Raw genomic sequence first — 57,671 nt, forward strand, 5'->3', positions numbered from 1 at the left:
ACCTGCTTCCTTTACCTCTTCCCTTTGCGGAACGATATCATTGTTGAAAACAACAGTTGGTGTTTCGAATACAAAGTCTGTTTCAGCAACTTTAATTTCAAATTCAAATCCAGAATCCTGAGGAGTTTCAACAGCAGGAGCTTCTTCTTCCAGTAAAGTATGTCTTACGATCTTATTTGCCGACTCTTCAGCATTACGGTTTCTATTCCCGTTGAAAAGATCACCAAAAAGATCAGACTGTTTAATCTCTTCTTTAGTCTTCATTACCGGTTCATTTGAATAAACTGGTGCCTTAGGCTCAATGAATGAATTTACAGGCTCAACTGGTCTAACCAATGGTGCTTCTTCCGGCGTAAGTAAAGAGATCTTTTTAACATTCTTTTTCTCTTCGTCACGCTGCTCAGTAGTCTGGAAACCAGTAGCAATAATGGTTACTGACAACTTATCTTCCAGGTTTTCGTCGATACAATTACCCCAGATCAAATCAGCAGAAAGACCTGCTTTTTCCTGAATGTAATCGGTAATAATTGTTACCTCATCCATGGTTACCTCACGTAAACCAGAACTTATATTTAACAGGATGTATCTGGCACCCTCAATTTCGTTATCTTTTAACAATGGCGAAGCCAGTGCACCTTCAACAGCATTCAATGCACGGTTTTCTCCATCACAAGCAAAACTACCCATGATCGACACACCACTATCTTTCATTACAGTACGCACATCTTTAAAATCCACGTTAATGTATCCCGGTACAGTGATGATCTCAGCAATGCCTTTTGCAGCGGTTGTTAAAATATCATCAGCTTGCGAGAATGCAGATCCTAAAGTCAGGTTACCGAAAATTTCACGCAGTCTGTCGTTAGATATTACTAAATAAGAATCAACATACTTTTTTAGTTCATCTAATCCGTCATTTGCCTGCATTTTACGTCTTTTACCTTCAAAAGCAAATGGCGTAGTTACAATAGCTACAGTCAAAATGTCAAGTTCTTTAGCTGCTTTGGCAATAATCGGACTGGCACCCGTTCCGGTTCCACCACCCATACCGGCAGTTATAAACAACATTTTTGTTGTGCTACCAAGCATCTGCTTGATATCGTCTATATTCTCTATAGCCGAATTCTTTCCCACTTCCGGGATTGAGCCTGCACCCATACCTTCGGTAAGACTGGCACCCAATTGAACCTTATTAGGAATAGGACTAAACTCCAAAGCCTGGGCATCTGTATTACAAATAATAAAGTCTACACCAGTAATTCCTTGACGGTACATATGGTTTACCGCATTACCTCCACCGCCACCAACACCAATTACCTTGATGATTGACGACTTATCTTTTAACATTTCGAACTGCATATCTTTATGAATCAGTTATTTAAAAATCTGTTTTACCTGTTCATCTCTCTATGTAATATTAACACTTTTTTAACAGGCGTTTTCCACAAATGTTAACAATGTGGAAAAATCACATATTGTGGATAAATATTACGGTTTTATATAATCTTCGTCACTAACATTCATGTCGTCTTTGATGAAATCTTTGGTCTTAGCCAAAAGTTTATCAAATAATCCGCCACCTGAACGCTTCGCTTTTTCTTTAACATCTTTTGGTTTTTCCACAAAAACTCCAGGCTGCTTCATTTCTTCTAACAGCTCTTCTGCTTTCTGAATTCCTTTGATCAGCAAACCAACACTGGTTGCATACATCGGACTTTTCAAATCGTCGTAAATAGTCTTTGGCATATCTTCGTATTTAGATAAATGCTCGTTAGGATAACCTACGCGACAATCTAAACCAGTTACATATTCTACCAATTGAGACAAATGTTTCAACAAAGCACCACCACCAGTAATCACAACTCCACCGATCAGCTTTTTCTCATAACCTGAAGATTTGATTTCGTAATAAACATGTTCTATGATTTCTTCCATACGGGCCTGGATCACAAAAGCAAGGTTTTTAACTGAAATCTCTTTAGGCTCCCTTCCTCTTAAACCTGGAACACAAATAATTTCATTCTCTTTATTTTCTTCTGCCAGCGCTGATCCAAAACGGGTCTTCAATAGTTCAGCCTGGTTTCTCATTACAGAACAGCCTTCACGGATATCCTCTGTAACGCTATTACCTCCAAAAGGAATTACTGCAGTATGACGGATGATACCTTCGTGGAAAATCGCAATATCCGTAGTACCACCACCAATATCAACCAATGCGATACCAGCTTCTTTTTCTTCGTCGCTCAACACCGATTCTGAAGAAGCCAATGGTTCTAATATCAATTCCTGCGTTTGTAACCCGGCATTGGTTACGCACCTCATGATATTTTTTACTGCAGTAACCTGCCCTGAAATGATATGGAAATTCGCCTCAAGACGTACTCCAGCCATACCGATAGGGTCTTTTACTCCAGGTTCATTATCGATAGTGAATTCCTGTGGCAAAACATGAATAATCTCTTCACCTGGCGGCATAACCAGCTTGAACATATCATCAATCAATTTATCGATATCTTTTTTCCCAATTTCACTGTTTAGCTCACGTCGGGTTAAAATCCCTCTATGTTGCAAACTCTTGATATGCTGTCCGGCAATACCTACATTCACAACGCGGATTTCAACATTTGATTGCCCGCTTGCCAGCTCAACAGCTTGTGAAATTCCCTGAACTGTTTTCTGAATATTAGAAACTACCCCACGGGTAACCCCTGCCGATTCCGCTTTCCCTATCCCTAATACTTCTATTTTTCCATGCTGTGTTCTGCGACCAACGATCACACAGATCTTAGTAGTACCGATGTCTAATCCGACTACTATTGGAGATTGAATGGTAGATTTTTCTTTGCCCATAACTATATCGATTTGTTGAGTTTATTAATTGTATTCCTGGTATCTATTTTAACTACTCTATTTTTCACGTCCGTAGCAATTTCTCTTCGAACAATAGAATCTATTACTTTATTATCTTTTTTGGTTTCGCCCGGAACACGTTCCTTGATGACTTCACCAGTTATTGAATCAATCTTGTTTTTTTCACATACAATCTGATTGATGTATTTTACGTTGATGGTTTTATAAGTGTTCCATCCCACTTTAGGCATTGCTTTCTTATAAAAAACACGCAGGTTTCTCATCTTCGTTTCCAATGAATCAGCACTACCTAAAATAATGCGCTGGTTCCCCAACCTGGGCGTCATTTCAATATCCTTTACATTATTCACGAACAATTGTTCGATCTGTGCATCCCAAAGGGTATCTTTTTTTACATATAGTGCCACCTTGTACAGATCCACAGCTAGTTTAGTAATAAGCGTATCCACTTTACCACTAAAATGCTCCATAATATTCCCATTTGCAGCTAATACATTAGCTGTAAAATTGGGCGAAACAGGCATTTTCAATCCATCACTATCTATATAGTAATCCTGTCCAGCGGAGTTAATCACTCTTAAAACCGGCTGACGCTGTTGAACAGAAATCTGTATTACTCCATTCATATCCGCATACACAGTAGCATAAGCGATGTATGGATTTGCGATGATACTTTTTTCAATATGCTGCAGATTGATCCCAGCCAGATTACGACCAATCAGCGAGCCTTCGCTTTGTTTTAAAATTGCATCAATTTCCTCGCGCTCTATAAAGTTATCTGCACCCGGAATCAATATTTTAACTTTAGTACAAACCACCGTTTTTTTCTTTGCATCGATGAACCCCATCAGCACAACCATGCCTGTCAGGCAAAAAACCCAGGCAAAACATTTAAAAATGAGCTTCCAATTAATCCTTTTAAGCATGGGTCAAAATGGCTTTAAGTGGTTGTATTAATGTATCTATATCACCTGCTCCAACTGTTAAAAGCAATTCAGGCTTGTTATCTTTCACATATTCCAGAACAGATTCTTTTCCTAATATCTGTTTATTGACCAACGACATTTTATCCAGCAAAAACTGTGAATTCACACCAGGCAAAGGCAACTCGCGTGCCGGGTAAATCTCGAGCAACAATAAGTTATCTACCGTGCTCAAAACTTTCGCAAACTCATCCGCAAAATCACGGGTACGGGTAAACAAATGAGGCTGAAAAACTACAGTAAGCTTTTTTTCAGGGTACAATTGACGCACTGCATCAAAACATGCCCGAAGTTCTTCCGGATGATGTGCATAATCATCTATATATATATGTTCAGGAGATCTTACAATGTATTCAAATCTTCTTTTTACACCCTTAAATGCAGCTATAGCTTTTTTAATGCTTTTAGGATGAATACCTAAACTCAATGCAACACCGATTGCAGCTACTGCATTTTCCACATTATGCTTCCCGGGCAATAAAAGTGTCAGGTCTTTAATCTTTGTATACCCATCTTCAAAATCAAAAACAAAATTCCCGTTTTCAACATGAATATTCGTTGCCTTTAAAGACGAATCTAAATTTGCACTATAAGTAATCCCATTTAAAGGTAACCCCTCCTTGACAAACAATTTCCCATCCTCTTTCAGCTGTCCCGCAAATAACTCAAACGACTCATTTAACTGTGCTGCATCTCCATAAATATCCAAATGATCGGCATCCATAGAAGTGATCACAGAAATATCCGGATGAAGTGTTAAAAATGAACGGTCGTATTCATCTGCTTCTACAACAACAACATTGTTATCCCCAATCAGGAAGTTGCTATTATAATTACTACTTATACCGCCCAAAAAAGCAGTGCAACCATAGCCAGTATGCGTCAACACATGCGCAATAATAGACGATGTCGTCGTTTTGCCGTGGGTTCCAGCTACAGCAATACAAAACTGACCTTTACTGATTATCCCTAAAACTTCTGAACGTTTCTTTAAATCGAATCCCTTATCTCTAAAATAATTTAAAACGACTGAAGTTACCGGTATAGCCGGCGTATAAACAATAAGTGTTTGCTCATTATTTTCAGTAAAATCAGCGGGGATAAATGAATGATCATCTACATAGGATATTAAAATACCTTCCTGCTCTAATGCTGTCGTAAGGCCAGTCCGGGTTTTATCGTAACCAGAAACCAGACAACCACGTTTTGCAAAATAACGGGCAATGGCACTCATACCTATTCCACCGATACCAATAAAATAAACACGTTTAATATTATTCAGTTCCATCAGCTCCTTCCCTCCTTTCCTACAAGCTGCATTACTTCACGCGCGATCAGATCGTCCGCGTCAGGCAATGCCATCCTGCCAATATTTTCACTATACATTTTACTTCTTTCTTTATCATGAAGCAAACTTAAAGCTTCAGACACCAGCGTATCCTCAGCCGAACGATCCGCAATCATCAGCGCAGCATTGTTATGCACCAGCGCCATTGCATTTTTTGTCTGATGATCTTCAGCCACATTTGGAGAAGGCACCAATATCACCGGTTTTTTTATCAAACACAACTCCGCAATAGTTCCGGCTCCTGCTCTTGAAATGATCAGATCCGCTGCAGCATAAGCCAGATCCATCTTATTCAGGAATTCAAGAATCCTAACATTTGGATTAAAATCAAGTCCTAAACGCTCAACGATTCCTTTATAATAAAATTTACCAGTTTGCCAGATCAGCTGCACATCAGCATCTAAAAACTCCAAAATATGTTTCTCAATGCTCTTATTTAATGTAGCGGCGCCCAAACTACCTCCTGTAACCAAAATGGTTTTCTTTAAAGGATCAAGCTTCAACAATTCCGCACCAGCATGGTGTTTATTTAAAACATCAACCACATCTTTACGTACCGGATTACCAGTTTTAAGTATGATGTCGGCAGGAAAAAACTGTTCCATTCCATCAAATGCTACACAAACTTTTGAAGCCTTTTTCCCAAGCCATTTATTGGTTATACCCGCGTAAGAGTTTTGCTCCTGTATCAGGTAAGGGATTTTCTTTAATGACGCTGCAAAAAGAATTGGTCCGGAAGCATATCCACCTACACCCACGACTACATCTGGCCTAAAATCAGCGATCAACTGTAGTGCTTTTCGAACACTTCCAAATAGCTTAAATGGCAAACTTAAGTTCTTTGCAATTGAACCGCGCTGTATACCACTGATATTTAAACCGACAATTTTATATCCCGCCGCAGGAACTTTTTCCATCTCCATGCGACCAGTTGCCCCAACAAATAAAATTTCACAGCCAGGCTCCATGCGTCTCAACGCATTGGCTATAGATATGGCCGGGAATATATGCCCACCAGTACCGCCTCCTGAAATAATTACCCTTGTTGGTCTCATTGTTATATCTTTTATCCTTGCTCCTTAACCTTTATTCTTCCTCTAATCTGTTATGCCATTGCCGGAATCTCACCAACAACAACCTTTTTACCTTTTACGTTTTCTTCAACATCTTTACTTACACTCAGAATAATGCCAAAAGCTATACTTGTAAATAAAATTGAAGTCCCCCCCATACTAACCAATGGCAAAGGAACTCCAGTAACCGGTCCTAATCCTACAGCTACCGCCATATTAGCAAAAGCCTGGATGGTTAAACTAAAACTCAATCCTGCAGCCAGCAATGCACCAAAAGCCTTCGGACTTCGGGTTACAATCCTGATACAGCGATAGAGTAAAACCATATAAAGCACTAACATTGTCAGCGCACCCATCAAGCCATATTCTTCAACGATAATTGCAAAAATAAAATCAGAATAAGGGTGGGGTAGAAAATTCCTTTGCGTACTATTTCCAGGTCCTTTACCAAACACCCCTCCTGTTGCCAATGCAATCTTAGATTGGTCTGCCTGGAAAGTTTTATCTGAATGTTGCCTTTCAGGATGCAAAAATGATTCTACCCTTGATTTATATGTTTCAGATCTCGGACCAAGAAACACAATAAACAACAGCAATATCGATCCGCCGGCACAAACCATCAGAATCTGCTTAATACTAATTCTTCCGATAATTAGCAACAAAATACTCACTCCAAAAAGCATCAACGCCGTAGAAAGATTTGCCCAGGCAATTAATACAAATATTACACACACAGATCCCATTATTGGAATAAATGCTTTTTTTACATCTTTAATATTTTCCTGTTTCTTAGTAAGCATTCTTGCCAAGAAAGTTATTAAGGCCAGCTTAGCCAAATCTGAAGTTTGAAATGTCAACTCAATAACAGGAATTTTAACCCAACGAGAAGCATGATTTATGGATTCACCAAATGCCGCCGTATACAATAATAATGGTATAGTAATAATCATTAATATTTTCGATATACCAGCATAGTATTTATAGTCCAACAAATGGGCGATATAAATCATCCCAATACCCATCACCACAAAAATCACATGCTTAAACAATAAATATTTCTCTACCGTGATTCCTTTATTATAGGCAATAGTACCCGTAGCACTATATACAGTTAATATAGAGATCATAGACAAAAGGATAATGATCAGCCAAATCCAGCGATCACCTTTCGTTTTATTCAGAAGATTATTTATTGCAATCATAATCTATAATTCTTTAACAGCAGCCTTAAATTGGTTACCGCGGTCTTCATAATTCTTAAACAAGTCAAAACTTGCACATGCAGGAGACAACAATACCGTATTCCCTTTTTTTGCCAGGTGATAAGCAACCTGAACAGCCTCATGTGCCGAAAACGTGTTTACAATAATTTCCACATCATCTTCAAAAGCTTCATGAATCCGCTTATTATCTTTACCTAAACATACAATTGCCCTTACCTTCTGGCGAACCATATCTTTTAGCATTTCGTAATCATTACCTTTATCAACACCACCCATAATCAATATTACGTCAGCACCTACACTTTCCAGTGCATACCAGGTTGAATTTACATTTGTAGCCTTTGAGTCGTTGATGTAGTCCACACCAGAGATCTTCGCCACATGCTCCAACCTATGCTCAATATTCTTAAAATCGCCCATACTCTCACGTATAGAACTATTTCTAATATCTAATACTTTAGCTACTATGCCCGAGGCCATAGAGTTATAAATATTGTGCTTTCCCTGTAGGGCTAATTCTGTAATAGACATAGTTAATGGATCGTTTAGGTTTATATTGATGTGTATGTTGTTGCTTTCAAGGTATGCTCCGCTCTCAATCTTCTTTCTAATTGAGAAGGGATACATTTTAGAATTTACTTTAGTGTTTTTTAAGATTTTTAAAGTCTCTTCATCATCAGCACAGTAGATAAAAACATCGTCACTGTTCTGATTCTGGGTAATGCGCATTTTCGATGCAGCATAGTTCCCTAATTTATAATCGTACCGATCTAAATGATCTGGCGTTATGTTTAATAAAACAGCTACATCTGCTTTAAACTTATACATATCGTCTAGCATGAAACTGGATATTTCCAGTACGTACCAGTCAAAGTTTTCAGTTGCAACCTGCGCAGCAAAACTATGTCCGATATTTCCAGCAAGACCTACATTCAATCCGGCCTTCTTTAAAATATGGTAAGTCAGCATCGTCGTAGTTGTTTTACCATTTGACCCTGTAATACAAATGGTCCTCGCATTTGTATAACGTTTGGCAAATTCAATTTCAGACAATACAGGAATCTGCTTCGCTTTAATCGCCATGATAATACCAGCTGTATCTGGTATACCTGGGCTCTTAATCACCTCAACAGCTTTAAGAATCTCAGCTTCTGTATGTTTATTTTCTTCAAAAACTATATCCAGTTCCTGCAGCTTCTCTTTATACTGGGATGGGATTGCACCAAAATCAGACAGAAACACGTCAAAACCATGTTTCTGCGCCAACATTGCAGCACCTACACCACTTTCTCCACCACCTAAAATTGCTATTCTCTGCTTTTCCATTATCTTAATTTTAAAGTGATGATGGTAATAATTGCCAATAGAATTCCGATGATCCAGAAACGCGTTACAATTTTAGCTTCATGGTATCCTTTTTTCTGATAATGATGATGTAATGGAGACATTAAAAAGACTCTTCTACCTTCTCCAAAACGCCTTTTTGTGTATTTAAAATAACTGACCTGTATAATTACCGATAAGTTCTCAATCAGAAAAACTCCGCACAAAACCGGAATCAGTAACTCTTTCCTGATCATAATAGCAAAAGCAGCAATAATCCCACCTATGGCCAAACTTCCGGTATCGCCCATAAATACCTGCGCAGGATAGGAATTGTACCATAAAAACCCCACACAAGCCCCTACAAAGGCCCCTGCAAATATCATCAACTCACCCGAATTAGGTATATACATAATATTCAAATAGTCTGCAATAACCGTATTACCAGAAACATAGGCCAGCAAACCGAGTGTAATCCCAATAATTGCCGATGTACCCGTTGCCAGACCATCAATACCATCTGTAATATTAGCTCCGTTTGATACTGCAGTAACAATAATCACTACAAAAATCAAGAAAACTAAAACAGCATATTTTTCATAACCAGGGCCTAAAAACTTCAAAACCTTAGCGTAATCAAACTCATTATTTTTGTAAAAAGGGACGTTGGTTAAAGTCGATTTTACATCTTGCGTGTAATAAAAGCTCTCTCCTTTTTGTCTCAAAACCATCGGTACGGTAGCAGCCTTAGAAACACTTGCTTCATCCACCGTTTGTCTAACCACGATATTTGGATTAAAATACATGGTCCAGCCAATAATCAATGCCAAACCAACTTGTCCAACTATTTTAAACCTGCCAGCTAAACCTTCTTTATTCTTTCTGAATACTTTTATGTAATCATCAACAAAGCCGATCACACCCATCCAAATCGTAGTAACAATCATCAGTATTACGTAGATATTAGTCAGGTTAGCCAATAATAATGTAGGTACAAGAATCCCCAGCAAAATGATAATTCCACCCATTGTAGGTGTACCTTGCTTTTGCATCTGCCCTTCCAGCCCCAGGTTTCTCACCGTTTCTCCAACCTGCATTTTTTGCAGATAATTGATTAACCTCCGGCCATACACAGTGGTAATGATCAAAGAAATAATCACCGCCAGTGAAGTACGGAAAGTGATGTATTGAAACAATCTCAATCCCGGAAAATCGTAATGCTGGTTCAGATATTCGAATAAATAATATAACATTAGCTGATCAAGTTTAGTTGTTCCAATAATACTTCCTTATCATCAAAATGATACCTAACCCCATTTATCTCCTGGTACTTTTCATGTCCCTTTCCTGCAAGCAAAATAATATCACCTGGTTTAGCCAAATGACATGCTGTCTTAATTGCTTCCCTTCTATCTGTTATACTCAAAGTTTTACGTCTGTTTGTTGGAGAAACCCCCTTTTCCATTTCCTCTATTATCGTTTGTGGGTTTTCCGTCCTTGGATTGTCTGAAGTAAGAATCACTTTATCACTCCAGTCACAAGCCACCTGAGCCATGATCGGCCGTTTAGTCTTATCACGATCACCACCACAACCTATAATGGTAATTACCTGCTCTGTTCCTTTTCTAATATCCTGTACCGTGCTCAATACATTCTGAACAGCATCAGGTGTATGTGCATAATCTACAATTCCAATAATACCATTTGAAACGATATAATCGAACCTACCTTCTGCACCACTCAGGTTACTCAAAGTCGTCAATACCGTCAACTCGTCCTGGTCGAGCAACATTGCCGTTCCATAAACTGCTAATAAATTATAGGCATTAAATGAACCTACCAGTTTAAAGAAAACATCAGCATGATTTATCTCCAGATGTAAACCATTGAAACTGTTCTCAACAATTTTCGCTTTATAATCAGCCAATTGCTTCAATGCATAGGTCTTTTTTGAAGCTTTTGTATTTTGCAGCATCACCATTCCATTCTTATCATCAAGATTGGTAAGCGCAAATGCTGACGCAGGCAACACATCAAAAAATGCCTTTTTAGCTTTAATATAATTATCAAACGTTTTATGAAAATCCAGGTGATCATGAGTAATATTAGAGAACACACCTCCCACAAAGCTCAAGCCTTCTATTCGGTGCTGAACTACTGAATGAGAACTCACTTCCATAAAGCAATAATCACAACCCGCATCAACCATATCCTGCAAAAGCGAATTTAATGCAAGCGGATTTGGTGTAGTATGTGTAGCTGGAATAACACGGTCGTTAATATGATTCTCAACAGTTGAGATCAGACCAACTTTATAACCAAGCTCCCTAAATAATTTAAAAAGCAAAGTTGCAATAGTCGTCTTACCATTTGTTCCTGTAATTCCAACCAATTGTAGTTTGGAAGACGGATTGCCATAAAAATTGGCTGCCATTCTACCTAAGGCAACAGAACTATTTGCTACCTGGATGTAAGTCACTCCACCAACAAGACCTTGAGGCACCTCTTCACACACCACCACAGAGACTCCTGCATTGATCACACCATCGATATAAGTATGACCATCAGACAAAGTACCTTTAATCGCAAAAAACACAGCATCCTTACTCACCTGCCGCGAATCAAACGTCAAAACGCCTACCTCCCTGTTGGTTTGCCCAACCAGGTTAGTTATTGTTACTCCATATAAAACTTCCTGCAGCTGCATCTTATTGTAATTCTATTTGTACTGATAATCCTTTTCCTATTCTACTCCCGGCAGCAATAGATTGATTCACAACCCTTCCACTACCTTTCACTTTTGCCTTTAAGCCCGAATTCCCTAATAGATACAAAGCATCTTTTAAGCCCATTCCACTTACATCAGGCATCACACCTTTTACAGCGTTATATTCTTCATAAACAATCCCATTACTGGTATCTACACTATTAAAATAGTCTGACTTAGCAGCATACAAAGCTTTAATACCTAAAGCATTATAAACTCTTTTAACCGCCTTACTATGACCAGCTTTGGCTTCAGGTTTAATCGTATTCCCTACATAATGTTCTGGAATGCTATTGTACATCTCCATATCACTTGCATATATACGATCAGCAATCTCCTTAAATACTGGTCCAGCCACGGTAGCACCGTAATAACCATTTTTCGGACCGTTAATCGATACGATAATAGAATACTTAGGTTTATCGGCAGGAAAATAACCACAAAATGAAGCCTGATAGCTTCGTTTTCCTTTATAACCTCTACTTCCATCAGCAACCTGCGCGGTACCAGTTTTCCCGGCAACCCTATATAAAGGAGAACCCATCAATTTACCAGTCCCTTTAGTCACTACCGCTTCCAGCATCGCCTGTAGCTTTTTAACGGTTTTTTCAGAACAAATCTGATCAGCAATTACCCTTGCCTGAAATTGCTCTATCGGATTACCCAAACGACGTATCTCTCTTACAAAAATTGGAGAAATATATTTTCCGTCGTTAGCTACAGCATTGTAAAATGCCAGCATTTGCAATGGTGTGATCTGCATTTCATAACCATAAGCCATCTGCGGCAAAGTCATATTTTTGTTCCAGCTCTTAAATTTCGGATTCTTAATCACAGGCTTAGTTTCACCCGGAATCTGCAAATCCAACTTCTCATTCATATGAATATCATACAAATGATCAGTAAACTGAGAAGGATTATCCTGATAATGTGTATTTACCAATTTAGCAATTGCCGTATTTGCAGACTGCTCAAAAGCCTTCATTACAGTCACTGTACCTATACCGCCATGAGAATCTCTAATGGTATGCCCAGGAATCCGATAAGTACCATCACCGGTAGCCACCAAAGTATTGGTATCTACCTTTTTATCTTCCAGCAAAGCCATGTACGAAGCCAGCTTAAAAGTAGAGCCAGGATCCTGGCTACCGCCTATTGCGTAATTAAATTTCTCTTCATAAACACCCTCACTCACCCGGGTATAATTAGCTACAGCCCTAACCTCGCCGGTATTCACCTCCATCAAAATCACGGTACCATGGTCTGCATCACTAATTTTCAATTGTTTCTCCAATGCACTTTGTGCAAGATCCTGCATATTGATATCGATAGTAGATATAATGTCTGCTCCCTCCTTAGGCGCAACCTCAGCTTCATCATTAACAGGCATCCAAACTCCGCCTGAAATACGCTGCACCAATCTCTTTCCACTCTCACCATTGATGTAATCGCCGTAGGCGCCCTCTAAACCAACACCATTAGCCACATTTTCATTCTTATAACCAATTGTTCTGGCCGCTAAGAATTTAAATGGCCTGATCCTTTTATTTTGCTGAACAGCAATCAACCCCCCTGTATATTTACCAATATTATACAAAGGAAAAGTTCTGATTGTTTTCAATTCCTGATATCCCACCTTACGTTTAATCAACAAATAGCGTACGCTATCCCTACGGGCAGCCCGCAGATAACGCGAATATTCTTTAGGCGTTTTATCCTTAAAGAATCCGGACAACCTGAAAGCCAATGAATCTACCTTTTCATTAAAAACATCATTATCCTGTATTCCACCCGCAAACATATCCATCCTTAACTCATACTCCGGAATAGAGGTAGCCAGCAGACTTCCGTCTACAGAATAGATGTTTCCTCTCGCGGCATCAATGTTGATATACTTTGTAGAGAGACTATCGGCCATGGCACGCCACTTATGTCCCTCCACAAACTGTACATCGCATAGTCTGACCAACACTGCCACGGCAAGCAGTACAATCAGTCCGAAAGACAGATAAACACGCAATAATATGTTATCTCTAATATTCATTACTGTTTATTACAATTTTTTTTGGTGGCTCAGTTAACTCTTTAATTCCTAACGTATCTACTTTCTTAGCTACTTCTGTCAGCTTACTCTTAAACATCAGATCAGCCTTCAGCGACTTATATTCCCAACTCAGCTCTTTTACTTCTTTATTTAGTTTATCAATATTCCTAATATTCTTAATCGCCATATGGCTATTGGCTATGTAAAGCATACATAAAACCGAAAGAAATATCAAAAACGGCAACATCTCCGTAGCCGACTCCTTACTTACCACACCTTCAGTAAACAACTTTTTAAAAAAAGCATTACTACTTTCAAGTTCTTTTTGTTTAGGCCTGGGCTTAACCTTAACTTCAATCTCCTCCTCTAATTCCGGCTCTTCATCAAGATGCTCCCTAAACCTGTTGTTCATAACCTTTCCCCCACTCTTAACTTCGCACTTCTTGAACGACTATTTTCCTGCAACTCAAGCTCATCAGCTACGATTGCTTTTCTTGTTATTGCTTTAAAAGGCTTTTGCTCATTACCAAAAAAATCCTTATCAACTTCACCTCTCACTTTTCCCTTTGCAATAAAATTCTTTACAGGCCTATCTTCTAGCGAATGATAAGACATCACCACCAAACGCCCTCCTGGCTTCAATACATCAGCCGTCTGAAGTAAAAAATCTTCCAGCACCTTCATCTCAGCATTCACCTCAATACGTAAAGCCTGAAAAACCTGAGCCATATACTTATGCTCTTTACCTTTTGGAATATGAGCAGCAGCAACTGCTTTAAAATCCGCAAGCGTCAAAACTGGTCGATCAACTCTACCAGTCACAATAACCCTTGCTAAAGACTTCGCATTTTTAACCTCCCCATAAATACCGAAAATTTTATGCAAGTGATCTTCAGTATAAGTATTCAAAACATCGGCAGCCGTCAACTTACCTTGCTTATCCATACGCATATCTAAAGCCGCATCAAATCTTGTAGAAAAACCTCTTTCAGGTTCATTAAACTGATGAGAAGAAACACCCAAATCGGCCAGAATACCATCAACAGCTTTAAAACCCAGTAAACGAAGATTATTTTTAAGAAAGGCAAAGTTCTGATCCACAAAATGGAAACGCGGATCATCGATTTTATTTCTTTGCGCATCAGGATCCTGATCAAAAGCAATCAAAACACCGTCTTTACCTAAATTTTTAAGGATCTCACGAGAATGTCCACCACCACCAAAAGTCACATCCACATAGACGCCATTTGGCTTAATATTCAAACCATCGATACACTCCTTTAATAAAACCGGTACGTGGTAATTATTTTCCATCTTCCCCCCTATTCTTATTTCCCATTACTTCCTGAGCAAGGAAAGCGAAATTCTCAGGCTCACTATCAAACAAAGCTTCGTAAGCTTTCTTAGACCAAACTTCAATCTTATCAAACTGACAAGCTAAAACAAGATCATCACTAATTTCAATACCTACAGACTCCAATAAAGACTTCGGCAAATTAACCCTTCCAGCAGCATCAAGCGTTAAAGCCGTCGCGCCACGGGTAAAATATCTTATAAACTCTCTTGTTTTTGGTTCGTACTGGTTCAACTTGCTCATCTCCTCCACCATGCTTTCCCATACTTTTTTGGGATAAAGAACCAAATGCTTTTCAAAACCACGGTTAATTACAAGTCCCTCATCCTCAACATTAGGCAATTGTTTTTTCAGACCCGAAGGGACCATCAAGCGGCCTTTCGCATCTAATTTACAATCAAATTCTCCTAACAGTTGAACCATTTTTATATGTGCACTTTTTATGTAGTGTAAAAATAGATATTTCTACCACTTTTTACCACATTCTACCACAAAAAATTATCAACATAATTCATACCAATATTTTTCTGCCTTTAAAGCATCAAAAACGCAGAAAATATGGTGGGAAACAAAAACAGGCGTCTCGTAAAAACGAAACGCCTGTCCTAAAAATAAGTCTTAACCTTAACCGTTAATCGCCTTAACGCCAGGCAACTCTTTACCTTCCATATACTCAAGTAATGCTCCACCACCTGTAGAAACATAACTTACTTTATCTTCTAAATTGAATTTAGCGATAGCTGCAGCAGAATCGCCACCACCAATTAACGAGAAAGCACCATTTTCCTGGGTTGCAGCAACAACGGCATCAGCAACAGCACGTGTACCTTGCTCAAAATTTGCCATTTCAAAAACCCCCATCGGCCCATTCCAAAGCAAAGTCTTAGAACCAGCGATCACTTTCGAAAACAACTCAATGGTTTTAGGACCAATATCCAGGCCCATCCAGTCTGCCGGAATCTGACCTGTATCAACAGTCCCTTTACTTGCCTCATTGTCAAACTTATCTGCAATAACAGTATCTAACGGTAAGTATAAGTTCACACCTTTTGCTTTTGCTTTCTCTACCAACTCCAGACATAGCGCCATTCTATCTTCTTCTAACAGAGAGGTTCCGATCTCACCGCCCGCAGCCTTTGCAAAAGTATACGCCATACCACCACCAATAATCAGATTATCTACTTTATCCAGCAAGCTCTCAATCAACAAAATCTTATCAGATACTTTAGCACCACCCATTATAGCAGTGAAAGGCTTATCAGCACCATGGTTTACTTTTTCAGCATTTTTCAATTCCTCAGCCATTAAATAACCGAAGTATTTATCTGTCGGGAAAAACTCAGCAACAATTGCAGTGGAAGCATGTGCGCGGTGCGCTGTACCAAACGCATCATTTACATATACATTTCCTAACTTAGCTAATTTCTCAGCGAAGTCACGGTCACCTTTTTCTTCTTCCTTATAAAAACGAAGGTTTTCCAAAAGTAACACCTGACCAGGCTCAAGATTTCTTGCTTTTTCAGTCGCTTCAGCACCAATACAATCATTAGCAAACTTCACTTGAAGATCAAGCATTCTTGATAAATCACCCAGGATATGTTTCAGCGAATATTTATCTTCAGGTCCGCCTTTAGGACGACCTAAGTGAGACATCAAAATTACAGCACCACCATCATTCAATATTTTATTGATCGTAGGCAATGCAGCACGCATTCTCTTATCATCCGTAATATTAAAATCTTTATCCAAAGGGACATTAAAATCCACCCTGATTAAAGCCTTTTTATCTTTGAAATTGTACTGATCGATTGTTCTCATTTTAAATCTTTTGTTTTATTAATACGGTTTGGTTTGCGTTTATCTATGAAATGGCCTTGCTCATTTTAAAATGCGGACCTATGCCCTGCACTTCAAATTCATCGGAAATTACTTCAAAACCAAGCTTTTTATAAAAACCGACGGCAGAACTCCGCGCATGACACCAAATATAAGAAGCATTAACAGATCTTAGCTCATTAATTGCAAATTTAATCAGTTCAGCCCCGTAACCATTCCCCGAAAAATCCGGATCGGTAGCCATCCCCCGTAATCTGAAGCCTCCATCACCTATTTCTACACAATCCTCAGGATAAAAAGTAGCAACAGATACTATTTTATGACCAATAAACCTTCCCAGATGAAAATTTCCGTCATTTCCATCTGTTGGAAAAATACTTTTATCTATCCCTGCATTGTTTCTTAACACCCGATTCCTTAAATCAAGAGTATCCCCGGTAGATATATATTTAATCATAGTTTTTCTTAATTCGCTGTACTACATCAACCAATCTGGTAGAATAACCGGACTCGTTGTCATACCAACCCACAACTTTTACAAGATCACCAACAATAGAAGTAAGCTGTGCATCAAAAACACAAGAATGAGGGTTATCTAAAATATCGACGGAAACAATAGGATCCTCAGTATATTCTACAATAGTTTTCATTTCATGTTCGGCCGCTCTTTTAAAAGCTAAATTAATTTCGGCTATCGTGGTAGGCGATTTTAAGATGCAGGTAAAATCTGTTAGCGACCCATTCAACACCGGTACTCTTATCCCCGCACCACCAAGTTTTCCCTCCAGATGAGGAAAAATATTTGTAATAGCCTTGGCAGCTCCAGTACTGGTAGGGATGATAGAGGCCGAGGCTGCCCTTGCCCTTCTTAGGTCTTTATGCGGTGAATCATGCAAATTCTGATCACCAGTCATAGAATGCACAGTCGTAATATAACCATCCAATATCCCCCAGTTATCGTCCAATATCTTTACCATAGGAGCGACATTGTTGGTGGTACAAGAAGCATTTGAAAGCATAGGAGAACTAAAATCTACCTCAGTATCATTTACACCGAGCACTACCATTGGCACATCTTTATCTGTAGAGGGTGCAGAAATCAACACCTGTTTTGCCCCTGCTTTCAAATGTAGTTCAGCACCGGCACGACTCGTAAACTTACCTGTCGACTCCAATACAAGGTCTATACCTAAATCACCCCATGGCAAATCTTCAGGTTTAGCCTTGCCATACACATAAATCTTTTTGCCATTAATGATTAAGGCGCCTTCCTCATAAGTAACATCACCTTTAAAACCACGATGAACCGTATCGTACTTAAAAAGATGGGCAAGCGTAGCTATATCACCAAGGTCGTTTATCGCAACAACATTGATATTTCGCTCAAGTGCAGCACGTAAAAAAATACGCCCTATTCTTCCAAAACCATTAATCGCTAATTTCATTTTGCTCGTATAAATATGCGCGCAAAAGTACCCATATTCTTTAAATCTATGGTAGTATTATCCGTCATAAATAAATAAGATTATTTATCTTTCTTCACCTCGGAGAGTCTCTTTTTTTGGTCCTTTAAACGACTTTCCAAACGTTGTTGTTTTTCAGGGTCATTCACAGGTTCTACTCTCTTACTTATCCAGGCTTCATATTGCTTAGCCTGGTATTCAGCGTCAAAAACTTTATCATGAACCTCAAAACGAACAACTTGATTCGCAATAGGATTTAATACTGCATCAACGGGAGTCTGCCAATCCTCCCACACATGTGCTATAAGTAATGATTTACCTGCCGGAATCTTCGCAGACACCACATCCAGGTAATCCGACCTATTCTCAGCACGCAATGTTTCGCCTGCCGACCCCGCAATCATACCTCCTGCAACGCCGACAACAAAACCTAGAGGTCCCGCCAAAAGGCCGATCATTCCACCCACCAGTGCACCGCCTACCGCACCAGATCCTTCAGCCTTATCTCTTGCAGATTTTATAGACGTTTCCCCTGCTTCATTTTTGCTTAACAAATATGACTCTCCCAAAGACAGGTCTTCAGCCAAATCCAATTGCTGTAATCCGTGTAATCCTCTGAATGCTTCAATCTCATTATCAAACAGGGCGTGAATTATCTTTTCCATATCTTATATATATAAAATAAGACAAATGAAACAGAAGCTTTGTTTTGTGGCTGGTTTGATCCATTATAAATAAATTCGCATTAACGAAATGAAAAAGAAAGGTAGAAATCATCAGGAATACCTATTACCAACAATATGAATGAAGGAACCAGATTTATACTACGTTTCTTGTTGCTTTTCCTTACTTTTTATGGTTTCAACATAGGCTATATAGGAATAGTCAGTCCCGGTGGATTATATATTCCATTCCTCGATGAGCACTGTAATTACATCGCAATATGGCGCAACCTTTATATATCCGTAGCAGCAAAAGCGCTTGAAATAATGGGTTACACGGTTTCCACTACCGAGATCAGTTTAAAAGTTCAGGGACACTCAGGGTTCCGGCTTGTTTATTCCTGTCTCGGATATGGAATCATGAGTTGCTTTTCAGCATTTACACTCTCATTTCCAAAGCCAATCCGTTCTCGCCTTACTTTCCTGCTCACCGGATTATTGGTAATTCTAATTTTAAATCTATGCAGATTTATACTCCTACCTTTATTTTACAATCCCCAGGTAACCATATTTTCGGCAAACCATCATGACATTTTCAATGTGGTCTTATATATAATACTATTAGCGGTGATGTACAAATGGGTAAATACCTAATTATTCAAACTTTCCTTCTTTGTTCAACAGGTCGAAATACCTATCCAGATTAATACCCAGCGACTCTTCAAAAGCTGCTTTCAAATCTCCAGGTTGCGGATGTTTTCCTTTCCACTTATTAAAATACAACTTAAAAGCATTATCCATTTTTTCTCTACCCACTCCATCTTCCAACACATATAACCACAAGGCAGTCTTAAGGTAAGAGGCAGTACTATACTCATCAGAGGTCGTAAACTTATCCGAGGGAATATCGATGGCAGACTTCATTGGAATTCCACTCAACGCACCGTAAATAGATGCGAGAAAATCCTTAACGGGAAGCGCCTGAACTTCGATTGGAATGGCATCACCAAATATAGAGTTCGACCTATACTTTTCAGCCTCATATCTAAACTGAAAATAGGTATTTAAGCCCTCATCCTGCCAGGCATGCTGACGCTCGTTGCTACCTAACATACTCATAAACCAGTTATGACCTACCTCATGAGCAATTACAGCATCCAGCGATTCTTTTTTCGCATCAGGGCTGGTAATCAGCGTTATCGTCGGATATTCCATTCCACCACTGGAGTTATTTTTAGGCCCCTCTACCACTTGCACAACCGGATATTCGTATTCACCAATCCACTTACTGTAACGCTTGACCGCATCCTTGGCATAATCAACACTATAATTCCATAAAGTACTGTCTTTGTTATGATAATAGGTAAATGCGTCGATCACTCTTCCGGATTCAAGCTTTAACGTATCATACTGAATCACAAAATCCTTGTCGGCAAACCACGCAAAATCAGGCACATTATTTATTTTATAATTTAACTTCTTAACGCCGGTTTTAATTTTCGGGGTGTAAAGCACAGGCTTAGCATCGCGGTTAGCTACGTTTTTTGCACCTAAGCTTTTATACATAGCCAGCTCATCTGCATTTTGCAAAACACCCGTTGCACCTACCACATAGCTTGAAGGAACTGTAATATTCACATTAAAAGAAGCATAATCACTGTAAAACTCACCCATATCCAGATATGGAAACTCATGCCAGCCATTCTTATCAAAAACAGCAGGTTTTGGATACCATTGACATATCATAAACTCTCCATCGGCAAAACCAGATCGTGAAAAATAAGAAGGTAATTTCACTTTAAAGTCGGTAGTAATAGTTACAGAATCTCCAGACTTTAATGGCGTAGCAAGTTTCACCTTAATCACATCAATATATTGAGGATTAGGATGCGCTTCTGTAGCAGCAACTCTTCCGTTTATTTTAAAGTTTAATCCTTCTATACTACCGTACGTATATTTTTCCAGCTTCTCAGCCCTTGTAGTATCATTTTTTAATTGATGAAATAACGCGGTATTTTCATTTTTATAGGCATTTGGCCAGATATGAAACCAGATAAAATTAAGTGTTGAAGGCGAATTGTTCTTATAAACAATTTTCTCAAATCCCTTTAACGATTTTTCCTGATCGTTTAAAGCTACATCAATATTATATCTGACCTGTTGCTGCCAGTATTTTTCCTGTGCAAAAACAAAGGAGCTAAAAAAAATCAAGAGGAGAGTCAAGCACTTTTTCATAGGTATATTTTATATGTCTAACAACCTGTAGTATCGTCAGGGTGGGAAAGATAATAATTTTTTCAAAACCTATTGTACTCCCTACTGTTTAATGATAGTAAACGTATAAATCGCATTCCAATGAAAGCTCCTAAATCGAAAACAGAAAAAGCAGAACTGGCCGACCGGAAAAAAGCGAAAGGTGCTGAACCTGAAAATGCCACATCAGCAAAAGATGCAAAAAAGGTAAATGTTAATCTGACAAAGAAGCGCATTCACCCTGATGGATTAGATAAATGGAATGACCGCTTAGATCGCAACTTAGAAAGCGAGAGAGAGGGAAATGCCGAAGCGGATGAAAATGCCCGGGATTACTCAGAAAAATATGGCAGTGGTGATCAATCTGATGAGGATTAATCACCACTGCCTCAACCTATGCTAACATTAATCTATGTCTGCAAATTCCCAGGCACTCTGATAAGCATCAGCTTTTTCAGCGTAAGTAATAAAATCAGCATAAAAAGGTAATCTCGATAGTGTTGCGCTATCCCCTATTACAACGAGTTTCTTTCTTGCCCGTGTCATCGCCACATTCATACGCCTGATATCAGATAGAAACCCGATTACACCATCAGCATTACTACGGGTAAGTCCGATATAAACAATATCTCTTTCCTGCCCCTGAAAACTATCAATTGTATTGACTGAAATTTTATGCATATACGACTGCAAAACCGGATGATTCAACAATAAATCCTTTAACACATGGATCTGATGTTTATAAGGAGAAATTACAGCAATTGTAGGAAAGTTCTCCTTGTTGTAAATCAAGCTTAGTTTTACAACCAGCTGCGTTAAGTGTTTTAATAAAAACACAGCCTCTTCGGTGTTGTAAGTACTTGTTCCTTCTGTTTGCTCTTCAAAACCGCAGCCGGCAGTATCAATAAAGTTCAATGCTGTATCATCAGGAAACAACAAGTGTCCGGCAACAGATTCATGTGCTTTCAACTTCCCTTCATAAAACACAGACGAGGAATAAGTCATAATCTGGGTATTCATCCTATACTGTTCTTCCAGCAAAACAACAGCTTGCGGGTGCAGCGCGACACACTTTTCCAGCAATGTAATACTTAAGCCTGCTCTTGCTGCTTCGTTCGACTTTATGGTAGGCGACAGCTGGCAATGATCACCTGCCAAAATAACCTTTTGTGTCTTCAATATAGGTATCCAGCATGCAGGTTCCAGTGCCTGACCAGCTTCATCAATAACCACCGTATCAAACTTTCGGTCTTTAATGGTATAATGACTTGCCCCAACTAAGGTTGCCGTTACCACCTGCGCCTTCTCTATCAGGTCCTCCATGATATACTGTTCCGTATTGGCTACAGATTTCATGATTTTATGCGCCTCATCAAAAAGCGCCTTACGTTGCTCTTTTTCTGCTCTTCCAAAATTCCTTTTGTACTTATGGGCCATGTTCTTATACTCAGAAGCCTGCTTTTTCAAGTCTTTAACTTCTTTTATACTGGCATGAGCAGCCATTTTGCTATCCAGAGTTAGAGAAAATAGTTTCTCTGAGACCCTGGCAGGATTACCTATACGCAAAACATTCAAACCTTCATCTGCCAATTTCTCACTTAACAAATCAACAGCTGTATTGCTTGGTGCAACGACAAGAATTTGCTTGCCTTTCTGTTTAATTAATGCTTTAATAGCTTGCACCAGTGTAGTGGTTTTACCCGTTCCCGGCGGGCCATGCACAATGGCCAGCTGCTCTGCAGCAACAATCCTGTTTACAGCCTGCTGCTGAATTTCGTTCAACTGATCAATGCGATAATGAAAAATATCGTCTGCAAATGAAGGCGCGTCTGTGCCCATTAACACTTTTATCAAATGATGATCATCAGCCTGCTTATTCCGCAGCTCAGCAGATTTAACAGCCCACTGCATTTCGTCATAGCTGTGATCATCAAAAAGTACATCTACACCTAATTTACCATCTCTGGTCCAATCCGGCAATTCATCTGTACGCAACGTAATTTTTAGTCGGTTACCACCCTGATAAGCAATAACTCCTTCTACCCTATCATTTTTAGGATCATGATTAGAAAACAATACCGCCGGCATGCCGAACCGCAACTGATGTTGCAGATCCTGGTGTGTGGTACGTTCCACCTCAACAGTCAGGTAATCGCCTCTGCTCATTTCCGATCCACGGATAGCAATGGGATACCAGGTTAAGCCATTTGCTCTGCGTTCCGCAACAGACAGCGTTTCCTTCTGTTTGATATAAGCTTGTAAATCCTCTTCACGCTCCGTTTTAAGCAGATCAAGCAGTTTTTTAAAATAAGGCATCCGCAAAGATAATCAACCTATTTACAATCATTTGTTAAACAGATATAAAATTAATGCACGCTAAGTGTATGGTTCAGCCTATTATATCCGGTTTCTTCTTCCCAAACATTGTTATTCGCTAAACGGATACAATACTCTGTTCTATCCGCGATACTTGCATACGCATCGGGTAAATGAAGCAGCATTTCATACTCACCAGCTGCAAAGTCCGAAGGTATTTTTACACTTTCCTCTACTTTAAAAACTCCTGAATACCATTTCCTTACATCAGTATTCAGATTAAATGATTTTATTGCACCATTTGTTTTATTTCGTAGCACCAGCTTTATTGTTCTTTTATTATACGGAGATGCATAACCTACATTTTTAACATTCAGCACTAAATTTAACGTTGTACCTTTCACAACATTATCTGGCAACACTGCAGATTGTAACACAAAACGATAGCCCAGGTTTTTCTTGATATTCTCCATGCAGCCACCGCTCTGCCAATCATTATTAACAGCAGTATTGTAATGTGCATTGAGGTAACTAAAATGCATCGCAGTAAGTTCTTCCTGCGCTTTGCCAGCTGGTTCACAATCATTAAGACTATAATCATCTGAACAGGTTTCACCGCCAACAACGACATAACGGCTATCAGCCTTCATGTAATCTCTTAGTGTATTTAAAACAGCACCATCCGACGTCCTTGGCCCACTGCTATTACCATAATCCTCAAAAGTTCCAAAATCGTTCGTACTAGCTAGAAAACAATCATTATGAAAACCAATACGCGATTCATCTGATGTTGAAAATGCCATAGCTTCGGCAAGAGAAGGTGAAGAAAGCGGGGAATTTACACCATACAAAAAGCGCTGCTTAAACTGTGGATAGCGAACCTGAACCATCCTGTCAACCGGCATAGCAGCCAGCAAAGCTTTCAATACCTCTACCCGGTCGCGCCAGTTCTGATCTGTCAATGTACTGTTCTGCCCACCGTTTAGCGAAGCATCTCCGAAAAAATCAGTATAATAATTCTCTCCCCATGTTCCGATAAAGCCAAGCTGAACACATGCAATTACATCAGCATTCTCTGTAAGCACCGTTTTAAGCTGTCCGATATGTCCCAAGACTACAGTTTTAGCTGCGTCACCGTAAGTAGGACAAATAAATCCTTCCGGACAATTCCCCGGAGTTGCGGTAACCGTGTAAACAAAACGTGGAATCAATTTAACGCCGGCAGTTCTTGCAGCAGTCATATCTTTTTTAATGTTACTCAAAAAAGAATCTGAAATCGGCGTAGTTGTTATATTATCCAGGATATAATACCTAAAAACAAGTGTACTATAAACTTTGTAATTAGCACTTGAAATATCCTGCAAAGTACGATACGTTTTAAGCTGCGCGGCATCAAGCACACTATAGTTACTTGCTTTAGTTTCCGAGTAGCGGTAAAAACCCCGTTCGGGATTCGGAAAGTCTTCAGTACTTTCCGAATAAGTTACATTAACCTTCTCTATTTTAACCAGGTTTGTGCTATCGTCTTTGCAAGACCCAAAAACTGCACTCACAAATAGGGGTAGCAGAAAACAATTGACTATAAATTTTATATTCATGATGAAAGTCTTTTAGATAAAATTATTTAAAGCTTAAAAAAAATACTGCGCTTATAGAGCCAGTAGCATAGTGACCATTCTAACACAAGGGTACATAATGCAGTTATTACTGCACCTAAATTCGTTGATATGCCAAAAAACGTAGCTAACATCCCACCTGTAAAAATCCCAACAGTACCGTTCAACCATTGTACACCGACAGTTTCGAAAAATATATAAATGAATATGGCATTCATCCCCATAACAGAAAATATCCATATGTGTTTTACATACTGTTTTACGTCTACCAGCCAATATGCCAGGGCCAGCATAATTAAAACCCAGCCACCGGAAGCGAAGACAAAAGAACTTGTACTTATTCTTTTTACAATAGGGGTAATCTGTGTAACATCCAGTCCAAATCCAATCAACAGTGCCAGCAAACCAAAACCAGTCAACATCTTTATTTTATAAGATGCTGACCGGGCTGATATCAAAAGTTTACCTGCCAACACCCCCCATATTGTATGAGCAGCCGTTGGTATGGCATTAATTGCTACCCATCCATCCGAATTGATTTTACCCATAAGCAATGTATCTACATAATTCCCAAAATTATGACCATCAACAAAGGGCTGATCAAAACCTGGAATTTGTATAAAACGATACATCATCTCTGTGAGCAGCAATAACCCAAGTGAGCAGATCAGCTGCCAGGTATACGTTTTACCAATAATCAGATATGCCACCAGCGTGGTAAAAGCCAACTGTGTCAGTACATTCCACAGCTCCCAAACCAACTTCCCGGCATATATACAATGAAGACCAACACCAAACAGAAAGAGTTTTAAACTTCTGTTTAAAATATGGCTCCAGTTTTTCTCCCAACTACTCCCCTTTTCTAGTTTACGACTATAGGAGATATACATAGCAGCACCAGCCATAAACATAAACGCTGGTTGCACCAGATCCCAAAAGCGTAATCCATGCCAGCTATGATGAAAAAACTGTTCTACAAGCATTGCTGCCGGTTCAGCTGGATTAAGCGCTTTAAGTGCAAAATATAAATGGCAGCTTTCCGCGCATAGTAATAACATAATCATCCCCCGCATTACATCAAGAGATACTACACGCCCGGTGGCTAATTGATTTGGTGTATTTTTAGACATAGAAAACTTTTTTTTAAAATGCTACTCACTCATATCGAGCAGAAATGCCGAAGCCCCCGCATCAGGAATACTACCCAGGGTTACCGACCAATCATTTTTCGTTGCCATAATACCTATTCGCATTCCACTACCAGTTAAACCTTTTAATTTTCCACGCGCAATACGCATTTCAAATTTTAAAATACCAGCTGCCTCCGTAATTGTCCCTACTGTATAAGCCTCAGAAATAGATTGAGGATCGAAAGTAAAACTATTTTGCGGCCCCTTATGATAAAAAATATCCAGGCCAGAAGTTAATAATTGCCCTTCAAGCAAAATATCAAATCCACCATCGGTATAAGCACTTAGTAAGCCTGTCGCGGCACTATTATCAGCATCAATATAAAAGTCGAAGATATCTCCATTCGCTTTTTTAGAATTCATTTCAGCGAATATATAAATGTAATTGCCATCGTAATCAAATTTTGCTGAACGAAAAATTCCTCCATTTGGTCCCGCGGTAAGGACATTTGCCGTAACATTGTCCCAATCACCTAAAGTATTATCATCCAATTTAACAGGTGATGTCTTGGCAATTCTGATCACTGTAGATGCTTCAACCACTTTCCCATTCATCGTCGCATACAAAGTGGTCACGTATTTACCTTTACCGGGATACTCATGTACAGGGTTGGCCTCGGTTGAAGAAGAACCATCACCAAAATCCCATCTGTAAGCAGAGATACCTGTCGTAACCGTTTTAAAAGTCACCTCATTGCCATCCACTGTAAGATCATAAAGCAAATCAGTTAGCTTCTGGGTATTATCCTTTTTACAGGATCCTGTTATGATAACCACTGTGATCATCATCAACAGTCGAAATATACTTTTTTTAAAATTTCTCATCTCAATAAAATATTTGTAATCAACATTTTAAAATTGAATTATTGATTTTGCGTAGCAAGGTTATTACTCAATACCTCATCAATTGGTACAAAGTAAATGGTCCTCGGGTTGGTATAATCTACTGACATATTCGCATAACCTGTAGGTGTTTTACTCAGATCAATATCCGTTTCTTTTAACCCGGCAAGGTGATAACCCCAGTATGCTTTGTTCATTGCTCTTTTATTGCGATAAAGATCGTATGTCCTATGCCCTTCAAATGCCATTTCTATACGTTTTTCTTCTAAGACAACATCCAGTGCAGTATATCCTGAAGGCACTACTTTATTGTACAATGAATTTTCCAATCCGCGGTTTTTACGAATCATATCTACATCATCCAGGGCCCCTGCTGTATTGTTTAACTTAGCTTGTGCTTCTGCCCTGTTTAAATACATTTCCGATAAACGGAACATGATTGGAGAACTTAAATTAGGGAGTCCACCCTGAAAAGAAAACTTACTGATATAATGTACCTCGATACCATTTTTCTTCTGGATCACTCCGGCATTATCCTTTAATGGTACGATATACGACCAGCGAACATCCTCCGGGTGTTTTGACATCACATTTCTCAACGAGGATGAAGCATATTCCTCACCCCATCCAGAGTTCCCATCAGAATAAATCATAGATGCGATGGATCCAAACTTACCATAGTCGTCAGCTGCTGTAAAGGCGACACAGAAAATTGTCTCTGCGCTTGTTTGGGCATTTGCGAATAAAGTAGGGTAAGTTGCAGCCGTCATCAAAGTAAACCTTTTAGAGTTGATCACCAGGTTTGCATAGTCAATTGCTTTTTGGTTATCCTCTTTGTATAAGTTTACACGTGATAACAACGCCCATGCAGCTTCCTTTGATGCATATTGCACAGCTCTTGTCTGAGTCATTAAAGATGCAGCCTTCTCTGCATCTGCAATTACCGAGGCATATACTTCCGAAACACTCGCTCTTTTCTTTTTCGAAGGGTCGGTCAGATTAGTACGCAAAATAATTCCATCAGCTGCGGGGTCTACCGTATAAGGTTTCCCGAACAACCTAACCAGGTTAAAATGACAAAATGCACGTAAAAAATAGCATTCCCCCAGCAACTGCAATTTTGCGGGGTCCTGAGTGCCAGATTTCTCAACGGCATTTATCACTGTATTTACACCAGTAATAATTTTGTAAGATACATACCAGAAATACCTGGTATTACCCTGGGAAGGTGAATGTCCAAGGCTAAAACTATAAAACAACGGATCAGTAGTTACCTGTCCACACACAATATCATCACTGGCAAAATCAGACAAATGATAAAATTGACGCAAATACATATTGTTATTGTCAGTCGTTCCATTAAATTCAATATGATCTTTAAATAAGGCGTAAGCGCCGTTTAAGGCATTCGTTAAACCATCACTCGTGTTGATCAGCGTTTCTGTACTAATCGCATCACTTGGTAAAACATCAAGATTTTTACAGCTATTTCCAACAATCAACAGGAAAAAAACTATGGTAAATAAATACTTTTTCATATGCTTAAAAGTTGAAGTTTGCAGTAAATAAATATTGTCTGTTATTAGGGTATTTAAAGTCAGACACTCCCGGGGTCACGAAACTTCCTGAATTGATAGTTGTTTGTGGATCCTGCCCCAGGAAGTTAGAAAACGTAGCCACATTATCGGCTGTAATTCCCAGGGTAATAGCTTTAAAATTTAATTTGCGAACCAGGGCCTGAGGCAGTGCATAACTCAATGCAACATTTCTAATGGTAAAATAACTACCATTTTTAAGATACCTTGTGGAAGTTTCTGTAGAATTCGCTGAATTCTGAGGACTCGGTTCCGTAGCATCTGTATCGCCGGGACCAGACCAGATCTTAGCCCCATCAGGTAATCTGATTTGATTATAATAAGGTTCATGCCCATCGTTCATCATAAAACGAAGGTTATTACTAAAGACTTTATTGCCATAGTTAAAGTAAGTACTTACGCGCAGGTTGAAGTTTTTATAACTAAAGCTATTATTAAACCCTCCCTGATATTTAGGCAGCGCCGATCCTGATTCCTGAATTGTAGCTTCGGCATAGTTCAATGTTTTCTCGGTTGCAACAGCTTTTCCATCCTCATTGTAAATCAGTTTCTCCCAAACTGGTGCACCAGTTTGACCATCAACTCCTAACCATTTAGGCATGTAAAATTCATAGAGATTACCACCGTTACGATAGATTTGCGAAATACTCCAGGATCCCGTCTTCACAATATCTGCCGGTAAACCATAGAGCTTATTGCTGTTAAAATTTATAGTAAAATCTGTAGTCCATTCAAAATCCGTTGTTTTTACATTTGTAGAATTGATTCCCAACTCAATTCCTTTGTTAATTACATTACCTGCATTTTCCCATTTCGTTTCAAATCCAACAGACAAGGGTTGTGAAACCTGCAATAGTAAATCCCTGGTATTATTACGGTACACATCAACAGTCAGGTTTACTCTTTTAAACAAACCAATATCAACACCAGCGTTAATCTGATGTTTACCTTCCCATGTTAAATTAGGACTTTCCAACTGGTAAGGCACTGCTCCAATTAGTGAATTGTACTGGGTTGTTAAAGAATACAGACCAAGGTACCTGGACGCACCAATATCCTGAGTTCCTGTAATACCATAACTCAATCTGAATTTTAAGTTGTCGATCGTATTACTCTCTTTCAGGAAATCTTCATTACTGGCCAACCATGCCCCTGATACGGATGGGAATGAGCCATAACGGTTATTACTTGGAAAAGCAGATGATCCATCAACACGAAATGACCCCGATAAAAAGTACTTACTTTTGTAATTATAGTTAACCTGTGATAAAAGAGACTGCAGGTAGTTCTTATTTGTGTAACCGTTTACAAGCTGGCTATTTGACACCACATTAAGTACCTTAAGTCCTTCCGGCAACCCTTTACCTGAAGCTCCCGAATACTCAGTTTGTCCACCTTCAAACGCCCCTCCTGCCAATCCAGAAATAGAATGATCACCCAACTGAAAATTAAACTTCAACAAGTTGTTCGAGATTACGCCATAGTTTAACGTATTCAGTTCATCTAAAAAACCTGTACCATGATAGGTTCCAGCTACAAGTGGAGAGAAATAGTTTTTCCCCTTATTAAATCCAACTGCACCTCTGTTCGTGCTGGAAAAAGTTAACCATTTATTAATGTTATAATTTAAGCCAAAATCATAATTCACGTCAAACCCTTTGTAAGGATGTTCAGAATTCTGTACCGTATGTATGGGATTAATTTTATCGCGTGACCACCATTTAAAAGTCGATGTTCCATCTACATAGACTGGTGCTCCATTAGCGTCATAAGGATTGTCCCATGGCAGATTTAAAAAAGAATAGTAAACATCCATATAGTCATAACTCTTGCCCATTGAAGCGCTAAGATTAATGTTATTTGTAACACTTAATTTCTTAGAAAAAGTATAAGTGGAATTGGCACGGAGATTAATACGTTGGAAGCCTGTGTTCAGAAAAGTCCCTTTTTCATTATAGTAAGAGGCCCCTACATAATAATTATTCTTTTCCGTACTTCCACTGGCCGACAAATAAAATGCATTAACCGGGGCAGATTTGAAGGATTCTTTCGACCAGTCATAGTCCTGATTTAAAAGTGACAATGGACGTTCTCCATAAAATTTAATCAGGTCTATTTTATATGAATTATCTGCTGCGCCAACAATATAATCTCTATAAAATTCTTTCTGATAATCGTACAGTTCCGCACTGTTCATTACATCCAGTTTACCAAAATCAGCAGTTCTAAATCCTGATGTAGCCTTAAACTCGAAATTAGTTTCTCCTGATGTTGCACGTTTAGTCGTAACGATAATCACACCTGCGTTAGCCTGGGAGCCATAAAGTGCAGTGGCACCAGCATCTTTCAACACGGTAATCGATGCAACATCATTGGGATCATAATTCCCACCGATAATACCATCGACAACCATAAGCGGACTTTGGTTTGCATTTACTGAAGATACTCCCCGCAATCTGATTTCGGGCGTAGTCCCAGGTGCCCCTGAGCTGTTTACCACTTGTAAACCTGCTACTTTTCCCTGCAGCATCGTACCAATATTGTTCGCCGTCACATCTTTTAGTTTTACGGAAGACACAACGGTAACTGCACTCGTCAGTTCATTTTGTTTTTTACTATCATAACCTACCACAATCACGTCACTAAGCTGGCCAACATCTTCTATCAATGTGATCACCAATGGTTGGTTCTTAACAACGTTTACCTCTTTACGGATATATCCAATAAATGACACCACAAGCGTTACAGGCTCTTGTACATCTTTTAGCAGGAACTGTCCCTCTTCATTTGTACTAACAACCATACTTTGCCCTTTAACACTTACAGAAGCTCCGGGCAACGGCCTTCCCTGACTATCAACTACCTTACCGCTGATATCGATTTTAACCGGTAAAGCTGCCATTTGCCGGGTGAAAGATTTTTCTACCGCCTTAATGAGAATCACTTTCTGATCTATTTTATACGTCAGTTGCAAATCCTTTAGTAAAGTATTCAATACCGTTTCTAACTCTACATTCTTAAAATCAGCATTAATAAGAAGATCTCCATTTACATTCTGATCTGAATACAACACTTTATAGCCGGTCTGCTTCTTGATCTCCTGAAAAACCTGGCGTAAAGCGACCTGTTGTCTGTTGTAACTGAATCGTTGTGCAAAAGTAGATGCACTTACCTGCAGTAAACAACTGGTCATTATAATGATGATCAAGTTAATTCTCATTAGCAATTTTCTTTTATCGACGACAGCAAATTGCCGGTTAGCCGAATTTCTAATTGATAAAATTTTTGGGTATAGCCACTGATAGGACACACCTAGGTTAAAAGTATATATTTTCATACCTTTGGAAGCTTGGGTTAATACGTTAAACTGATCTGGAATTTGTTTTTATGGTTAACTCAAATATGGCTATGGAAGTACTGGAATACTTTCATAGCTTTTTTATTAGAGCTTTTCTTAAAACCAACATGGAAATATCAGCTTGCTTTGCCTTTGATTCTTTTCATCTTTTGTTTTGTTTAGTTGATAATTATTGGTTAGTTTATTTTACTCTTATGGTTTTCCCCACTATGGAGAAACGTACATCACTGGTTTCTTCCAGCATTCGTAATACGACAGACACATTTTCGAATTTGGAAACAGAGCCAGTAAAAGTTGGGACATCCGCTTCTGATCGCGTATAAACAATATCGACGTTATACCATCTCGATACTTTTCTTAAAATATCAGTTAAAGGTTCTTTGTTAAAAATGAACTCGCCATTTTTCCAGTCTATCACATCACTGGCATTAACTGCTTTTACATTTAGCTCTCTGCCGGAAAAAGAAGATTGTTCACCTGGTGCAAGCACAATACGGTCGTTCACTTTTACAGATCCTTCCAACAATGTTGTCCTGATACTATGCTCATCATGATAAGCATTCACGTTAAAATGCGTACCCAGAACTTCTATTTTCTGCTTATCAGCAACCACTATAAAAGGCATCCTGCCCTCCTGTTTATTTCCCTCCTTACCCTTACCCGTCACTTTAGCTACCTCGAAATAAGCTTCCCCAGTTAACTCTACTTTTCTCACTTTTTTTGAAGAGAAATCAACTGGATATTTTAACGAAGAGGCTGCGTTAAGCCACACTTTAGTTCCATCAGGGAGATTCAGCTGATACTGTCCCCCTCTTGGGGTTTCAATAAGATTATAATGATCACCTTTTCCTATCGCCTTTTGATCTGTAATCGTATAAATAAGTTGTCCATTAGGTGTTTTAATAATTTTGATACCAGCCTGTGTGGCTATGGCTCCGTTTGATACATCAGTTAGGCTAATTTTTCTTCCATCGGCCAAAGTTAAATAGGCTTTGCTTCCTCCAGCCTGAACATCCTGAGCGTAGGATGGTATAAGAGTATTATTTTTTGAATTACTGTTTCTATAAAAATAAAATGCAGCACTACAAACCAACATCAAACATGCTGCAGCGGCAACCGTCGACCATAAAAGTCTTCTTTTTTTAATCTCGGGTATTCTTTTCTCTTGAATATCTGACCATAAATCCGCACTCAAAGCTTCCAATTCTTGTTCAGAAAGCTCAGAATCTTCATCCTGATGAAGTTGATGCAACCAATACCTGGCAATCTCCTGTTCCTCCGGCGTTCCATTTCCTGAACTAACTTTTTCTAGTATGGTTTTAATATCTTTTTGCATCGTCTTTTACTGCCGGTTTTAACCTAATTAAAGACTAAGACGATTCAAATAAGACCATTAGGTACACGTATCTAAAAAAAGAAGAAACAAAAACATAAAACACTAAATACCAAACAGATAATTTACAGAAAAGTTAAAAACCAACAATACAGAAATATACAAGAAGACCAAGTTTAACTTTCAGATGTTTGAGCGCGCGTTTCATTTGAGTAGATACGGTATGTTCCGAGAGACTAAGCTCGGCCGCAATTTCTTTGGTACTCAAAAAGTATTTCTTTTTCAAAGTATAGATCTCGCGCATTTTAGGGGGCATTGCCAATATTTCATTTTCGATTAGCAGCACAATATCTTTTTCCCGAATTAAATAATCTGCATCCTCATTACTAATTTCAATAGAATGTCTCCCGCTATCTATATATTTTCTGATGATACCTTTGTGTTTCATCACATCGAAAATCCGATTAAGAACAGCTTTATAAAGATATCCGGATAAGGTGGTGTTTAACTGGAAATCACTACGTTTATTCCATAGCCAGGTAAAAACATCCTGAACAAGATCTTTAGCCTCTTCCCGGTTCCGTAATTTCTTGTATGCATAGATCAAAAGAAGTTTATCATATCGCAGATAAATTTCACGGAAAGCAGCATCATCGCCTTCTTTTAATAAAAGGGCAAGCTCCTGGTCAAAGCATGTGCTGTAATTGATCATAAATCTATCTCCCCGTCTGAATACAAGCCGGTTTTAAACTCAATATTAACAAATTAATTTGGTTTATGATAACTGAAATAAACGTAACTGAACTGTTTTTGCCTTAAGATAGAAGCGATTGTAAGCATATTTAGTGAGCGTTTGTTCGTTCCTTGTCCATTCCTACCCTGAGTTTACATTTACTTGAGCATTAACTTATACTTAACAAGGCCTTAGTAGGGCGTTACTAGGGCTAGGGGGTAAAGCAAGGCCCTAGTAACCCCCTTGTAATACCGAACCCAGACAATCAGCTGAATTAACTTTTAAGCAAAAAAAGTTTAAAAAAAAACGCCAAATTCCAAAACAATCAACAATTATAAATCGTTGTAATTGACGTAAACCTAATTTTTTATGAAGAGATTTTATATACTTATCCTCACCCCCCTATTATCACTAAATATCCTGGCTCAAAATCGCTCTACCACGAAACAAGATGTGATTCAAAAAACCAATGGAGAAGGAATGAAGGGTCGACTGACTAAGATAACAGATACAGATGTTCTTTTATTTATTCAGGAGGAACGTTGTGTTAAAGAGATCTCCATTGTATAGAAAATAACTAATTTAGTGCCCTACTAACATGTAACATTTATGAAAAAACTATTGTCAATGATCGCGCTGATAAGCGGTCCTTTATTGTTTGGTTGCAATTCAACTGAAAACAAAACTAACGATACCTTAAAAAATAATGACACCATAGTTTCCGAAGAAAAGTCAACAGCACTGCAAACAGATTCTACAACTTTACCTAAAAATACAGCTAATGAAAATACGGCTAATCTGGTGAAGGAAAAATTAACAGCTATGTTTCAGGATGATTTATCTAAAAAACTGATTGACGAACAAAGCAGGAAATTTAAAATCTTCGAATATAATATCAATGAAGATACTAAGAATGAAATCTTTGTTGGACTAAGCGGTTCTTACTTCTGTGGCTCCGGAGGTTGTACAGTTCTTTTACTGAGCCCGGACGGAGAATTGATTAATAGATTTACCGTTGTGGATTATCCCATCGCAATTGCCAACACTAAAACAAAGGGCTGGAAAGATTTAGTATTCACAAGTAATGGTAAAGAGCACCTGATGAAGTTTAACGGTAAAAAATACCCATCTAATCCAAGCATGGAAACTGTTTACAGCTCTGACTCCAAGGAAACTTTAGCCAAAGGTTTAGCTACTGCAGATCAATCCTATTCCTGGTAATATTTTTATTATCCGGGCTTATTTATTGAACTATGTTATATTAATTTAAAGGAATCACTTTATTTCTTTAAATTCCACTTAACAACAAAGGCAACTGTAAGCAGTTGCCTTTGTTGTTTTAACTTTTTTACAATTCAATGTAAAGCTATTTATTCAGCATATGAACAGCACTTAGCTCGGTATCGGCCTCAGTAAATACAAGATACACATCGTGCTTACCTCTAATTTCACTCAATGTAGCCGTTGTTTTGTTTTCTGCAGCGTTTACGGACCTGCCAATCATTGTTCCCTCATTAGAATCGATACGAATTTCAATTGCCCCCTTAACAGGATTTCTTTTCCCGGTAAACGAAATCCGTTTAATATCGGTCAGATCTACGTTATCTAACTTCAGATAAGCATTTTTCTTCTTTGAAATTGCAATCGTTTTATCCTGATTGAAGCCAACACCTTCCGACTGATTTATATCATTGATTTGTATTAATGGATTACGCAATACCAAAACACTTTCAGCAAATTGGGCAGGTACCTGATTAGCACCCCGATCCTTATAAGCAGCCCTAAAAATAAAGCTACCCTTATTCGTTTCTTCGGATTTTAAATTAGTGGTATAACTTCCTGTAACCGGTAAATTTTTATTAGCTGGTTGTTTATCCGCAACGCTAAGCACATATTTAATGATAGATTTAACCTCAGCAACGGGCATTGAAGAGTGAGCAGGCATCATTGCATCCCCCCAAACACCAGAGCCACCTTCTATAACCTTTTTAGTTAGCTTGTTTTCAGCAGTTTTATCATTTTTATACCTTAATGCAATGGCTTTTAATGATGGGCCTAATGAGGTAGCATCCAAGGCATGGCAAGCATTACAATCACTTTTTTTAATCAGTGCTTTTCCCAAAGCAAACTGCGCACCTGTATCGAATTTGTTTTGATTCTGTGCAACTACCGTCATGTCATAACCCTCGGCCAGATAGTTTATAGATACCGATACATGTGCAGGTTGTATCCTTTTATTTGCCAGGCTCCCGTCCTCTTTATCATAAACACTGACTGCATATTTGACGGTGTTACCTGGAAAGTAGAAACTTTGATTCCCCTGCGTAAAGTCAAATTTCACCACCGGGACAGCATTACCTGCGACTATTTCTACTGTTTTACTATTTTTCAGACCTTTTGGATCGGTTACCATTAATGTAGCCTTATAAATTCCTGCCGTACTTAGCACAACTTCCGGATTCTCCGTCCTTTTCGTTTGAACCAGCTTTCCATTTTTGATGATCTTCCATTCATATTTTAAAGAATCTCCATCAGCATCAAATGTACCCTTTGAAGAAAGCTGTATTTTTAAAGGAAGTGGCCCGGCTGTCCTGTTAACCGAGGCCATTACTGCAGGCTTACGGTTACCGCCATTGTATTCAATTTTTATAAGTTGTGCTTCCGGATTATCCTTAAAATACCCGTTACCATATTCCAATACATATAAACTTCCATCGGGACCAAACTTCATATCTATCGGGCCGTGCAATACCAGGTCTGGCATGAATCTTTCCATCGACTTATATTCGCCGTTTTCATCAAGTGTAACTGCAAAAATCCATCCACGTACCCAATCTGTGATCAACCACTTCCCTTCATAATATGTCGGGAATAAGTATTTAGCATTTTTGAAATCAGATTGGTGAAATATAGGCCCACCAACAGCACTACGTCCACCACTTCCCAAAAGCGGAAACTCTTCACTTGATCCATAAGGATACCAGATCATCGCATCTACAGTTGGAGGAAGAACGTTTAAGCCTGTATTGTTTGGCGAATTATTAACTGGCTTTAGAGGATCATACCATGGCCCGGATTCTTTTGTCGCAAAATTATAATGGCGATAAGCCTCTTTACCAATAAAATAAGGCCATCCATAATTACCTGCTTTTTTGGCTATATTAAATTCGTCATAAGATTTTGGGCCTCTCAATTCAGAAGAATTAGATCCATCGGGTCCAACCTCGCCCCAATACAACCAATTGGTTTTGCTATCTATAGTCAACCGCCATGGGTTTCTGTTACCCATAGTATAAATCTCCGGCCGGGTCTTCGGCGTTCCTACAGGGAACAAATTACCTTCCGGAATGGTGTAAGAACCATCTGGTTCCGGATGTATTCTTAAAATTTTCCCTCTTAGATCATTTGTATTGCCAGATGATTTTTGTGCATCACGCGGGCCTTCACCGGGCCGTTCGTCAATAGGTGTAAATCCATCTGACGATCTGGAAAAAGTATTATCTCCTGTACTTAAGTAAAGATTTCCCAGTTTATCAAACAACATACCTCCACCTACATGACAACATTCTTCACGTTGAACGACTACATCGAGGATCTTTTTTTCGGTAGCCATATTTAGCTTACCTCCTGTCCAGGTAAATCTGGAGAGTCTATTTACAGAAACACTTTTCGGAGAGTAAAAAACATAAATCCATTTGTTTTTGGCGTAATCCGGATCCAGAATTACCCCTTGTAATCCATCCTCCCCTTCTGAACGTTCCCCTGTTTTGCTGACATACTCTCTGCTTACAGCGAAATCTGCAACAATATCCATCTTATTTGTAGCAGGTGTGTACACTTTCAATTTACCTTTTCGCTCGGCATATAGAACCCTCCCATCATCCAATACATGGAACTGCATAGGTTCTTCTAATTTTTGCTGCAACACAACCTTTGTAAACCTGTTATCTTCCGGCTTTACCGGGCTTTGCGCAACTAATGTCGTTACCAAACCTGACCACAATGTCAAGCTCAATAAGAACTTCAGGGAATTTTTTTTCACTATATTAATATATTTTAAAGGTTTACAGACACTCATCTACCAGGTACAGGATAGACTCATAATTTTTACCAACGGCTTCAGACATTGCCATCTCACAGGTTTTTGCGGTAGAATAATATCCACTATAAGGAGAGTTCCTTACTTCAGCTGCTTCAGGCGCGGTAGCAGAAGCCGTAAGTTCAGGAAATAAGAACCCCCTGTCGCCAGCCATTCCACAACAGCCCGAATTTAAAGGAACGTCAACCCGATCTGCAAAATGGTCGGCCAGCATAAACAGCTTACTCTCCAATCCCATTTTCTTAAGTGTGCACACCGGATGCAAAACGACACTCTCTTTTTTGCGGATATCTTTTAATTTCGGTGTCACATAATCATATAGATAATCAATACTATCAATGATATTCAACTGATCGAAATATGTTTTATTTTCTTCTGTAAGTACAGGGCGACAACTATGTAAAGTATGCGTACAAGAACTTACATCCAGCACTACAGGAAATTTACCTTCTGAAGTCCATTTCCAAAGCTTTTTAATGGTTTCGTTAACCGTGTATATATAAGCATCATTGTACCCCTTTGAAGAGAACAATTGTCCGCAACACATACCGTTAATATCGTCAGGGACCAACACCTTAATTCCAGCTTTACCAGATACACTCATAAAGGTTTGTGGAACACTTTTCTTACTGTCGTTTGCTCCACCCATCATCCGGTTGATACAGGTAGGGAAATAAACGATTGACCCATTCCTATCACTTTCAATTTTTCCATTTGTAGCTTGTAATTGATTACTCCAAAGTGGCATTGCGGGAATGATTTTCTTAAGTCCGCCAGTAATATTTCTCATTGTCGACCCGCCAAAAATGCGATTCATGCCACCTCCGATCTTAACTGCAGAACCAACCATAAAAGCGGTAGTTCCGAAGTTTTTTGCCACTGTTAAGGCTAACCCATTAGCCGATTTACTATGACTTTCCCTGCGCAGACGTTTTACCAAATCACCCGTATTGATATCAACGGGGCAAGCCGTAGCACATAATCCGTCTACCGCACAGGTATCCAATCCGTCATACTGATATTCGCTGACCAGCTGATCAAAATCACGTTTATTACCACTTGTTTTTAATCCTGCAAGCTCCCGTCTTACTACAATCCTTTGTCGTGGGGTAAGCGTTATATTGCGGCTCGGACATTTATGTTCACAATAACCACATTCGATACATTTATCTACCTCCTGCTCTACCGAGGGCAAAGGTTTTAAATTAGCGATATGCGCTTTTTTATCCGCATTGATGATTACACCTGGGTTAAGCAGATTTTGCGGGTCTATCGTCTCCTTTAACGTTTTCATGATCTGGTATGCTTCACCACCCCATTCAGTTTCAATAAACGGCGCCATGTTACGTCCTGTACCATGCTCAGCCTTTAAAGTTCCATCATAAGTATCAACCACCAGCTTCACCACATCCTGCATAAACAGATCATACCGTTCAATTTCTGCAGCGGTATGAAAAGCCTGTGTAACCACAAAGTGGATATTTCCATCCTTGGCATGACCAAAAATAATCGCTTCATGGTATGCATATTTTTTAAACAAAGTTTGAAGGTCCAGAATTGCATCTCCAAGTTTCCCCACAGGAAAAGCAATATCCTCCAATATAACGGTAGTTCCGCTGGCCCGCACAGCGCCAACGGCAGGGAACATCCCTTTCCTCAACTTCCAGAAAAAGGCCTGCTCTTTTATATCCTCAGTAAAAACAGGAGATTCCAGCATCAATAGGTCAGTAGCTGAAGCAAGGAACACATCTCTTTTGGCATGTAATTCAGCCAGGCTATTCGCCTGGAACTCGACCAGTAAAGCCGAAGCCGTTTCCGGCAAGGTTTTTAAACGATCTGGTACTCCTTTTAGACCATCAATAGATCTCAATGATGCCCTATCCATCAATTCAACCGCCTCCGCGCCAGAAACCGTTAAAGGTATAATAGCCTGACACGCAGCATAGATGTTGGGAAAATATAAAAAGGCAGTTGTCTTATAAGGGTAATCAGGAACGGTTTCCATTACCGCCTCTGCAATAAATCCGAGTGTTCCCTCTGCACCGATCAAAAGATGTGACAATACATCCAGTGGATGTTCATGATCAATAAAGGAGTTTAAGGAATAGCCTACGGTATTTTTAGTTTCATATTTTCTGCGTACCAGGTCATACAATTCTGTATTATTTTTAAGTTGTTCCTGCATGCCCTTTACGGCAGTACAAATATGTCCACACTCTTGCTCAAACCTTATATAATCTGCAGGTTCTTCAGTTGTAAATGTTTTGCCATCCGGTAAAATGAAACGGATGTGTTTTGTTGTATGATAAGAATTAAGTTTTACACCGCAACACATTCCACTAGAGTTGTTGGACAGGATTCCACCCATCATTGCGGCATCAATACTTGATGGGTCTGGTCCGATCTTTCTTTGATAACGTTTTAGATAAGCATTAACCATACTTCCGGTAATTCCCGGCTGTACCCTTACTGTTTGTCCATCATTTTCAATCTGCATTTTATTCCAGTACTGACTCAAATCAACAAGGATACCATCAGTTATGGCCTGTCCCGATAAGCTGGTACCACCGGTTCGGAAAGTAAGTGGCATCTGGTATTCATGAGAAAACCTGAACAAAGCAATAATCTCCGATTCTGTTATGGGCTGCACAACGGCTTTCGGTCTTAAATAATAAAACCCTGCGTCCGATGCATAAGCAACCAAATCAATCAATCGTGATTTAATACGTGTTTTTGGTAAAATACCTTCTAAAAGCTCTCCAGTTTCCATTTAAAGACAAAAATACTTATACAGGCGAAAGAACCTGCTGCGAAATACTTAACTATAAACAAAGAAACCATTTAAAAATCAGAATTCTAATAATTCCCCGATGATTTTATATAGGCAACTGATTTCGTTCACTATTCGTTCATTGCAATGAACAAATTGAATAAGGTCATCCATCCCGGCATTTATTAATTTCGTTTCCATGTTGGCCAACATAGGCGTATCCTGAAAAGCCTTAGATGAGTAAGGAAAAGAAATTTACAATCATCCCTATTATGAAAAGATTAGATTTAAACAATCTTGGTGTTCAGGAAATGAACACATTAGAAATGACCAAAGTTGAAGGTGGCGGATTACTAGGAGGCCTAAACATCCTTAGCGGACTTGGCTTAGGTAACCTGACCGGAGCGTTAACTCCAGTAACAGGAGCGGTAAAAAGTGTACTTACTGACACCTTTTCGTTCCTTAACAAACAACTACGTACTGTTCTGGGTTCATTAGGCGGTCTGTAAGAAATCAATAAATAGCCGTTATCTTCAACATGAGATAACGGCTATTTTAATATCCCCTCACATGTCCCTATCTATCTTTTCTGCCGAAAATATTTCTGACACCGCTCTTGTTTATCGTTCCCAAATCAACAGGCCAACACAAATCATTTATCTTGTTACCATATTTGGCATTCTATTAACACTCAGTATCCTTCCCTTTATCAAAACACCTATCAGTGTAAAAAGTAACGGGCTCCTTCAGTCTTCTATCGAAAAAACTGAACTTACAGTGCCTGTTAATGGCAGACTAATAAAACTCCAATTGAGTGACAACAAAAAGGTTAAGCAAGGTGAAACTTTAATTACCATAGACGCTTCAACTCCCAGACAACAAGGTAGCGTTGTACAAAACAGACAAGGACAAACGGCAGCTTTTCTGCAGGATATCCGGATCTTACTTGTTTACATCAACAGGAACGGGTTTAGTTATCCACCCTTACAAACCGGCCAGTATACCGCATACTGGCAACAGTTTGCTCAAGAGCTTGAGAATGCACGTATCGCCAAAAACCAGGCTGAAAGCACCTACAACCGTTACAATAAACTTTTTCAAAATAAGGCACTTACAGAATCTGAATACGAACGATATAAATTTGAATACGAACAAAGTGAATCTGCTTACAAAATGATCATCAACCGGTATAAAACCCAGTGGCAAACGGAGGCAAACACTTTACGTACTGAGTTACAACAATTAAGTGGACAACAGATTGAATTAAATGAACAGAAAAAACAATATACATTAAAAGCACCAATTGATGGCTCTATCCAAAACTTAACAGGAATACAAGAAGGAGCATATGTATTTGCCAACCAAAAAATCGGCGAAATCTCGCCGGACGCAGACTTAACTGCATTTTGCTATATCAAACCTGCAGACATTGGTTTGATTAAAAGGGGACAGGAAGTTCGGCTGCAGGTCGACGCATTTAACTACAATCAGTGGGGACTGGCAAGCGGTCGGGTACTTGACATTTCCGACGACATTATAGTTATCAACAATCAACCTGTGTTTAAAGTACGATGCGGTTTAACAAAGAACCATTTGCAGTTAAAAAATGGCTACAAAGGCTATTTAAAAAAAGGAATGACGTTTACTGCGCGTTTTACCGTTACCGAGCGCAGCCTATACCAGTTGCTCTACGATAAAGTTGACGACTGGGTAAACCCAAATGTAAGTGGAAAGTTATAAGCAGGTATGAGCATTAAAGTAAAACAACGCGACATTACAGATTGCGGAGCAGCATGCCTGTCCTCCATCGCAACACATTATAAATTAAATCTCCCGGTTGCACGTATCAGGCAGCTTGCAGGAACAGATAAAAAAGGCACCACCGTACTCGGCCTGGTAGAAGCCGCTCAAAAACTAGGATTTGAAGCCAAGGGAGTTAAAAGCCCCTTCGAAAGCCTTTTTAAAATTCCCACACCCGCAATTGCGCATATCTTAGTAGATGACATTCTGCAACACTATGTGGTCATTTACAAAGTAACCAAACAATTTATCCAGGTTATGGACCCTATTGACGGGCAAATGCAGCGCAAAACTCATGATGAATTTAAAAAAGAATGGACTGGTGCACTTGTTCTGTTGCTTCCAACCGAAGAGTTCAAATCCGGAAACGAGAAAATATCTGTACAGGGACGTTTCTGGAGTTTAATAAAACCGCATAAAGGCATTTTAATTCAGGCATTGCTTGGAGCTATTGTATATACTATTTTAGGCCTTTCTACTTCTATTTTTGTCCAGAAGCTGGTCGATTTCGTTTTGGTTGACGGTAACCGGAACCTACTCAATCTTATGGGTATAGCGATGATTGTCATCTTGCTTGTCCAGCTTTTTATCGGCACTGCAAAAACTATTTTCACTTTAAAGACCGGGCAAATGATAGATGCCCAGCTTATATTAGGTTATTACAAACATCTGCTTAAACTGCCACAACAGTTTTTCGACACCATGCGCGTCGGAGAGATTATTTCAAGAATCGGGGATGCTGTAAAAATCAGAAGTTTTTTGAATGATGTCAGCATTAATTTTCTGGTCAATATTTTCATCGTTTTCTTCTCATTTATAGTCATGTTTACCTATTACTGGAAACTGGCTTTACTGATGTTAACCGTAATTCCTGTATATCTGCTGGTTTACCTAATTACTAATAAACTCAATAAAAAGGCGCAACGAAAGTTAATGGAAGATTCCGCTGAACTGGAATCACAATTTGTAGAAAGTCTAAATGCCGTAAGCACGATCAAGCGGTTCGGGTTAGAAAGCCATGCCAACGAAAAAACAGAACTACGCTTTGTTAAGCTTTTAAAATCAGGTTACACCTCAAATATCAATTCTGTATTCTCTAACACATCAGCAGAATTGATATCCCGTCTGCTAACCATCATCTTACTATGGATTGGTGCTGGTTTTGTACTCGATAATAACATCACTCCAGGAGAGCTGCTGTCATTTTACACGTTAATCGGCTATTTTACAGGCCCTGTTTCCTCCTTAATCGGGATGAATAAGGTTGTCCAGGATGCTGTGATTGCGGCTGATAGACTTTTCGAAATCATGGACCTGGAAAGAGAAGACATGGAACGTAATGAAACACAAATTGAACTTACCCCCGATAAAATAGGTGACATTCATTTTGAAAATGTCTCGTTCCGTTACGGGACAAGGATCCCTGTTTTCGACGAGCTGAATTTAACCATTCCAAAAGGTAAGTTCACAGCAATTGTTGGTGAAAGCGGCTCGGGAAAATCGACCTTAATGTCTATCCTTCAAAACATCTATCCCATACAAAAAGGTAATGTTAGCATTGGAAAATATGATCTGAAGTATATCCGAACAGCCTCACTTCGCAATACTATAGCGGTTGTCCCTCAGAAGATCGATCTTTTTGCGGGTAATGTGATCGAGAATATTGCAATTGGTGATTACGAACCGGATATGCAACGAATACTGGATATTTCAGAACAGCTTGGTATCATTGATTTTATAGAAAGTCTACCCAGAGGTTTTCAAACTTACCTTGGTGAAAATGGAGCTACTTTATCTGGCGGACAAAGACAACGCATAGCCATAGCCAGGGCTTTGTATCGTAATCCTGAAATTCTAATCCTTGACGAAGCGACCTCTTCTCTCGATTCAGCATCTGAACAACATGTACAACGGACAATTGATTTTCTTAAAGCCAAACAAAAGACCATCATTGTGATTGCACACCGGTTAAGTACCTTAAATCATTCAGACAAAATCATTGTACTAGATAAAGGAATAGTAGCAGAGCAGGGCACACATAATGAACTTTTGTATGACCCAAACTCTGCGTACAGTAGGTTATGGAACCTTCAAATGCCTCAATTATTTAAGATTTAAAGATGGGTACTGACTCTACATTTTTATCCATTTCCAAAACAATAACTGTGTCATCAGCATCAGGTAATTGTTTTGGTAAGCTAAGTACAATCTTACCTGCGTCCAGTTTATGCGTTAAAGGAGCGGCACCATCAAGTAAATAAACCTTAGTAATTTTAAGTCCTGGTATAGCAGGAACTGAAATTTCAGCACGGTTATTCTTAAATAAGTGCAAATAAATCTTATTTCCTTTTCTTGTTGCGGCCATAACGCTATCTGGTTTATATGGCCCCCCCTTCGTTCCATAAATAGCTGCGCCATTTTTATTTAACCAGGCTCCCATCTCTTTTAAACGGCTGATCTGTCTTTCTTCTATCCTTCCGTCCAGCATAGGACCTACGTTAAATAGTAAATTTCCATTTCCACCAGCTGTACTGGCTAACGTTTGAAGGCATTCTTTTAAAGACTTCATTTTATCATTAGGCTTCCATGCCCACTGCTGACAAATTGTGATACAGCTTTCCCATGGATAGTCCATATTCATCGTTCCAACCTCTTGTTCTGGAGTCGCAAAATCTGCCAGAGTTGTCGGTAACATTACCTTATGCGATCCTCCACTAGCATCCTTGGTATCCAACCGGTTATTGATGAGCACGTTCGGATCCAGTTTTTTTATCGCATTGTAAACATCTGCTGATTGCACACGCGTCCATTCTTTATCCCAGTTTGCATCAAACCAAAGCATATAAGGCTTATAATTCTGGATCAATTCTTTCAGCTGATTTTTCATCGTCGATACAAACCGATCCATATTCATAGATTTATTAGTGGTAGAGGCAGGATACAAAATCGCATAGTCAGGATCATGCCAATCGGCTACCGTAAAATAAATACAGAACTTCAGTCCGTACTTTTTACAGGCCTTAGCCAGCTCTCCTACAATGTCTTTTTTGTATGGGGTATTCATAATATTATAATCGGAATAGGCAGTTGGCCATAAACAAAATCCATCATGGTGTTTTGAAGTGATGGTTAGATATTTCATTCCGGCATCCTTAGCTGTTTTCGCCCATTTATCTGCATCGAACAAAACTGGATTAAATTCCTTATACAGGTTATCGTATTCAACGGTTGGAACATTTGTTCCTCTGGACCAGCCAATTTCGGTTCCCCTGAGACTAACTGGCCCCCAGTGAATAAACATACCGAATCTTTTATCCATAAAATCTTCCACTACCTTTTTATCGGTACGGATAACTGGGCCTTGCGCAAAAGAAAAGCAACTCAGGCACATGAAAACAAGCATTAAAACTGTCGCGTTTTTTTTCATAACGGTCATATATTTTGGTTCATTGGTGTAACACTAACCTAGCCTTAAGTTCCTATATAAAAAATAGAGGATCACATGAATACACTGGACTATACTATTTTTCTCCAATAAAAATAATAAATTTACCTACCAAATAAACCGATATGAAGATCAATGAGAAAAAACGCGATGGCTTTAAAGGCGAGAAACTAATCAGTCTTCCTGAGTTTCTGTTTAACCGCAAATCCAAAGACGATTTTTTCTTAAATTCAATGTATATAACCCATATCGGGTACTTCCCTAAAGCTGCCGGACATTACCGAAACAGACCAAAAGGATGTCCAGACAACATTCTGATTTACTGCATTGACGGCAAGGGCTGGTTCAGCATTAACGGTGAAAAACAGGAAGTCTCTGCTAACCATTTTTTTATAATCCCAGCTACAGATCAGCATTTACGTTACGCTTCAGATGTCGATGATCCATGGACAATATACTGGGTCCATTTTACAGGAAGCAACCTCTCCAGCCTAAATGAATCCTTATCCATCAAAAGCCTGGTTAGTCCGAAAGCCATTTCATTTGACGAACACAGGATTAAATTATGGGAAATGATATACAATTGCCTTGAAAAGGGATACAGCGAAGAAAATTTAAACTATGCCAACCTTAGTCTATACTACTTAATTGCCAATTTTTTGTTCCCACAAAAACACACTGAGCTTACGCAAACGCCAGGCCAGGACACTTCTGATAAAGTGATCGAATATATGAAAAATAACATTTCAGTTAGATTAACCATTGACGATATGGCCACTGAATTTGCTTATTCTCCTTCACATTTTCAAAACATTTTCAAAACAAAAACAGGCATTGCACCAATTGATTATTTCATCCAGCTAAAAGTACAGCGTGCCTGCCAGTTGCTTGCTTTATCAGATTTGCGAATAAAAGAAGTTGCCGCCGCAGTGGGATACTCCGATCCTTTTTACTTCTCCCGTCTGTTTCATAAAATTATGGGTAGCTCGCCCCTGGCATACAAGAGCAAACACAAAATATAGGACAAGATATTAATCTACATGAAAAACCTCTTCCATATCCGTCCACATTTGTTTTTTTGCAGCTGCCTCTGGCAGTGGTGACTGACAAGGATCTGTTTCTTTCCACCAGCGTTGGGTATTCGGGTCATCGGCCATTTTTTTCATATCCGCATCAAAATCTTTCCCAATATATTCAAAGTAGCTGAATAGATAGTAAGCATCTCCTATTTTTTGAAGGTATATGGAGTAATTTCGAATATTACATTCCTTAATCTTTTTCAAAACTTCAGGCCATGCATTTGCATGTAAACGCTTATAATCTTCCAGCTTTTCGGATTTTAACCCGATTACCGAGCCAAAACGTTTCACATCTGCCTGCTTAGCTTCTTCTTTACAGCCGGCAAGTAAAAAAAACAGGAGGAATATCGTCAAAATACTTCTTTTCATCTTATATGAGCTTTGGTCATTGCAAATTAGTGATGCATTAGAGCAAAGTCAATAGACTAAAATTCTATTTAACTGGATTATCCGACTGATCAGATGAAATACTTTTTGCAGGCTTAATCTTTATAAGTATTGATTGCTTCCCAAAGCATATCCTTTAGTTGTACAATATTTTTTTGCGCAACTGAAGAAATAAATATGGCGGGAACATGCTTCGGAAGCTCTTTTTTCATCTCTTCCATCAATTCATCATCCAGCATATCAGATTTGGTAACTGCTAACAAATGAGGTTTCTGCATCAGCTCAGAATTATAATCCTTAAGTTCTGATTTTAAAATCTCATATTCTTCTGTTATACTTCTATGCGTGTCAGCGGGAACCATAAAAAGCAATACCGAGTTACGTTCAATATGACGTAAGAAGCGATAACCAAGTCCTTTACCTTTGGATGCTCCTTCAATAATACCAGGGATATCGGCCATTACAAACGACTTGCTGTCGCGATAAGATACGATACCAAGGTTTGGCACCAGGGTAGTAAAAGGATAATCAGCAATCTCAGGTTTAGCGGCAGAAACTACTGACAATAAAGTTGATTTACCTGCGTTCGGAAAACCAACCAATCCAACATCAGCAAGCACCTTAAGTTCGAGTACGATCCACTCTTCCTTTCCGGGCTCTCCTGGTTGTGCAAAACGTGGAGTTTGTAAAGTAGGCGTTTTAAAATGCCAGTTACCTAATCCACCACGACCGCCAGATGTAAGAATTTTTGTTTCACCTTCTTCAGTAATCTCGAAAAGCACTTCACCGGTTTCTGCATCTTTGGCAATGGTCCCGAGAGGTACATCAAGAATCTCATCTTTACCGGATTTACCGGTTGACGTTCCGCTTGAACCTGGCAAACCATCAGGTGCAATAATATGCTTACGGTATTTTAAATGGAGTAAAGTCCAGAACTGGGAATTTCCTCTGAGGATGATGTGACCACCGCGACCACCATCACCACCATCCGGCCCACCTGTTGCAGTTCTGATGTCGCGGTGCAAATGTGCAGAACCTGACCCTCCCTTACCGGAACGGCAGCATATTTTAACATAATCTACAAAATTTGAACCCTGCGACATAATCTTCTCTGTTTTTTTTATAAATAACAATAGCGGGCAGTATTCAATTCTGTCCCGCTATCAGTAATGTTTTTTGTACTAGTACTTATCTACAACGGCACATAAGTTGGCAAAGATGTCATCTATTTTGCCGATGCCATTTACTTTACTCAATTTCTGCTGTCCTTCGTAATATGGCAAAACATGAATCGTTTTGCTAAAATATTCTTCAATACGTTTTTGCAATTTATCTGCCTGATCATCAACACGACCTGTTTCAAGCTGACGTTGGGCAATGCGTTTAGTTAGTTCATCCTGATCTACATCCAAAGCAATAACGCCTGCAATAGAACTGTCTTTACTTACTAAAAACTCATCCAAAGCCTCTGCTTGTGGCACAGTACGCGGAAAACCATCAAATATAAATCCTTTAGCCTGTGGGTTTTTATCCACTTCCTCCTCCAACATAGCGATGGTAATTTCATCCGGAACCAACTGCCCTTCAGCAATTAAAGCACTCACCCTTTGTCCAAGTGGCGATTGATTTTTAATGTGTGCCCTGAAAAGATCACCTGTTGAAATGTGGATCAATTGATATTTTTCAATCAATTTTTCAGATTGGGTGCCTTTGCCTGCACCCGGTGGGCCAAAGAGAACAAAATTCAGCATTTGGGTTGTCTTTAAAGTTAAAAAGCCTTTTGCCCGCAGGCTCAAGGCTACGAATACCTATTCAATCATTCATTGTAACACTCCCTTTTTCAATTCATTAAATCACTGAATACAAAAAAATATGAAGGTTAGTTTTGAGGTTGCAAATATATAATTATTAATTTACTATATTCACTTTTTTACAAATAAGCCCTCCAGGATAGTAACGGGTCACAAATCAATGGCTAAAAACTATTGGTAAGCGCCCTTGCTAATCAGATTATTCACAATACGCGTTTGTCCGTCTTTGTCTGTTGTACCATTTACCAGTGCCGAAGTAACCCCTCCAGTATTTTTTGCCGGAGATGTAGGTTTAAGATGAAAATCAAAAGCCACGGTATTTACAAATTGAGGGTCTGTACCAGATACTGAGCCCGCATCACCACCGCAAGCCGCTTTCCATAAATTAAAATCGGTGTAAGGAATATTATCCCAGCGCCAGATGTTCAATCCCTGAGAATAATACAAATTATTGGTAATTACATTATTTGTACCTCCCAATACTTGTTTATTGATAAATACACCTCTATCTGCTCTCGGACAAATGATATTGTTGTTAATTACATTGTTGTTGCAGTTTTCGGTTAGCCTAACCTCTCCCTCAACCTCATTGAAATAACCAAGGTCTTTACTATTATGATAAATTGTATTATTAACTACATAACAATTGTTCGTTCCACCGCCTGTGTAACCAATATAACCGCCTAAATAAATCCCGGCGAGAGCACAATTGTATACAAGGTTGTTTCTCACAACACATTCCTGCGTAGGAAAATTATCTGTTTCACTCACAATACCAATCCCACGACCACAATCCCTTACAAGGTTCCGCTCGACAATAATATTTCTGGCTCCATCAACATAGATACCTATAGCTCCGTTATGGTCTTTAAATGCAGATATCGGGCCTGTTTTACCATCGATATTAAACACTTCATTATCCGCAATAATACCATTTCTAACATAATTTAATGCGGGATTGGTATTTGCAGCATAACCACCTGCAGCTACAATCCCTATATTTTCCCCATTATAGATCTTATTCTTCCTGACTTCAAAACCATCTACGTAACCATTAACCGTTAGGTTCTCACTATAGCCGGTGTTACAATCAAAAATCTCATTTTCTTCCACAAGAATCTTAGTCATCACAACGTCCGTGTTTCCAATCACATGTATGGCATGTCCACTTCTACCCATCTCCGCTGCTGCATTATTCTCAATATTGTACACCCTGTTTTTCCTCAAGGTAACGTTAGTAGAACCACCCTTCACCACTATTCCATCTACATTTACCCATGCAGCACTTGTTTTAAAATTACAAACATCCATTCCTTCAATTGCTACAAAGCTCACTCCATTCATGGTAACCAAAGCCTCGCTACCCGATACAGAAAGTCCTTCACCACTGATCACAGCTTTCTCTCCCTGATACGGCTTTAATGTAATTACTTTATCCTTTCTTCCGGATTTAGGAAATACAACTTTTTCTTTATAGGTACCAGTCCTAACAAAAACAGTAAAACCTGGTGTAACCAGTTCCAATCCCTTTTTTATGGTATTTACGGGCTTATCAAGCGTCCCAGGATTGGAATCATTCCCATTAACCGCAACGTAAATATCTTTGGCGGCCAATTGTCCTCCTGCACTATCAGGGCCTGCTAAACTGCTCTTTTTACTACAGGCAGGCAAAACAATAAATGACAAAACAATAGTTCCTAATATGAAAACGTGCTTAAAACAATCTAATTTTGATGTATTCATTATTTTAAATATTAACAGACTGTATCAATAATATGGATTACCACTATTTATATGCACATCGTCATTCTGAATTCATTTCAGAATCCCTTTTGAGCATTTTTTGAATAGTTGGTGCGAGATTCTGACCTCGAAGAAGCTGCTAAGCAAAATGAATTCAGAATGACGACAGTATTAATGATACAGCCTGTACATTTGTGTGAGTGTATTAAAATTTTATTCTGATACTATTTTTCGGATGCTGTTGTTGTTTCGATCCAATACATAAACGGTTCCGTTTTTATCTACAGCAACACCTGCCGGCGCGCTAAAAGCCGCGGCTTTCCCAACCCCATTTACATTGCCTGCAATACCAGATCCTGCAAATGTGCTCACTTCGTACGTTTTACCATTTACTAAACGGATGCTTTGATCTGGATTAGAAGTACTACCGTTAGCCCCATTTCCAGCTATTAACAAGTTATTGTCCGCATCAATGCACATGCCCCATGGGGATGCAAATTTCGCAGCTGTAGCAGGTCCGTCTAAATAACCTACAGCTCCTGAACCAGCAACAACACTGCCTGCCCATGTACTTGCCAGATATTTTTTAATTACATGATCACCAAATACCGTAACAAATAAATCGCCTTCACTGTCAACGGCAAGTGCTGAAGGTTGATTAACTCCACTAACTACCTGCTTAGATACACCAGCAGGCGTCATCTGATAAATATTTGCAACACCACCCGAGCTTGAGTAAAACAAATTCCCAGTTTTTTTATCAAAAGTAACATTCCATGGATCCTGAGAAGCAAATCCCAAAGTAGTAGCCGTTCCATCGGGAGTAATTTTTCGAATATCCCAATTCCCCGGATCTGCACTATACACATTCCCCAGGTTATCGATCGCAAGGCCATAAATCAAACTAAATTTAGCAGCAGTTCCTTTGCCATCCTGATAACCTGCATTACCCGGGCTCCCAGCAAAAGTGGTTACATTCCCATCTTTATCAATTTTTCTGATACACCTGTTACCAACATCCGCAACGTATACATTCAAGTTGTCATCCACTACAATACCGCTACATCTATACCAGGGCTCTCCTGTAAAGTTAAAGCTGGCATCAGTGCCCTGTCCGTTTGCAAAGCCAACCACGCCCGACCCTGCCAGGGTAGTTACCGTTCTGGTGAATTCATAAGTAAAAGCTGTTTTACTCGTTGCACTTTTACCATCAATTGTTACCGTTATTGCACCTGAACCCGCTTTTTTTGGTACGACAACCATCATTTGCTTACCATTAACACCAATCACTTTCAACGGTTTTCCATTTAGGGTAACCTCAACCTTTGAAGTGTCGGTAGTGAAGTTACTGCCATTGATGAGAATTTCTGTACCCCCGCTACCCTTTTGAGGAAGAAGCTGATCAATGATGATTGGTGAAGATGCATCATGAGTAAACTCTTGATCATCCTTTTTGCAGCCTGTAACCACAGCCACCAAAACAATAGCCATGAATAAGCAAGCATTTATATATTTTTTCATAATCTTATGCATATTAATAAACAATGTTTTTCATTACCAGCCTGGATTTTGCACCAGTGAAGAATTTTTATCGATGTCACTCTGCGCAATTGGGAAAAGATACATCTTATCGTCCCATACCCTGTTTTGCAATAAAGTACGTTTGTTAAAATCTGCAAAAGCAAAACCTTGATTGCCATCACTGGTGATGGTATTCATCCTATAAATGGTCTGCACTTTTGAATCATTCATCATCAGTCTGCGGATTAACGTATAATAACGATCCCCTTCAAAAGCCAATTCTATCTGTCTTTCCTGCAGAATACGTTTCCTCATTTCATTCTGATCACCTACAGCTCCCGGATAAACGGTCTGTAAATCAGGAATACCAGCTCTTTGTCTTACCAGGTTTACATATTTCAAGATATCCGGGTGGTTTGGCTCAACTTCATTCAATGCCTCAGCATAACTCAAATAAATCTCTGCCAGGCGAATATGAATATATGGGTGATAAGCAACCGCACTTGTTCTGATATTTGACGCAGGACTTACCTTTTTCAGCACATCGTAACCTGTAATATCAGCGTTATTATTTACCCCTACACCTGATTTTCCTGAGTAATAAAATTCAGCTCTTCCGGTACCATCTTTATTCGCATCAGATGAAAAGAAATTCCTGTCGTCCAGAGTCGGTGCAGGCAAAACAGGCTTACCATTATACTGTATACTTACGTAAAACCGGGCTTCGCGATTGGCGTACATGTTTGCATTACCTTTAACATATCCCCTGTTTAAACCATCTTTAGATTTCCCCCAATTTGCAGGATCGTCAACTTGTACAAATCCTGTTTCTTTATATTCCGATAGAGGATCATCAATTGTTCTTCCATTCCGCATATAAAAAGCATCTACAACATTTTGAGTGGCATTGGTCATGTCGTACCCACCTGGTTTAGGTGCGCAACGTACCTCATGTCTCCATTGCCATCCCGATGAAGTGTTGGTAGAAAATAAAATTTCGCTATTCCAGTTTGTGATAAACAAATTGCGAAAAGAAAGATATGGGTCAAACTGACTGTCACCTTCATCAAGATTTGTGAAAAGCTTGTAACCAGCTACATCAATAGCCGCTTTTGCAGCATTGGCAGCAACCTTCCATTTATTCGCGTCATATTGTGAGGGAGCCAAAGCCAGCCCATCTTTATTTTTTAAGCTCGCCAACTTACCATTCCCGTTCCATAAAGGACTAGCTGCCCATAAGGTTACCTGAGCTTTAACAGCAAGACAAGATGCTTTATTAGCTCTTCCATAATTTGATGATGATGACCAGGTGCTGGGCAAATCCGCAGCAGCCCTATCTAACAATTCAACAATATGCGCCACACAGTCATTAAATGGTGCACGAGGATACTTATTGTAGTCCTCATTAAGACTTAAAGTGTTTGTAATCTTAACAAAAGGGCCATATTGACTTAAGAGTTTCCAATAAAACCAGCCTCTTAAAAATAATGCTTCGGCCTTATATTGTTTTTTCAGGTCAGCACCGATTATGGCATCCGATACTTTATCTATGTTCTCTTCAAATACAATACTCTGCCTGATACCTGCATAATTGCCTCCCCAATAGTAGAAATAATTACTTTGCGCATTCCAGTTACCAGCAATCATTTTTCGAACATTTACCCCCTGAATGGCACATGAAGTTTCATCACTACCACCTAAAGTAGTGTGATCATCCTCAGGAATTTGAACATTTCCATAAATGTTATTTAAGTAACCTTCGACATTTGCCCTGGTCTCCCAAACCATGTCTGAGGTAAGCAAATTGTCCGGTGCTACATCTAAATATTTGCAACCCGGGCTAAACAGTAACAAGCACATTGTGATGCTACCGAAAGAAAGAATATTTTTTAATAGATTATTCATCTTAATCATTGTTAAATGGTTATTAAAACTGAGCCCTCACACCAAAAGTTACCATTCTTGAAATGGGATATTTAGCACCGTTAGATCCCAATTCAGGATCCCAAATTTTGAATTTACTGAAAGTCAAAAGATTCTGTCCGGAGGTATAGAAGTACAAAAGAGGTACTCCTGCCTTTTTCATCTTTTCTGATGTAAACGTATACCCAAGCGACGCTTGTTTTAACCGGATGTACGAGCCATCTTTAAGCCAGTGTGTACTGTTCAGATAATTGTTATCTGAGAGGCTTCCTACTGATAAACGAGGATAATAAGCATCCTGACGTGGGTTATCCACAGTCCACCTATCTAATGCCTGAGCCATCGTATTGTTCTGGTATTGTCCCATGCCAGAGAATGGCACTACTCCTACCCCATTAGCTCCTGCGCCTCTTGAGTCAATCGATGATCCGTTAGCCATGATACCGACATCAGCAACACCCTGAAAGAACAATGATAAATCGAATTTCTTATAGGCCAAAGAAAAACCTGCACCATACAACCAGGACGGGAATGGCGATTTACCCAATCTTCTCGCGTCGTAAGCATCGATAACCCCATCACCATTTTGATCCAGATATCGGATATCACCAGGTCTAACCGTACTAATTTTCTGCTCAGGTCTAGAATCAATATCGTCCTGATCTACAAAATAACCATCAGCCACATAGCCAAAAAACTCATTATTCGCAAAACCTGCCTGATTTTGATAAGCATACTTTCTTATAGGCTCATCTGCAAAAATGATTTTATTTTTACTGTAGGTCACATTTCCAAACAACCTTACACCTAAACTACCAATCTGGTCATTGTATTCAATACTCGCATCCACCCCACGGTTACTCATTTCCCCTAAATTCGCATACACTGGTGTCCCGCCTAATCCTACTATTGACGAAATAGATTCACGCCTGATTAATATATTATTACGTCTCTCATCAAAACCATCAATAATTAAATTCAGCCTATTGAACAAGCCTATTTCAAGGCCGATGCCTCCTTTATAGGATCTTTCCCAGGTTAGATTTTCCACGCCAATCAAATTTTCTGTTAATCCGCCATTCCAGGCTCCGTTTAGCCCAAATCCAACACCGGAACCACCACCTATCTGTGTTAAATAAGGGAACCTGTCACGCGCACCAATGTTATCATTACCAACAACACCATAAGAACCTCTTAATTTCAGCAAGCTAAACGTATTGGCATATGGCTTAAAGAAATCCTCATTAGAAATCACCCAACCACCAGATACAGATGAAAAAAATCCGAATTTACTCCCTTTTTGAAAGTTTTCGGAGCCAGTATACCCGGCATTTACTTCAAGCAAATACTTGTCCTTAAACCCATAGGTCATTCTCCCTGCCAAACTTTGATTGCGGAATGGAATAGCCGTAATCACATCTCCTGCAGTACTTCTAAGCCTGTTTCTCATGTTATACAAGAACATAGCGCCTACACGGTGATTACCAAAAGTACGGTCATAATTAATGTTCCCTTCCAGATACATAACCCGTTCGCCATCTGAACCTTGCTCATAACCTAAGAACTGCTGTCCAATTCTGGTTTGGGTATAGAGCAATTCGCCATTACCATCACGACCTATAGCCTGCCAGTTATCATTAAGCCCGGTTCTCCTGTTATTGAAATTACCGTAACTATCAAATGAGAACCTTGCATACGAAGTTAAACCAGGTGTAATTACATCTAATTTTTGATTCACGGTAAAAACAGACTGTACAGCCGGCCTGAATTCATCTGAGTAACCATTATTTTGAACACTATTTAAAGGATTAGCACCACCGTTGGCTATCGGGCCCGCCCATTTTCCATCTGGATACTGTGTTGGAAAGGCTACTGGTGTTGTGGCATAGGCAAGATACCATAGGGGGCCCGCGCCAATTCCTGGATAACGTGAATTGACCAACATTGCACCAATATTCAGTTGCAACAAGGTACTTTTAGTAACGTCTACATCAATGTTACTTCTAAAATCATAACGCTTAAAGTTCAGGTTAGGATTATAGCCGTTTAATTTTTTAACATTATAAGGACCTGTCTGGTTGTAGAAAGAAGTTGAAATGTAATAACGTACAGCTTCTGACCCCCCATTTATATTTAAGTGCGCATTAGTTAAACTGGAATTTTCCTTATAAACCTCATCGATCCAATTTACATTCGGATACATATAAGGATCCAGACCACTAGCAGTTTTTTGAATAACTTCATCAGAATAATTAGGAAGCTGTCCCATATTGACACGGGCCTCATTTAATAATTCCATATATTGAATTCCATTCAGCATTTTGGGTCTTTCCGTAAAACTGGTCAAACCAGTTTCCGCTTTAAAAGATATTTTCGGCTTTCCCGCAACACCTCTTTTTGTGGTAATAATCAATACCCCGTTAGCCCCCTTTGCACCGTACATTGCTGTAGATGATGCATCTTTAAGTAAAGATATACTTGCAACATCCTCAGGATCTATATTGTTAAATGAACCGCCAAAAGCACTATTAACATCATCACGCTGTACACCATCTACAATAATAAGGGGTGAATTATTTCCTGTAAAAGTTCCCAGTCCACGAATAGTCAGTTCCGAGTTGTCATAACCAGGCTCGCCACTCGACTGCATAGAAATGATACCAGCTACTTTACCTGCCAAGGCGTTGGACAGACTAGCTACAGGCGTTCTCATATCGGCCATATTTACCGAACTAATAGACCCCGTTACCGTAATCTTCTTCTGCGTACCATAACCAACTACTACAACTTCCGAAAGGTCATCTACAGACTCTTTAAGAATTACATTCAATATTGCCTGACCGTTAACAGGAACTTCCTGAGCAATAAAACCTGTATAAGAAAAGACCAGGATAGCATTAGATGAAGTT

The 57,671-nt window shown here is 39.2% G+C and carries 43 protein-coding genes (2 of these 43 cut by a window edge); 7 read left to right on the forward strand and 36 right to left on the reverse strand.

Annotation, left to right across the window (positions count from 1 at the left end):
• From ftsZ to R2Q84_RS15555, 17 genes are all read right to left on the reverse strand, one after another.
• Positions 1–1,359, reverse strand: partial view of a cell division protein FtsZ gene (gene ftsZ / locus R2Q84_RS15475; protein ID WP_316817476.1) — the 5' portion only. The gene continues 276 nt to the left of window position 1, outside the view; the window shows 1,359 of its 1,635 coding nt (coding positions 1–1,359); it begins with the start codon at positions 1,357–1,359; its stop codon lies off the left edge, out of view.
• A gap of 129 nt (positions 1,360–1,488) precedes the next feature.
• Positions 1,489–2,850, reverse strand: a complete 1,362-nt coding sequence (gene ftsA / locus R2Q84_RS15480) for a cell division protein FtsA (RefSeq protein WP_316817477.1) — start codon at positions 2,848–2,850, stop codon at positions 1,489–1,491.
• A gap of 2 nt (positions 2,851–2,852) precedes the next feature.
• Positions 2,853–3,797 carry a cell division protein FtsQ gene (locus R2Q84_RS15485; protein ID WP_316817478.1) on the reverse strand — a complete coding sequence of 315 codons (945 nt, stop codon included), beginning with the start codon at positions 3,795–3,797 and terminating at the stop codon, positions 2,853–2,855.
• Positions 3,790–5,142 carry a UDP-N-acetylmuramate--L-alanine ligase gene (murC, locus tag R2Q84_RS15490; protein WP_316817479.1) on the reverse strand — a complete coding sequence of 451 codons (1,353 nt, stop codon included), beginning with the start codon at positions 5,140–5,142 and terminating at the stop codon, positions 3,790–3,792. Before murC ends, R2Q84_RS15485 begins: the two co-directional genes overlap by 8 nt.
• Complete coding sequence (gene murG, locus R2Q84_RS15495) at positions 5,142–6,257, reverse strand: undecaprenyldiphospho-muramoylpentapeptide beta-N-acetylglucosaminyltransferase (protein WP_316817480.1); 1,116 nt, start codon at positions 6,255–6,257, stop codon at positions 5,142–5,144. Before murG ends, murC begins: the two co-directional genes overlap by 1 nt.
• Positions 6,258–6,307: 50 nt before the next feature.
• Positions 6,308–7,477 carry an FtsW/RodA/SpoVE family cell cycle protein gene (locus R2Q84_RS15500; protein ID WP_316817481.1) on the reverse strand — a complete coding sequence of 390 codons (1,170 nt, stop codon included), beginning with the start codon at positions 7,475–7,477 and terminating at the stop codon, positions 6,308–6,310.
• Positions 7,478–7,480: 3 nt separating this feature from the next.
• Complete coding sequence (gene murD, locus R2Q84_RS15505; protein WP_316817482.1) at positions 7,481–8,824, reverse strand: UDP-N-acetylmuramoyl-L-alanine--D-glutamate ligase; 1,344 nt, start codon at positions 8,822–8,824, stop codon at positions 7,481–7,483.
• The gene (gene mraY / locus R2Q84_RS15510) at positions 8,824–10,074 is read right to left on the reverse strand and encodes a phospho-N-acetylmuramoyl-pentapeptide-transferase (RefSeq protein WP_316817483.1); all 1,251 of its coding nucleotides are present in this window, start codon (positions 10,072–10,074) and stop codon (positions 8,824–8,826) included. Before mraY ends, murD begins: the two co-directional genes overlap by 1 nt.
• Positions 10,074–11,528, reverse strand: coding sequence for a UDP-N-acetylmuramoyl-L-alanyl-D-glutamate--2,6-diaminopimelate ligase (locus tag R2Q84_RS15515; RefSeq protein WP_316817484.1), 1,455 nt, complete (start codon positions 11,526–11,528; stop codon positions 10,074–10,076). Before R2Q84_RS15515 ends, mraY begins: the two co-directional genes overlap by 1 nt.
• 1 nt (position 11,529) lies before the next feature.
• Complete coding sequence (locus R2Q84_RS15520; RefSeq protein ID WP_316817485.1) at positions 11,530–13,632, reverse strand: penicillin-binding protein; 2,103 nt, start codon at positions 13,630–13,632, stop codon at positions 11,530–11,532.
• Positions 13,622–14,044: an FtsL-like putative cell division protein gene (locus R2Q84_RS15525; protein ID WP_316817486.1), complete on the reverse strand. Its 423-nt coding sequence runs from the start codon at positions 14,042–14,044 to the stop codon at positions 13,622–13,624. Before R2Q84_RS15525 ends, R2Q84_RS15520 begins: the two co-directional genes overlap by 11 nt.
• Positions 14,041–14,946, reverse strand: a complete 906-nt coding sequence (rsmH, locus tag R2Q84_RS15530) for a 16S rRNA (cytosine(1402)-N(4))-methyltransferase RsmH (RefSeq protein ID WP_316817487.1) — start codon at positions 14,944–14,946, stop codon at positions 14,041–14,043. Before rsmH ends, R2Q84_RS15525 begins: the two co-directional genes overlap by 4 nt.
• Complete coding sequence (gene mraZ / locus R2Q84_RS15535; protein ID WP_316817488.1) at positions 14,936–15,409, reverse strand: division/cell wall cluster transcriptional repressor MraZ; 474 nt, start codon at positions 15,407–15,409, stop codon at positions 14,936–14,938. Before mraZ ends, rsmH begins: the two co-directional genes overlap by 11 nt.
• A gap of 201 nt (positions 15,410–15,610) precedes the next feature.
• A complete protein-coding gene (locus tag R2Q84_RS15540) occupies positions 15,611–16,804 on the reverse strand; it encodes a phosphoglycerate kinase (protein WP_316817489.1) in 1,194 nt (397 codons plus the stop codon).
• 43 nt (positions 16,805–16,847) lie between these two features.
• Entirely contained in the window at positions 16,848–17,279 is a 432-nt protein-coding gene (locus tag R2Q84_RS15545; RefSeq protein ID WP_316817490.1) for a GNAT family N-acetyltransferase, read from the reverse strand.
• A complete protein-coding gene (gene gap / locus R2Q84_RS15550; RefSeq protein WP_316817491.1) occupies positions 17,272–18,267 on the reverse strand; it encodes a type I glyceraldehyde-3-phosphate dehydrogenase in 996 nt (331 codons plus the stop codon). Before gap ends, R2Q84_RS15545 begins: the two co-directional genes overlap by 8 nt.
• 80 nt (positions 18,268–18,347) lie before the next feature.
• Positions 18,348–18,950: a DUF1269 domain-containing protein gene (locus R2Q84_RS15555; protein ID WP_316817492.1), complete on the reverse strand. Its 603-nt coding sequence runs from the start codon at positions 18,948–18,950 to the stop codon at positions 18,348–18,350.
• 135 nt (positions 18,951–19,085) lie between these two features.
• Here R2Q84_RS15555 and xrtY point away from each other — a divergent pair, with 135 nt between their 5' ends.
• Positions 19,086–19,601, forward strand: coding sequence for an exosortase Y (xrtY, locus tag R2Q84_RS15560; protein WP_316817493.1), 516 nt, complete (start codon positions 19,086–19,088; stop codon positions 19,599–19,601).
• On the opposite strand, the gene R2Q84_RS15565 is transcribed toward xrtY, so the two are convergent.
• On the reverse strand, positions 19,602–21,182 hold the full coding sequence (locus R2Q84_RS15565; RefSeq protein ID WP_316817494.1) for a M1 family metallopeptidase: 1,581 nt from the start codon (positions 21,180–21,182) through the stop codon (positions 19,602–19,604). It lies immediately after the preceding gene.
• Positions 21,183–21,302: 120 nt separating this feature from the next.
• On the opposite strand from R2Q84_RS15565, the gene R2Q84_RS15570 reads away from it, so the two are divergent.
• Positions 21,303–21,578 carry a hypothetical protein gene (locus R2Q84_RS15570; RefSeq protein ID WP_316817495.1) on the forward strand — a complete coding sequence of 92 codons (276 nt, stop codon included), beginning with the start codon at positions 21,303–21,305 and terminating at the stop codon, positions 21,576–21,578.
• A 27-nt stretch (positions 21,579–21,605) separates the two neighbouring features.
• Here R2Q84_RS15570 and R2Q84_RS15575 read toward each other — a convergent pair whose 3' ends face one another.
• The 8 genes from R2Q84_RS15575 to R2Q84_RS15610 form a co-directional block, all read right to left on the reverse strand.
• Positions 21,606–23,516, reverse strand: a complete 1,911-nt coding sequence (locus tag R2Q84_RS15575; protein ID WP_316817496.1) for an AAA domain-containing protein — start codon at positions 23,514–23,516, stop codon at positions 21,606–21,608.
• Positions 23,517–23,566: 50 nt separating this feature from the next.
• Positions 23,567–25,114 (reverse strand): DUF4832 domain-containing protein, encoded by a 1,548-nt coding sequence (locus R2Q84_RS15580; protein ID WP_316817497.1) that lies wholly within the window; start codon positions 25,112–25,114, stop codon positions 23,567–23,569.
• Between the two features lie 26 nt (positions 25,115–25,140).
• The gene (locus tag R2Q84_RS15585; protein WP_316817498.1) at positions 25,141–26,262 is read right to left on the reverse strand and encodes a DUF5009 domain-containing protein; all 1,122 of its coding nucleotides are present in this window, start codon (positions 26,260–26,262) and stop codon (positions 25,141–25,143) included.
• Positions 26,263–26,283: 21 nt separating this feature from the next.
• Complete coding sequence (locus R2Q84_RS15590; RefSeq protein ID WP_316817499.1) at positions 26,284–27,147, reverse strand: PKD domain-containing protein; 864 nt, start codon at positions 27,145–27,147, stop codon at positions 26,284–26,286.
• Positions 27,148–27,185: 38 nt separating this feature from the next.
• The gene (locus R2Q84_RS15595; protein ID WP_316817500.1) at positions 27,186–28,703 is read right to left on the reverse strand and encodes a RagB/SusD family nutrient uptake outer membrane protein; all 1,518 of its coding nucleotides are present in this window, start codon (positions 28,701–28,703) and stop codon (positions 27,186–27,188) included.
• A gap of 4 nt (positions 28,704–28,707) precedes the next feature.
• Positions 28,708–31,980 carry a SusC/RagA family TonB-linked outer membrane protein gene (locus tag R2Q84_RS15600; RefSeq protein WP_316817501.1) on the reverse strand — a complete coding sequence of 1,091 codons (3,273 nt, stop codon included), beginning with the start codon at positions 31,978–31,980 and terminating at the stop codon, positions 28,708–28,710.
• Positions 31,981–32,299: 319 nt separating this feature from the next.
• Positions 32,300–33,454, reverse strand: a complete 1,155-nt coding sequence (locus R2Q84_RS15605) for a FecR family protein (RefSeq protein ID WP_316817502.1) — start codon at positions 33,452–33,454, stop codon at positions 32,300–32,302.
• A gap of 133 nt (positions 33,455–33,587) precedes the next feature.
• Positions 33,588–34,163, reverse strand: coding sequence for an RNA polymerase sigma-70 factor (locus tag R2Q84_RS15610; protein ID WP_316817503.1), 576 nt, complete (start codon positions 34,161–34,163; stop codon positions 33,588–33,590).
• 630 nt (positions 34,164–34,793) lie between these two features.
• Between R2Q84_RS15610 and R2Q84_RS15615 the strand changes: the two genes are divergently transcribed.
• The gene (locus R2Q84_RS15615; protein ID WP_316817504.1) at positions 34,794–35,405 is read left to right on the forward strand and encodes a hypothetical protein; all 612 of its coding nucleotides are present in this window, start codon (positions 34,794–34,796) and stop codon (positions 35,403–35,405) included.
• Positions 35,406–35,550: 145 nt separating this feature from the next.
• Here R2Q84_RS15615 and R2Q84_RS15620 read toward each other — a convergent pair whose 3' ends face one another.
• A complete protein-coding gene (locus R2Q84_RS15620; protein ID WP_316817505.1) occupies positions 35,551–38,226 on the reverse strand; it encodes a PQQ-dependent sugar dehydrogenase in 2,676 nt (891 codons plus the stop codon).
• A 22-nt stretch (positions 38,227–38,248) separates the two neighbouring features.
• A complete protein-coding gene (locus tag R2Q84_RS15625) occupies positions 38,249–41,053 on the reverse strand; it encodes an FAD-binding and (Fe-S)-binding domain-containing protein (RefSeq protein WP_316817506.1) in 2,805 nt (934 codons plus the stop codon).
• Between the two features lie 272 nt (positions 41,054–41,325).
• On the opposite strand from R2Q84_RS15625, the gene R2Q84_RS15630 reads away from it, so the two are divergent.
• From R2Q84_RS15630 to R2Q84_RS15640, 3 genes are all read left to right on the forward strand, one after another.
• Positions 41,326–41,562 carry a hypothetical protein gene (locus R2Q84_RS15630; RefSeq protein ID WP_316817507.1) on the forward strand — a complete coding sequence of 79 codons (237 nt, stop codon included), beginning with the start codon at positions 41,326–41,328 and terminating at the stop codon, positions 41,560–41,562.
• 61 nt (positions 41,563–41,623) lie between these two features.
• On the forward strand, positions 41,624–42,793 hold the full coding sequence (locus R2Q84_RS15635; protein ID WP_316817508.1) for an HlyD family secretion protein: 1,170 nt from the start codon (positions 41,624–41,626) through the stop codon (positions 42,791–42,793).
• A 6-nt stretch (positions 42,794–42,799) separates the two neighbouring features.
• Positions 42,800–44,971, forward strand: coding sequence for a peptidase domain-containing ABC transporter (locus tag R2Q84_RS15640; protein WP_316817509.1), 2,172 nt, complete (start codon positions 42,800–42,802; stop codon positions 44,969–44,971).
• Here the strand turns inward: R2Q84_RS15640 and R2Q84_RS15645 are convergent.
• The gene (locus R2Q84_RS15645; RefSeq protein ID WP_316817510.1) at positions 44,961–46,280 is read right to left on the reverse strand and encodes an alpha-L-fucosidase; all 1,320 of its coding nucleotides are present in this window, start codon (positions 46,278–46,280) and stop codon (positions 44,961–44,963) included. The two genes, R2Q84_RS15640 and R2Q84_RS15645, sit on opposite strands and share 11 nt — an antisense overlap.
• A gap of 143 nt (positions 46,281–46,423) precedes the next feature.
• On the opposite strand from R2Q84_RS15645, the gene R2Q84_RS15650 reads away from it, so the two are divergent.
• Positions 46,424–47,320: an AraC family transcriptional regulator gene (locus R2Q84_RS15650; RefSeq protein ID WP_316817511.1), complete on the forward strand. Its 897-nt coding sequence runs from the start codon at positions 46,424–46,426 to the stop codon at positions 47,318–47,320.
• A 9-nt stretch (positions 47,321–47,329) separates the two neighbouring features.
• On the opposite strand, the gene R2Q84_RS15655 is transcribed toward R2Q84_RS15650, so the two are convergent.
• From R2Q84_RS15655 to R2Q84_RS15685, 7 genes are all read right to left on the reverse strand, one after another.
• Positions 47,330–47,746: an L-rhamnose mutarotase gene (locus R2Q84_RS15655; RefSeq protein WP_316817512.1), complete on the reverse strand. Its 417-nt coding sequence runs from the start codon at positions 47,744–47,746 to the stop codon at positions 47,330–47,332.
• 113 nt (positions 47,747–47,859) lie between these two features.
• On the reverse strand, positions 47,860–48,867 hold the full coding sequence (obgE, locus tag R2Q84_RS15660) for a GTPase ObgE (RefSeq protein WP_316817513.1): 1,008 nt from the start codon (positions 48,865–48,867) through the stop codon (positions 47,860–47,862).
• A gap of 78 nt (positions 48,868–48,945) precedes the next feature.
• The gene (locus R2Q84_RS15665) at positions 48,946–49,515 is read right to left on the reverse strand and encodes an adenylate kinase (RefSeq protein WP_316817514.1); all 570 of its coding nucleotides are present in this window, start codon (positions 49,513–49,515) and stop codon (positions 48,946–48,948) included.
• A 231-nt stretch (positions 49,516–49,746) separates the two neighbouring features.
• The gene (locus R2Q84_RS15670; RefSeq protein ID WP_316817515.1) at positions 49,747–51,318 is read right to left on the reverse strand and encodes a right-handed parallel beta-helix repeat-containing protein; all 1,572 of its coding nucleotides are present in this window, start codon (positions 51,316–51,318) and stop codon (positions 49,747–49,749) included.
• 213 nt (positions 51,319–51,531) lie between these two features.
• Positions 51,532–52,839: an IPT/TIG domain-containing protein gene (locus R2Q84_RS15675; RefSeq protein ID WP_316817516.1), complete on the reverse strand. Its 1,308-nt coding sequence runs from the start codon at positions 52,837–52,839 to the stop codon at positions 51,532–51,534.
• Between the two features lie 33 nt (positions 52,840–52,872).
• The gene (locus R2Q84_RS15680; protein WP_316817517.1) at positions 52,873–54,744 is read right to left on the reverse strand and encodes a RagB/SusD family nutrient uptake outer membrane protein; all 1,872 of its coding nucleotides are present in this window, start codon (positions 54,742–54,744) and stop codon (positions 52,873–52,875) included.
• 22 nt (positions 54,745–54,766) lie between these two features.
• Positions 54,767–57,671 carry the 3' portion of a TonB-dependent receptor gene (locus tag R2Q84_RS15685; RefSeq protein WP_316817518.1) on the reverse strand. It continues 518 nt past the right edge of the window, so only the last 2,905 of its 3,423 coding nucleotides appear in the window; the start codon falls outside the window, past its right edge — the gene reads right to left on this strand; the stop codon is at positions 54,767–54,769.

Source organism: Pedobacter nyackensis (assembly GCF_032678475.1).
GTDB classification, from domain to species: Bacteria; Bacteroidota; Bacteroidia; order Sphingobacteriales; family Sphingobacteriaceae; genus Pedobacter; species Pedobacter nyackensis_A.

Coding starts and splice junctions, on each gene's coding strand:
- R2Q84_RS15545 (WP_316817490.1), bottom strand. CDS start 17,279: ATGATTAAATATATATCTACCGGGGATACTCTTGATTTAAGGAATCGG.
- R2Q84_RS15675 (WP_316817516.1), bottom strand. CDS start 52,839: ATGAAAAAATATATAAATGCTTGCTTATTCATGGCTATTGTTTTGGTG.
- R2Q84_RS15585 (WP_316817498.1), bottom strand. CDS start 26,262: ATGTCTAAAAATACACCAAATCAATTAGCCACCGGGCGTGTAGTATCT.
- R2Q84_RS15555 (WP_316817492.1), bottom strand. CDS start 18,950: ATGGAAAAGATAATTCACGCCCTGTTTGATAATGAGATTGAAGCATTC.
- R2Q84_RS15630 (WP_316817507.1), top strand. CDS start 41,326: ATGAAAAGATTAGATTTAAACAATCTTGGTGTTCAGGAAATGAACACA.
- R2Q84_RS15610 (WP_316817503.1), bottom strand. CDS start 34,163: ATGATCAATTACAGCACATGCTTTGACCAGGAGCTTGCCCTTTTATTA.
- R2Q84_RS15645 (WP_316817510.1), bottom strand. CDS start 46,280: ATGAAAAAAAACGCGACAGTTTTAATGCTTGTTTTCATGTGCCTGAGT.
- R2Q84_RS15525 (WP_316817486.1), bottom strand. CDS start 14,044: ATGAACAACAGGTTTAGGGAGCATCTTGATGAAGAGCCGGAATTAGAG.
- R2Q84_RS15515 (WP_316817484.1), bottom strand. CDS start 11,528: ATGCAGCTGCAGGAAGTTTTATATGGAGTAACAATAACTAACCTGGTT.
- obgE (WP_316817513.1), bottom strand. CDS start 48,867: ATGTCGCAGGGTTCAAATTTTGTAGATTATGTTAAAATATGCTGCCGT.
- R2Q84_RS15665 (WP_316817514.1), bottom strand. CDS start 49,515: ATGCTGAATTTTGTTCTCTTTGGCCCACCGGGTGCAGGCAAAGGCACC.
- R2Q84_RS15655 (WP_316817512.1), bottom strand. CDS start 47,746: ATGAAAAGAAGTATTTTGACGATATTCCTCCTGTTTTTTTTACTTGCC.
- R2Q84_RS15615 (WP_316817504.1), top strand. CDS start 34,794: ATGAAAAAACTATTGTCAATGATCGCGCTGATAAGCGGTCCTTTATTG.
- R2Q84_RS15485 (WP_316817478.1), bottom strand. CDS start 3,797: ATGCTTAAAAGGATTAATTGGAAGCTCATTTTTAAATGTTTTGCCTGG.
- gap (WP_316817491.1), bottom strand. CDS start 18,267: ATGAAATTAGCGATTAATGGTTTTGGAAGAATAGGGCGTATTTTTTTA.
- R2Q84_RS15625 (WP_316817506.1), bottom strand. CDS start 41,053: ATGGAAACTGGAGAGCTTTTAGAAGGTATTTTACCAAAAACACGTATT.
- R2Q84_RS15570 (WP_316817495.1), top strand. CDS start 21,303: ATGAAAGCTCCTAAATCGAAAACAGAAAAAGCAGAACTGGCCGACCGG.
- xrtY (WP_316817493.1), top strand. CDS start 19,086: ATGAATGAAGGAACCAGATTTATACTACGTTTCTTGTTGCTTTTCCTT.
- R2Q84_RS15650 (WP_316817511.1), top strand. CDS start 46,424: ATGAAGATCAATGAGAAAAAACGCGATGGCTTTAAAGGCGAGAAACTA.
- murC (WP_316817479.1), bottom strand. CDS start 5,142: ATGGAACTGAATAATATTAAACGTGTTTATTTTATTGGTATCGGTGGA.
- R2Q84_RS15565 (WP_316817494.1), bottom strand. CDS start 21,182: ATGAAAAAGTGCTTGACTCTCCTCTTGATTTTTTTTAGCTCCTTTGTT.
- ftsA (WP_316817477.1), bottom strand. CDS start 2,850: ATGGGCAAAGAAAAATCTACCATTCAATCTCCAATAGTAGTCGGATTA.
- R2Q84_RS15640 (WP_316817509.1), top strand. CDS start 42,800: ATGAGCATTAAAGTAAAACAACGCGACATTACAGATTGCGGAGCAGCA.
- R2Q84_RS15605 (WP_316817502.1), bottom strand. CDS start 33,454: ATGCAAAAAGATATTAAAACCATACTAGAAAAAGTTAGTTCAGGAAAT.
- R2Q84_RS15600 (WP_316817501.1), bottom strand. CDS start 31,980: ATGAGAATTAACTTGATCATCATTATAATGACCAGTTGTTTACTGCAG.
- R2Q84_RS15595 (WP_316817500.1), bottom strand. CDS start 28,703: ATGAAAAAGTATTTATTTACCATAGTTTTTTTCCTGTTGATTGTTGGA.
- murG (WP_316817480.1), bottom strand. CDS start 6,257: ATGAGACCAACAAGGGTAATTATTTCAGGAGGCGGTACTGGTGGGCAT.
- murD (WP_316817482.1), bottom strand. CDS start 8,824: ATGGAAAAGCAGAGAATAGCAATTTTAGGTGGTGGAGAAAGTGGTGTA.
- R2Q84_RS15540 (WP_316817489.1), bottom strand. CDS start 16,804: ATGAGAACAATCGATCAGTACAATTTCAAAGATAAAAAGGCTTTAATC.
- R2Q84_RS15500 (WP_316817481.1), bottom strand. CDS start 7,477: ATGATTGCAATAAATAATCTTCTGAATAAAACGAAAGGTGATCGCTGG.
- R2Q84_RS15680 (WP_316817517.1), bottom strand. CDS start 54,744: ATGAATAATCTATTAAAAAATATTCTTTCTTTCGGTAGCATCACAATG.
- R2Q84_RS15520 (WP_316817485.1), bottom strand. CDS start 13,632: ATGAATATTAGAGATAACATATTATTGCGTGTTTATCTGTCTTTCGGA.
- rsmH (WP_316817487.1), bottom strand. CDS start 14,946: ATGGAAAATAATTACCACGTACCGGTTTTATTAAAGGAGTGTATCGAT.
- R2Q84_RS15575 (WP_316817496.1), bottom strand. CDS start 23,516: ATGCCTTATTTTAAAAAACTGCTTGATCTGCTTAAAACGGAGCGTGAA.
- R2Q84_RS15635 (WP_316817508.1), top strand. CDS start 41,624: ATGTCCCTATCTATCTTTTCTGCCGAAAATATTTCTGACACCGCTCTT.
- R2Q84_RS15590 (WP_316817499.1), bottom strand. CDS start 27,147: ATGAGAAATTTTAAAAAAAGTATATTTCGACTGTTGATGATGATCACA.
- mraZ (WP_316817488.1), bottom strand. CDS start 15,409: ATGGTTCAACTGTTAGGAGAATTTGATTGTAAATTAGATGCGAAAGGC.
- R2Q84_RS15670 (WP_316817515.1), bottom strand. CDS start 51,318: ATGAATACATCAAAATTAGATTGTTTTAAGCACGTTTTCATATTAGGA.
- mraY (WP_316817483.1), bottom strand. CDS start 10,074: ATGTTATATTATTTATTCGAATATCTGAACCAGCATTACGATTTTCCG.
- R2Q84_RS15580 (WP_316817497.1), bottom strand. CDS start 25,114: ATGAATATAAAATTTATAGTCAATTGTTTTCTGCTACCCCTATTTGTG.